Source organism: Microcoleus sp. D2_18a_D3 (assembly GCF_036702455.1).
Classification (GTDB): Bacteria; Cyanobacteriota; Cyanobacteriia; order Cyanobacteriales; family Microcoleaceae; genus Microcoleus.
Map to the genome: position 1 here is coordinate 1 of NZ_JAUBTK010000050.1, position 54,591 is coordinate 54,591.

Below are 54,591 nucleotides of genomic sequence, written 5' to 3' on the forward strand. Positions count from 1 at the left end.
TATTTTGGCGAACCTTAGCAATGATGTTAGAGTCTAGAATACATAGATAATGTTTTTTGTCAATGCGTAAGTCCTATCAACCATCATTCAGTTTTTCGACCCCAAGTCAACAGTCAACAGTTAACAGTTAACAGTTAACAGTCATAAGGAGTGCAACCGGAATTGATATAACTCTAACTTTCGGGTGTACGCAGAACACAGAGCATCCTCTGGTTAGCGGAGAATCTCCAAGCGGTGCAACAATGAGTTGAAAATTCAAATAATTAATTTAACACCTATGGATCAAATACTGCGCCAACTAATTGAGGAGGTATGCGAGTATCCCCCAAACAGCTCCCAAAGGCGCAAAGCGATGAATCGATTGCTCGCAGAACTGCAGCAACTTCCCGGACTACTGCGATCTGCACATCCCGATTATTTAGACGCCTTAAATAAAACCTGGGAATGGGTGAACAAGAGCATTTGCTCGAACTTCAAGCTTAGCGATCCGAATGTTTCAACACGACTACGACAATGGCTAAATAGTTACCTAAAGTGGCGCATTAAGGATTTGAATTCACCTGCTGAACCACCCACCTACAGTTTAGATGCCCCCATAGGAGCCTCAGATACTACAACCGCGTTGCTGGATGTGCTTTCAGAAACAAGTTTTGCCACTCCTACCTGCAGTGGTTTGGATGGCTATATCGCACTTTTAGAGCAAGAAAATTATCATAATATTATTCAACAGCTAGAACAATACGTCCAAGAAGACCCCGATGGGAAATTGCGATCCTGTCATCCTAAAAATTATCCAGAGTGTAACTGTCAAGTTCTCACATTAAAGGTGCTGTTTAAAACCACCCCTGACAAGTTTACTGCGATCGCCAAAGAATTTAACATCAACTACCAAACTCTAAAATCACACTGGGAAAGGAACTGTCGCCCCTTGCTCCAAGCGATCGCATTAGAGCTAGGATACACAAGAGAGGATTAAATTATGCAAAGCACAAACCCAACGCTATTGACAGTTCCACTAGGTACTGATGCTCACCGCACCGCTCGAAAATTTGCGGCCGACACTCTGCAACTCGCTCCTGAATTGACAAAGCATGAGGCGGCCAAACGAGTTTATGTGAATACTTTAGCAGTTTATGTTGTCTATAGTTACCTCAAATGGCAAGCTTACGAACCCGATTTAATTCAAGGCGATAGTTGGCATCCAGTCGTCCGTGCCCAGTGGGATATTGCTGATTTAGTGTTACCAGGGATGGGTAAATTAGAATGCCGCCCGGTTTGGTTTGGAGAAAGTGCGATCGTAGTTCCACCAGCAGCCATAGAAGACAGAATCGGCTATGTAATAGTTGAATTTGGGGAAAAATTAGACTCAGGAAAACTGCTAGGATTTACGCCATCACTTCAGAATTCTCCGTTTCCCAGCCTGATCCAGATTGCCGAACTCCAAAACTTAGATGATCTGATCGATCATCTCTCTCGTCTCGAATTAGGGAATCAGTTTTTGAGAAGTGACGATCCAGTAGCCCTAGAAGTGCGACAACTCTTAGAAACACAAAATTTTTCACAAATCATCGCTCAATTAGAGCGCATTTACCGAACTACTAAGCCCATTAAATGGCGGTATGCAGGAGCAAATGTATTAGTCGCTAGTATTCCTATTAATCCTCATCATCAAATACTTGAGTATTCTCCTGAACAACAGGCTTTGAGTGGAGAAATTGGTCGAGAAGAAAAAGTTATCTCCGCAGATTTACACCGCAAACAATTAGCCCAAAAACTGCTAAATAAACTAGCAGGAATTTGGGGCATTGAAACAAAAAGTTAAATATTTTTTCACCCAACTGAGAACATCCCCATTTGGTAAAAAGCGTTTTTTAGGAATGGGAGTATCGTGCTCGCTTGCCTATATATTTGTAACGATACAGATATTTGCACTCCTGCGATCTCAAATCCCCTACCATCGTAATTAATATTACCCACAGCTTTCGACACGGCGCAGTACCCCGTGTGCCGAAAATTAATCCGGGTAGGGAAACGGGATTGCTGTCTCCTCTATATCATGTCGCTGGTGCAACCGATATTGATATAAAACCCAAACTGATATTAACCCAAAAAAGGTAACATGAAAGAACAGCTCAACTCTGCTTATCGTCACCTAATTGAAATACTACGTACCTGTCCAGATGGGGAAGAACGAGATGTTTTGAATGACTATTCATACCTCCTTGATGAAGGTTTATTAGAGGTTATGGAGGAGGTAGCAGACGAGTTATTAGTTACGGAAAATGAAGAGGGATTTGACTGGCTGCGGAGTGCTGCGACGAAGATAAAAGACTTAATTCAGATTCGGTCGGACTTAGCTAATTCTCAAGAATTATTAATTTTTTTCATAGAAGTTTTGGAAGCAATCGAAGCAAGTGAAGGAGATGCCGAAGTTGTGTATCCTATCTTAGAGAAAAATTTAGATAAATTAGATGATAATTTTGATTGGTTTTTGCGAAGTTGGGCAACTGACGTTGTAGCGAAATTAGAGTCTGAAGAAGCTTACGATCTAGCCACGGTAATTGGCACTTTTAGTGGCCTTATTCAAGAATTTACTCTGGGCGATTGTGTAAAGAATATTGAAATTGCGATCGCGGGATATCAACAAGTAGCGACTGTGCTCAAGCGGGAAAATTACCATGAGGATTGGGTGATTACTCAAAACCATTTGGGGTTTGCTTATCAAATTCGCCTTGCTGGGAACCGTAGCAGGAATTTAGAAAGAGCCATTGAGTGTTATGAATTAGCTTTACAATGTTGTAATGATACCGATGAACCGGAATTATGGAGTTTAACTCAACATCGCTTAGGCTTAGTTTATTTTGACAGAGTTGAAGGTGATTTAGAAGAAAATCTGGAGATGGCGATCGCTGCTTTTGAATTAGCATTAAAAGTGTGTAATTGTCAAGAGTCTCCATTAAAATGGGCGGAAATTCAGCATGATTTAGGTTTGGCTTATCTCCACCGTATTAAGGGAGATGAATCGGAAAATATAGAACTAGGAATTAAATATTATCAAGCTGCTTTGGCTGTTTATCCAAAAGAGGATAATCCTACTGATTGGGCAAGAATTCAAAATAATTTGGGTCTAGCTTATTATAATCGTATTCAAGGGCAAAAATTATATAACATTGAAAGGGCGATCGCCGCTTTTGACAATGCCTTACAAGTCCGTAATTATACTGATTTTCCCATACACTGGGCAGAAACTCAAGAGAGCTTAGGTAATGCTTATAGTACAATAATTGAAGAGAATCGAGACGACAATCTCCAAAAAGCAATTGAGTGTTATCAAGCAGCTTTAACTGTTTATAGTGCTGAAGAATTCCCCGAACAATCGAGTACGATCCAATTTTGTATGGGAGATGCTTACCGTCAAAAAATAGAAAATCGTGCTGATAATCTTGAGAAAGCGATTGAGTGTTATCAAACTGCTCTACAAAGTTGTAATAAAGAAGAATTTCCGGAATTATGGGCTTTTATTCATAATGATTTAGGGGCGACATATCTCACCAGATTCAAGGGAAGTCAAGAACAGAATATAGAATTAGGTAGGAGTTTGATAGAGGCTACTTTACAAGTTTATAATCGTGAGGACTATCCCGACAATTGGGCGAACACTCAAAATAATTTAGGATTTTCCTATTATCTTTCTACAATTGGAAAATATTCCGATAACTTGGAACGGGCAATTGCATATTATGAATTAGGATTACAAGTGTATAATTCTGAGAGTTTTACAGAAGTTTGGGGACTGATACAACTTAACTTAGGAGTTGCTTATTTAGAGAGACTAAAAGGAGACCTTTCCGAAAATATTGAAGCATCAATTGCTGCTTCTCAAAATGCCTTAACTATTTATGATCCAGAGACTTATTTAGAAAATTGGTTGAAAATTCAGAATAATTTAGGGTATGCCTATCAAAATAGAGTTAAAGGAGAGCGAGTTGATAACCTTGAGAAAGCTCTCGGCTATTATAAAATTGCTTTAGATGCTGGCTGTTATAGTCAATTTCCTGAAATTTGGGGTTTGCTCAAAAATAACTTAGGAACTTTTTATTTAAGAAATGCTCAAGGGAATCAAGCTGAAAATGTAGAAGAAGCTATTGTTCTTTATCTTAGCTGTCTTGAATCTTATCAAAAAGAATTTAATCGTAAACAATGGTCGATGATTCAAAATAATGTAGGGATTGCTTATCTCAATCGCAAATATGGTAGCCGTCTCGAAAATATAGAATTAGCAATCGCAGCTTTTAATAATGCTTTGCAAGTTCGTAATTCTGAAAATTATCCCGAACAGTGGGCGGAAACACAACAGAATTTAGGAATTGCTCATAGTGAACGAATTTATGGCGATTCCTTACTAAATGTAGAAAATGCTATCAAATGTTATGAAAATGCTTTACTAATATATACTCGTTCAGATTTCCCTGAACAGTGGGCCATTCTGCAAAATAATATTGGTAGTGCTTATAGCGAACGTCTGCTAGGAGATGAGGATAATAACTTAGAAATAGCTATTAATTACTATCAAAGGGCTTTGCAAGTAAATACCCGTCAAATTTCCCCTGAAAATTGGGCAATGATCCAAAATAATTTAGGAAATGCCTATAGGAGGCGCAGTATTCAAAATGAAGTTGAAAATTTAGAAAGGGCTATTTTTTACTATAAGTCAGCTTTGGAAGTTTATACTCGGAAAGATTTTCCTGAAGATTGGGCTATGGTGCAATTAAACTTAGGTTATGCTTATAGCGATCGCACTCAAGGAAGTTTTGACGAAAACCTAAAACTGGCGAGGGACTATTACCAAGCTGCTTTAGAAGTTTATACTTTCAACGATTTTCCTGAAAATTGGGCAACTGTACAAAATAATTTAGGTTATCTCTACCACAATTTAGAGCAGTTTCCCGAAGCAATGCAATACTTGAAGTTAGCATTAAAAGTCAGAACTCCTCAAGCTTTCCCCCAACCTTGTCTGATTTCGGGACAATTTTTAGGCCAAATTGCCTTCAAATTAGGACTATGGATAGAAGCTATTGAAGGGTATTCTCTTGCTATTGAAGCTTTAGAACAATTGCGAGTTTGGGCTAATACCGATCGACGCCGCCAAGAAATTTTAGGAGAAGATATATATCTGTATGAACATATTGTACAAGCATTAGTTAATACGAAAAATTTTCAACAAGCTTTTGAATATGTAGAACGTTCCCGGTCTCGTCGCTTAGTAGATTTAATTGCCAGTAATGACCTTTACTCTCATGGAGATATACCTTCCGAAGTAGAAGAATATTTAGCAGAATTTGAAGGAATTCAACGACAGATAGATTGCGAACGTTCCGGTTTAAAGAAATTAAGTAAAAAGCAGAAGTTAATTGCAGTTAGAGCTAAGGATCTAATTGATATGGATCATACACGCAATCGAGCAGCTTTAGAAGCCCTTAGTGAAAATATCCAAGGTTTAGAAAGTGAAAAACAACAAATTTGGGAACAACTAAGACGTTTAGATCCGGTTTTAGCGGGCGAAATTCAAGTCAGTCCCCCTAATTTAACGGCGATCCAAGAACTCATCGATCGCCCTACTACAGCTATACTTAATTTTTACACTATTGATGAAGATACATATATATTTGTTTGGCGACAAGCCGAACTAAATTTGTACAAAATAACCAGAAAACGAGGCAAAAACTTACAAAAATGGATTCATGAAAATTGGCTAAAACCCTACTTTGATTCTGGCAATTCAAGTAAATCAGCCCAAGAGCAATTACAATGTAAAGCTAAGTGGAGAAATCTAATTCCGCAGTTTTTAGCGAAACTTTCCCGCCGCCTGCAAATCGATAACCTGATTAGTCAGTACCTGAATAATATCGAGGAACTGATTATTGTTCCTCACCTTTGCCTACACCAAATTCCTTTTGCTGCTTTACCCTTAGAAAATGGTCAATATTTAGGCGATAAATTTATAATTCGTTACAGCCCTAGTTGTCAAGTTTTAGAATTTTGCCACAAACGTCCACCTGTCAACGATCGACTAATGTATGGTATTGTGGAAGATGCAACGGAAGATTTACCCTGTGCAAGTTTTGAGGGTGAACAAATTGCTAAACTGTATAATATTCGCAATGAACAACACTTACGAGGACGTAGCCAAGCAACGGTCAGCAACTATCGGCAACTTTCTCTGCAAGTCCAGGGAATTATCTCTAGCCATCATGCTCAATCTCGCCTTGATAATCCGTTAGAATCCAGACTGGAATTGGCAGATGGTAGCATTACTCTGGGGCAGTTAATGACACCGGGCTGGCGGCTTCCTCATTTAGTTGATGTGTTTTTATCCTGTTGTGAAACAGGGTTAGGGACTACGGAAATTACTGATGATATTTTGACATTATCGACGGGCTTTTTATGTGCGGGTGCTCGGAGTGTTGTGAGCACGCTGTGGGCTGTAGATGATTTAGCAACCGCCTTATTTTCAATTTTTTATCACAAACTTCGGCAGCAAGGAAGTAGCCGCCCAAAAGCATTGCAGCAAGCACAAATAAATTTGCGATCGCTCTCTGGATCAGAATTTGTCGCTTGCTATTCTCCCCAACTTGCTGATTTATTAGAACGCAAATTTGAAGAGGCGGAGGGCGATCGCCAGTTTGCAGAAAACCAGCGTAATTCCTATTCAGAAGGTTCTGCCGACTACCTGCAATGGCTACAAGAGGAAGAAAAGCGGGCCGAAACAGCAACACGCAATTACAAAACTTTGGAACGACTGGAAATAATTAGTTGCTTAGATTTCCCTTTTGCTGACCCTTTTTATTGGGCAGCTTTCACTTGTTCCGGTTTACGGTAAAATTCAGCCTCAATCTAAATCTGGACTCTTCAGCATCCCCATTAACTTCCGCTTCCGATTGTGTACTTGCATCAGTTGAGAACGATAAGCACACCACTGAAGATTTTGCCCCATCTGTAAATAAGCAGCGCGGGCTTTTTCCAACCACTTAATTGCACGATCGTAGTCCTCTGATTTCCCCCGATCCATAATCGATTCAGCAAGCCGACAAGCATTGGCGATCACCCAATCGGGGCGGTGGGCGATCGCAGCCCCCATTACTCGGTGAATCAGTGCCGATTCGTAGCCACTCAAACCATCAGCAACAGCGATCGCATCTTCAATAAGCCCCTCATAGAGAAAAATATCAACCTGTGCTTCAGAAACTCCCCAACTTCTATCACTTCTCAGAGTTGCTAACAAATTTGCTTTCACAGTTGACCAACTGTTTCCGGCAAACTCCTTCACTAAAAGATAATCGGCAAAGGATGGTTTGATTTCAAAAACCCGCATTCTAGAATTTAATGCAACTTCGTTTTGTCCCAATTCAACAGCCAACTCACTCGTCCAAATTGCCAGTTTATAAAGGCAGTTACCTGACAACTTCAACCCAGTTTGAGCAATTTTGAGAGCTTCAGCGTGGGCGGCCTGTGCTTGTAAACTTTGAGCGAGAGCAAAAGCATCTTCCGCTGATTTCATCTGAGTAGCAGCAGCTTTCACTGCTTCTTCTACTCTCCCCAAACGACTTAACATCGTCAAGTATTGTTGAGGGCAGTTTTCTGCTTGCGCTAAGTATAAGTATTCTTGATAGCGTTCCTGGCGATCGAGGATTTGCAAGCGAATTAATGCTAAGCTCTTAGCACATTCTGGTGCGTCATTAGCTTCTATTTCTTGCCCAGTAGTGTTTCCTTGAAGTACCTGTTGAATTAGGGGGTCATCCCAACCTTGGCGTAAAGCTTTCAAGCTCATGGTGAAATCGCAATCCCATTGATCTTGCCAACCTTCTAACATCACCTGGAGATCGATCTCTTCTTCAGCAGTTAGTTCAGCCGTCAAAATGGCTTCTGTCCAAGCTTCATCCAAAGCGTTAGCTATATCAGAACTTTCAGCGCCATATTCTTCTACGTCATCCCAATCTTTAACGCAGGCTTCGGTGATGGCTTGTAAAATTACTAAGGCGTTGTTACCATCTCCCTCTGCAATCAATTCCTGCGCTTGCTGAATCACATCTAATAGTTCTTCTGTAATGGGGTCTTCTTCCTCCCATCCCTCGTCGAAATAACGCACAGCATTTCGCAAAATTTGTCGTACTTGTTGTCGAAAGGGAGCAGGATTAATGGAGGTGCGACGGGGTGCTTTAGTAGGTTGCTGTGGAGGCGTAGGAATAGCACTTAAGTTAACGTATCGTTCGATCGGATCAATGAGTGAGGGTTCCTTTTCTACTAAATTTTGTATTAATTGCTGGGTTTGTACATCGTTTAGGCGATCGAGTAACTGTTCCAGTGTCGGGCGCTGCTCAATTATTTGTGGTTGTCGCAGACATAATAACAGGGTAGCAACAATATGTTTACACCACCCAAAGCTATCGTAAGCACAAGTACAATTTGATGATGCCACATTAGCGTCATCAAAGTTTATCGTAATACGGTAAGGTTGAACTTCAGAACCCTCCACTATTGCTTGCACGATATTGCCACGCAGGACAGCGCTAGTAACATTACCCGCTAAATAGTAAGTTTCACCGCGCTTGAGGGATGCGGCAGATGTATTATGCTGGATCGTCGCTTCACTGAGTTTGGGAATTGGCATGAGACTATGCCTGAGCAATTAAAGGATTAGACTTGATTTTACCTCAGAGATGTACTCTGCCTAGGATTTAATTGCGTCTCAATGTAAGATTTACAGAAAATTTAATAATCGGTAAAGCAAGCACTGAGAAGGTTTGCAGCTTGATGAGGCGAAAAATTTTCAGAAAATTTTGCATAATTGTCTCCCTACCCCCTGGTTAATAATAGAGCGCAGTTGGCCAACTAGCTTCTCCCTGATCCCTTTCTTTGACGGAGAAACGAGCTGTGATACCTATAATTTCATCTACCCCCCTGACATTATTAGCAATGGGGGTTCCCAATGCTGCGGGAGAAATCATTGCCAATATAGAGGCAAGTTTAGTATCAGCCATTGGTAGTTACCCCTTGATGGAAATTGCCAAAGCTGAGCGCAGAACAAAATGCAGTTTTGGAGAGGACGATCCGATAGTTCCTCCGAACTAAATAACTTTAATTGTTAGCAAGCTTTCAGTAGGGTGCGTCAGCTAGTTAAATGGTGAAGTAGGATCGAAAAACTGAGAACTACTGACGCACCATACTGTCATTTAATTAATTAGGTTCTCTGCCCGAAGCGCTGAGGCGATCGCGGGCAAAACTCTTCCAAATACTTAATTCTGGAAGTTTCCACGCCACACCTTCTTGTTGTTGGTCTTGTGCAGAGCAATTCAGGCATTTTTGCCAGCAAGAAAGAGCTGCTCTTGTATCCCCTTTTGCTTCGAGAACTTGTGCTAGCAAGCAGTGTGCAACAGCATAGGAGTTATCTAATTCAATTGCTTTTTCCAAGTGAGTCTCTGCATCACTGTAAAGTTGCAGTCCTAGATAAGCCCATCCCAGATTTTTGTGGAGCGTGACTTGCACCATTTTGTCATTAACTTGTGGCAAAATGGAGAGAATGAGTTCTACCGCTACGTCAAAATTTTCGCTGAGAATTTCCAATCGAGCTAAATTATTGACAGCAGCACCGGCAGCGCGACTGTTTTTATATTCTGCTGCTTTTTTGTAGTGCTGGCGAGCGTTGGGCAAATCTTCTAGTTTTTCGTAGGTTGACCCTAAATTGTAGTGAGCTGCTGGCAGTTCTGGATTGTAGCGAATGGTTTGTGTTAAATAACATTTTGCAGTCTGTAACTCACTCTCTAAGTATTTCTTGTAACCAATTTGATTCAGATATTTAGCAATTAATTGATGGGTGATAAATAGCCTAGCCTGCGGGCTGACTGTCAGGCGTTCTTCCCCGGAGTCGGTGAGGGCTTTCAGGAGCGATCGCTCGATGAGAATTTCTACAGCCAGTTTCAATTCTGATAAGTCTTCCGCAAATAGTAGACTGGATTGCAACTCGCTAAGGGTGGCGGGTTTATTGCTTGCCAAGCAAGACAACACTTTTACTTCTAATTCAGAAAAACCCTGAAAGTGATGCTCAAAAAAATCTCGGACAATCCCCTCAATAACCGAGGGAGTTTTTTTGATGAGTTGTGCTAAATTGCCCGCTAACATATCTTGAGCGTGAGTGACGGCTATTTTTAAAAGGAGGGGATTGCCACCATATAGATAAATGAGTTCTGAGAGCAAATTACTCTCTGAAATAGAAACTTTTGGGGCGGATAAAATGATTTGTTTGGCATCCTTTTCTGGTAATTCCCTCAGTTCTAAAGCTCGACAAGGTAAGGTTTCTTCTGCTACATTATAAATTTCTATAGGGTGAGTCCAACTGATGATAAGCAGGCAACTTCGGTGAGGGGTTTGTGCTATTTGTTGGAAGAGTTCCCGGTAACTTTCGTATCCGGGGCGGTAGTGTCCTGATAGCTTTCCGCTTTCAAGGATAGTTTCGACTTCATCGAAAATTAATAAACAGCGGGTTAAACGCAAATATTCTATTAATTGGGAGATAAGTGAGTTGCTGGGTTTTGGAAGGTCGATTTCTGAATGATGAGATAGGAATTGCAAGATGTCTGGCAAGAGTTTTTCAAGGGAACCAGAGGTGGCGATATTTCGCCAGATTATGGTTTGAAATTCCCCTTGAATTTGTTGTAGAGTTTGGGTAGCTAATGCTGTTTTGCCAATCCCTCCCATGCCACAAATTGTGACGACTCGACAACGGTTTGTTACTATCCATTTTTTGAGAGTTTCTATTTCGGAATGACGCCCGTAGAAAGGTTCTTGACCTGGGACTTCTCCCCAATCAATACGCGGTGAACATTGAGGGTTAGTTGCGTCTTGAAAGCCGGTATTGTCTAGGGTTGGATCAACTTCACTTTCGGTTGTAGTATCGTGACGGTTAGTGGCAACTTGTTTCTGGTATTCAGTTACGAGAATTTGCTGGAGTTTTGCTAATTTTCCCGGCCCGGCACCTTGAACTTCAAATTTTTTATACACTTCTCCCAGGCGTTTTTGTAAGGCATCTTTGCGAACGCGAAGCTGGTCGGAAATATCCGACATGGATTCGCCTTTGATTGCTCTTGATAAGACTTCAAATTCGTTTTCGGAAATGCCAACTTTAGTGGCTAAAGTTATTAAAAAATCTTCGGGAAGTTTCATACTACGTTGAATACAGGTATTACAAAGCGGGCGGTTCTACTCAAAGATAGCTGGGAAAGGACGGGGCGATCGCGCGAAATAAGCGAACACAGGAATTTTGGCATTGGAAACAGAGGCTTCTGGGCTGTAACTTGATTATATGGGCTTTTTCTCACTTAAAAGGAGACAAACAAGATAGACAACAGAAGAAGTGACGGGTGGCGCAAACTGAGGCTTTTGGGCTGTAACTTGATTATATGGGCTTTTTCTCACTTTTAACTGGGTAAACGAGATACAAAACAGAATAGTTTAGGGGCGATCGGCTGAAATTTGGAGCCATTTTTAGGTCGGGATACTTATCTGTAAAGGTTTAGAGCTTGTTTAAGTTGTCGTTAGAGGGGCTAGAGCCTTGTGAAATCGACTTTTGAGTAGTTTTTCTCATTTAATGAGATTTTTCTGAGCATTAGCTTGACAATCTAGAACTATATTTGATACATTAATCTCAGTTAGGCGCGCTGGATGTTTCAGAAAGTCGGTACAGCCGGAGAGCTTTCTGAGTTCAGCGAACCTAAATACAGTTTTCCCCTCAGCTTTGCATAATTTTTGGGTTTGACCCTGGTTAATCAGTGGAGGTCGAAACCAGATTTACCTGTGAAAACTGCTGGACTAAAACAACTTACGAGTATCGTTGCTGATTGGAGAGTAAAAAACCATGTTTAGGTGCGTCAAGTGGATAACCGCTTTACCTACGATCGCGCTTCTGTCTGTTTTCAATCTGTTTCCGAGGGCGATCGCCCAAGAGTATCCGGGGTGTTTTCAGTTGAATTCTGAAAGAAAACAGTATGAATCTCTCGATCGGCTTTGTCGATTTCCCAAACCACCTGAAAACACGCGGAAGCCAGACCCTTTTAGGGTTCAGCTTGTGAATGGACTGGAGTTAACTGGATTAGCGATGCAAAATACAGGAACTCAGCGATTTCTTGTAGGGCGGTTGACCAACAAGCAAAGTAAGACGGCTAAAGTTCAGTCTATCAGCGTCCAATTTATCGATAAACGAGACGGGGCTGTAGTCGAATTTTTGACTGTTAAGCTTGGGGGTGTATTAGCTCGCAATCAGGGTTATGAATTCAGGGAAATTATGGATAATGCTCTTCAACTAGGCGATCGTAGTAACAATGATTTGGCGTTGCTGAGTTAGAGTATGAATAGGAGGAATAATTTATGCAAGGCCCAGAATGTAAATTAACCCATATCCGTAAAAACGGCAAGAAGAAAGGAAAACAAAATCACATTTGTGTCCAATTCACTCCATACACTGATAGGTTTTAGAAATGAGCAGTTCACAGAAGTTGGTTCAATGCCCAAAATGTCGTTCTTTAGTAAGATTTGATCGGCTGAAAAATCATTTGAAGAAAGTTCATCATGATCAACAATCTGTTGTCGATAGCGAAGAATCTAACGATGAGTCTGATGACTATGTAGATTGGTATGCTTGCAACAGCGTAGATCGAATGGATGGAAGCAAGTATATTGGATATCATCGACGTGAATACGAAAACAGCCGCTTCGGTTCCTTTCCAATACATGATGACTATAGTGAAGAGTCATGGGCAGATGATAATCCCTGGGAATAGAGTTTGTTATTCACAGCAGAGATAAGTACGCGCACCACCTAACAATCGCGCTGCACCGGAATGCACCAGTCGATAGGTTGAGATGCAAAGTTTATCTGCGTCCGGTGAGCGCGAACGTTAACCTGCTAGATTTTGATTCAGCATCATAGGAATGAAAAATAAATAACTTAATGAATTACTCAGGTTGGGGTACGGCTCGATAATTCCATTTGGGCAAATAAAGTAAACTTCATAGTTAATCATACCAATTCACTATGAAGGTACACTAAAATATAGGGTAAAAGTAGAGGAAATCCAATATGGCGAACAAACTTCAGGTACAAATCCAGGAAACGGTTGAGGAACTAGAGCATCGACTTGAACGGAGTGCGACCGCCGTAAATAAAGAAAAATTAGGCGTTGCTGAGTTAGAGTATGAATAGGAGGAATAATTTATGCAATGCCCAGAATGTAAATCAACCCATATCCGTAAGAACGGCAAGAAGAAAGGAAAACAGAATCACATTTGTGTCCAATGTGGTCGTCAATTCATCAATCAGTATGAACCCCATCGAGGTTATAGCGAGAGCATCAAACGTGATTGCCTAAAAATGTACGTCAATGGTATGGGTTTACGGGCGATAGAACGAGTTAAGGGAGTTCATCATACGACAGTAATAAATTGGGTAAAACAAGTCGGAAAACTGTTACCAGATGTTTATGACCCTGAAGTCATTCCAGAAGTGGGTGAGCTCGATGAATTACAAACTTATGTAAAAAAAAACCGACAAGATCTGGTTGTGGGCAGCGGTTGACCACTTTCAACCAGGAATTTTAGGATGGGTATTAGGGGAGCATAGTGCTAAGACATTTGAACCATTATGGGACAAAGTAAGTGCAGGGAAATGCTATTTTTATGTAACTGATGGATGGTCTGTATATCCCATGTTTATTCCTGATGGCGATCAGATTATCAGTAAGACTTATATGACACGAGTAGAAGGGGAAAATACAAGACTAAGACATTATTTAGCCAGACTACATCGCAAGACTCTTTGTTATTCTAAATGTGAGAAAATGCTCAAGCATTCTATTAAGTTATTAATACATTACTTGAAATTTCACGATATTCCCATTCCTGGGGCATTCATACCTTGATTCAGCAACGCCCAATGATTTGTCTATCAAGTTTTTGGAGTGGGATTAGGTAAGATACTAGAGATCAAACTTAAACAAATACCAAATCCTTCAATAAATTAGGAAAAATTCATGAAATAAGTAAGTAAAATTTGGGGCTTCTTTCATTGAATCCCTTTGTTAAACGGAAGTCAAGGCTAAAAAACAGAATTCTCTGATTTTTAATTCCTCTATATACAGACTAGGAGCGACATTATGGACGAGTTTGTTAGGAAAGCTGCTGGACTAGGATTGCCTGTGATTTTACTTCTAATTGTGATGGCAACTACAGGTTTTGCAGGAGCGGCCGCAATTACGACGGCTTTGGCAATGTTAGGTGGGCCAGCAGGAATGTTCGGTGGCATTGCTTTGCTTGGCATCACCGGTTTAGCGACAGAAATGTTATCTAAGTACGGTCTTGAAGCGCTGTTAATTGGAATTTACAGGCAGCGCATTCAAAATGGAGAATCTCCGGCTGCAATTTGCAAAGAAATGCGCCAATTACCAATATCGGGAGATTTGAGGCGGAGACTTGGGGAAGAGTTTGGGTGTTAGTAAATATAAGATGAGCAATTTTATTGGTAAATTGCCCAAGATAGATCGCTGCTAATTGCTTAGAGAATCAAATAGGAGGAAGAGATGGAGAGCGAATTGATTGGAGAGGTTAGATTACGCAACTGCCACCTCGTCTACCGTGAAGGCTCAAACTATCGAGTAGATGTGATTAAGGCTCAAAGACCTACAATCGTATTTACAAAAAACATTACTTGTGAAGTAGTGGAGTATTTGTACAATCAACTGAAGGGACATCAAGTTAATAAAGATGAAGCAGCCGATGTCCTCAAACCAGTTGCCAGCAAGTTAGATTTACCTTACAGCTATGGGCATCAGCTTTCCTATTATACGCAGGAGGTTTTAGTGGTACTTGTGGCGATAGGGAGAGCAAGTTTGAGTCAACAAATAGGTCGAGGTTGTTGTTATACAATTCTTCGGACGTGCTAAATCCTAAAAGGAGGCGCTCTAATAGCTTTTCCGAACCGCCAATAGACAATAAATATGAAATCTAATCAACTCATCCAAATCAGCGGTACACCTGGTCAAATTGTGGGTATTGTTCCCGTTCAAAGTAATGGCACAATTACGGTTAAATTGGCAGGCGAAATGTTACAAATTAGCTCGGAATCTTTTTTCGGATTAGAAACAAAAGAAGTGTTTATTCCGATTGAGGATGTTAGAGCGATTGAAACAGGAGAGGGTTGTACTTGGTGGCTGTTTTGGTTAGGAATTCTAACTCTCAGTATTTTTATCGGTGTTGTCTTTATTATTCTTGCGTTCATTGTCAAACAGCGCTATCTGACTATTTACAGCAGTCGGGTTAATGTGATAGTATTTCACAGGAAGGGAGAAAAAGTGGCTCAGTTTAGAACTGGTGTTTTAGAGGCTCGCTATTCTAAGTCTCTGGCGATCGCTAAACCGCCAATGCCACCACCGCCATCGCGTCCTTTGAATATTTGAGTCAAGAGAGTAGATATCATATCAAATCCGCGCTTGATCGTCGGGCGTAAAATCGAGTCAACATTCAAAACTCAACCATCATTGAGTTTTGCGACATCGAGTTAACAGTTAACAATTAACAGTCAACTATTATGAGGAGTGCACCCGGAATTGATATCATAATCCAAATCTCCTGAGTTTATGGTGCTCAGCAAAATAAAAATTATCGTGGTGCGGGCCCCCTATCCCGGATGAGGAAGACGCTTATATAGCAATCCTAAATGAGTCGTAATTTTTTTAAGCCCACCCCAACCCTCCCCTTGGTAAGGGGAGGGAGTAAGAAATTCACAAATGATTTAGGATTGCTATACTATCATTTCTACAACAAATCCAGGAGAGCCAATCTTTTATAAGAAACCGGATTTTTTAGGGTAAGTCTTATTTAAGTTAACAAAAGCACGGCTGCTGTTGCTAGCAGTAGCAGAATTCCGGCTGCACCGGCTAGGGGTTTTGCTGCTATTCCTGTAATCCATTCTGGTACGCTAGAAGTAGGTTTAATTGCGCCTTCTGTATCTACAGTAGTTATACCCCAAATCCAAGCTGCGTGAATGCCGATCGCCAATCCTAAACTGCCATTGTCGGCGATGCGGGCTAATGTTAAAACCATCCCCATCAGCCACAATCCGGGTAGTTGCGGTAGAGTTTCTTTGGCTGCCCAAATTAGGTGGGCGATCGCAAAAATGAAACTGGCGATAGCTGCGGCGATTAGCATTGAGTAATCTTGCTGGAGGATTGTTTGCAAGCAGCCACGAAAGATTAACTCTTCTGTGGCGCTTATCCACAGTCCTAATAACAGAGTCAGCAGACTAGCAGGGTTAAAAATTAAAGTCCAAAAATTAAATTTTTTTTCGCCTGTTTCGGTAGAACTTTCGCCGCTTTTTAGCTCGATCCAGCCGGCGGTTAATTGCAGACCGAATAAAATTACTAAGCTGATTATTCCTAATCCTAATCCCCGCAGTAATGACATCAAAACTGCGGGTTGCCAATCCCAACCCCACTTGGCAAAAGATGTGTTTTCGATCCAACTTGTCGCCCATAAAATGAAGGGGGCAATCACGTAGAGGGAAGCGAGTAAAGGTAGTTTTTTGTTTCCCAGGGGTTGGGGCGGATGCCATTTGAGGGCGATCGCCAGCACGATCGTTGCGGGAAGCCACACAACAATCCAAGTTGAAAAAAAAACAATTACTTTGAGAATTGCTGGTATTGACTGCGACATCAATCGCAGGTTGTTTAGGTGATGCCACATTTTAATAACTAATAACAACTGCCAACTGCCAACTGCCAACTGACAACTGCCAATTGACTACCGATCGAGCTTGCGCTGAATTTGCCTCAAAGACTGGTACATTTCCGGCAAACGGTTGTATACGGCTGCGGCTTTGAGAAATAGTTTGTGGGGAATTGCTGGAACGCCCGTCACGATCGCACCTGCGGGCACGTCGGTGTGAATTCCGGCTTTAGCAGTGGCGATCGCCCCATCTCCAATTTTGGCTTGATTGGCAATTCCCACTTGACCTGCCAAAATTACATTGTTGCCAATTTTTACTCCGCCGGCCATGCCAACGTGAGCAGCAAAGGCGCAATTTTTTCCTACTTGACAGCCATGACCTACCTGTACTAAATTGTCGATTTTTGTATTTTGGCCGATGCGGGTTTCTCCGACAGCGGGCCTGTCGATCGTGCTGTTGCAGCCAACCTCAACGCCCTCTTCTAATACCGTGCAGCCAGACTGCTCCATTTTCACCCATCCTGTGGCTGTCGGCACGAACCCAAAACCTTCGGAACCGATCGCCGCACCGCTGTGAATCACGCAATTTGCCCCGATGCGAGTACGTTCGTGGATGACACAATTAGCGTGTAAAACAGTGCCTTCGCCTATTTCCGCATCTGGGTAAATTACGACATTTGGATGAATGCAAACGTTGCTGCCAATTTTTACTTTTGCTTGAATAACGACGTGGGGGCCGATATAGACATTTTCACCAATTTCTGCTGAGGGGTGAACGACGGCTGAGGGATGAATTTCGGATGCTGGGCGAAACGGTTGATAGAAAATGGCGATCGTTTCAGCAAACAGCAATCGCGGATCGGGTGCGGCAACCCAAGCAATGTTGCGATCGTCACATTGAGCTTGGAGGCTTTCATCTAAGGGCAAAATTAAAGCCGAAGCATTTGTAGTGGCTGTATGAGGGGCAAATTTAGCACCTTCTATGTAACTGATAGTACCGGGTGCAGCTTCATCGACTGGGGCCGCGCCTGTAATTTCTGGATCGGTAGCAACCGACGCTGTGAGGGTGCGACTGGTGGCTAAATTAAGTCTTCGTACTATTTCGCTAAACTTCATCTATAAAAATTTGTTGTTAATACGGATTGACCATAGTTAAAATTACCAGCTTTGGAGCACGATCTGAGCAGTTGCCATGGAAAAAACAAAAACCCCGATTTCTTGAAGAAGTCGGGGTTGTAGCGCTCTATTATTTTTGGCAATTATTGTACAGAAACTGCATCTACGTCAACTGTGCTGCCTTTGGCTTCAGAAGGGCTGCCGGTGGCTTCGGATGCTGAGGCTGTCTGTGTTTGGCGGGATTTAAAGTAGTCGATCGCCATTTGGGATACTTCGGAAATCAGCAAGACAGCAATTGCCACATCGTCAATTTGTCCGATGACGGGGAGAAAGTCTGGGGCAATGTCGATCGGGCTTACCAGATATGCCAGGGTTCCCAGAATAATCCACCAGCGGTATTTGGGGTTGCGGAGGGTGTCGCGGTACCAGTTGTAAACAGATTGTATAGAAAAGTTCATGCGGTTGTCCTCTACTTATATTTTCAATCTTGACAAATTGTCGCTCGAAATGCTTGTGGAGATATCCCCCCTAGGGTTGGCAAGAGACTTCTACCTGGGAGTATAGGGAATTGGGGAGGGAGAAGTTGTCTAGCTGTGTCGGAAGGGCGGGGACTCTTGGCAATGCCCCTACGGAAACCTGACTGATGAAAGCCGATAGAATTTATCTGCGTATTCCAGGTTTATGAAGTACACTCCAGAAACCGGGTTTCTTTACAGTTCTCGCGTCTGGTACTAATTCTGTTGCTAGAAACCCGGTTTCTTGCGCTCTACATCTACATGGAATATGCTGTATCTGTGTTTATCTGCTGTTTAAAACCATCTTCATCTATTACTTGTATATCGTGATTAAAGCAAGTTACTCAAATTGGGATTTTTTAACCGCCGATGTCAGCAGATAAACACAGATGAACGCTGATGAGATTCATTTTTGTTTATCTGCTGTTTAAAAAAATCTTCATATCTCTGACTCACGAATTTTGAAAGATCCATTTTTGGTCGCCGATCGCAATTTCGCAGCCATTTGGCAGCCAAAAAGGCTCGTTAGCAGCCAGCCTCTGCCCACCCACAAAAGTGCCGTTGGAACTGCCGCTATCGACAAGCTGATACCGCTGTTTGCCAAGTTCGTCAGTGGCCCGGCGGATTTGAGCGTGGTAGCGCGAACTTTGCGGATCTTGTAATACTAAAGTGTTGGTTGGTTCGCGTCCAATTGTAAAGGGATTGGCTGTTAGGGCGATCGCTTCTCCAGAAAGTTTGTAGATTAAATATGCGGTTGTTTTGCGATCGCTGCTTGCGAGTACGGTTGGTGCAAGTTGGGGAGGATTTCTCCCTGGTGGGAGGCTGTTTTGAGCAAGTTGTTGTGTTAGTTGTTGTAAATCGCGATCGAACCCTGCTGCTGTGTCTGAAGCTGGAAGACTCGCAGGAGAATTACCTGAAATTAAGTTTAACTGCTGTACGGGAGATTGAGGAACAATCGGACGGCCTGCTTCGGCAATTCTCATTTGCAGGGCGGCGGCATTTTCTGCTTCCTGTCGGGCACTCATTCCCTCAACTTGGCGAATAACTCCGTTGGTTTCGGGAAAGCTGACATCGCCAATTCGCACGTCTTCTAAGTTAAAACCTAGGGTATAAAAATCTTGGACGCGATCGAGCAAATTTTGGCGCAGCAACAGCCGTCCTTGACTGATAAGCTGTTGTAGGGGTATTTGCCCGATCGCTAATCCCATACAATCCTTAACTGCACTTGCTAAAGCACCTATAGGATCGGACAATTCCAAAGCTACTCGTTTCGGATCTATAACTTGATAAATAACAGTCAGGGTGGCATCAATTAAAAATCGATCCTTAGATAAAAAATCTCCGTGCGACTGCACCTCCAAATTGCGGAGTTTGGTGTCTACGAGGACAATTTGAGACTGTTCCAGCAGGGGAAGGGCGAAGCTGAAATGCCGCCCGGATTTCAGGGTACGCACGGCGCGGCCGTTTTTGACCAACAAACCCGTGTAACCCGCCCCTATAAAGTCCATGCTAAACCCGGCCCAGCGTTCTGGAGTTATCGTTTGAATCAGGGGAGAAGCGTTGTTCATGGGATGCAGTTGAGGGAGGTTCGATTCTACTTTTAGGGTAACAAATTGCTGGGGGCGAGCGATCGGGCGGTGTGCCGGTTCCGCAACCTCTATTCTATACTTCTGGACTCCCCCCGATTCAGGCCGGACTGGATCTAGCTTGCACCCCAGCAATCCACCATCTGTTTGTACTGCATTCCCACTTTTGCCATCACCCCCCGCCAAGCAATATTTTCACTCACAGAAAGTTCAATATTGCGATTCAGTTTGAGAGATAAAATGTATAGAATACCAAGAATTGAAGTAGAGGGGTACTCGCTTCTAGTTACATTTGAAAAACAATATTTATTCTACTTGTCAAGACTCTTTAACTAAATGGAGATACCTCAGCCTCACCATCTCCACTAGACGGATCTTTACCACTATAATACTTATCTCGGATTATTTTTGGTTCGTAATCTTCAAATAAATCTTCTATACTTCCTTCTAATGCCATTTTATAAGCTTCGCAGAGCATATAATCATTATTATCAACCGACTCGTCACTAATGGCATCCCGCTTATACAACCCCAATATCAGCAAATAGTTTTTCTTTAATCTAGCTGTTGGTACCGGTTCGCTGTGTAAAGCTATCGACACAGCCTCTATGTGACTATCTTGTACAAGATGCTCGCACAGATTACTGTAAGCCAAACACAACCATGTTTCTGTTGCCATAAGTCGCTCTACTAAAGTCCCATTTATGGAATATTCAACCACTTTTTCCCAAGCATACTCATTAATTGTGGGTAAAAAACGTATAGCCCGAAGACTGACAGAGCGTATATATTCGCTCATTTTATGACGGCTGTTTTGATAATATGCTATTACCTCTATAAGCTCAACTAGATAACCTTGTATTGCTAGACTTTCCAAAATTTGTAAGGGGTCGCGCAAAACCCACGGCTTTTCACATAAAATCTCAACAACATCTCTGACTATCTCTGTGAAGCCAAGTATAAGCAACTTATTAACTGCAAAGCGAATGTATGTTTTTAATGTTCTTTGCCTCCGGATGTTTTTACGCTCGCTAGGTACTTTTTTTATTTCTTCTATCTCTTTCAAACTTTCACGAAATAGATTGATTAATTTTGTCCTTAACCTATCTTTTTCTCCTATCCACTCAGAGTTTAACTGTTGGAAATCATACGCCCACTGTCGACTCGACATTTGACGACCCTCCGAAGGCAGAGATGGAAAAGTTAATTCTACTTCTCTTTTTAAATCTTTCCGACGTTTTTTAGTGTTAAATAAATACTTATATATTCTTCTGCTCACATCGGGGACTTTGATGTAAATATTGATAGAACACAGACACTCTTGATATTGCTCGATTAGGTGTCCCCAGAGATAGTCATTATTTCTATAAGCTCCTGCGAACTCCTTGCGGTACTGAGAGTTGCCAATCCATAAGCCGTTCATTACTAGATCAAATTCTTGGCTAAACTGCTTAAATAAATCATCTTCTTTAATGCTTTCCACAAAATCTGAAACTCGATCGTATATTTCTGTCTTCTCCTTATTAAGATTCAAATTTAGTTTTTCTAATTCTTGATTAAGTGTGTCTAAAACAGCGGTGACATCATCTGCATCTGGCACAAATAGGATCATGTCATCCATGTATCTCGAAAACAGCACCTTCCACTCATTATCACTAGGTTGAGTACCAAATCTTAGATCGAGTTGTTTTAAATAGAGGTTAGCGTAAAATGCAGAACCAATACTTCCCTGAGTAATACCGTAACCCACTTGCTGCTCATCCAATTCCTTTGAAAGTAATATTTTAAGTAACCAACGGATACGCTCGCTTTCCGTTAAATCCTTTGTTAACTCAAGTAAACTATCTTGTACAATTCTTGTATAGTAAGATTCAATGTCAACACGCATTACTACACCATTTTCGTATTTTTGTGCGTTCATTCGGAGGTCTGAAAGAAAAAGGCTATATGCAGTAAACCAATTTTCATAGAGATATTCAGTTTCACGTTCTCGTTGTGCTGGTAAACGATAAGCATAGCTATTTCCTTGTAAGCGCGATGCTTTTCCTCCTAATTTTTGAATAATGGCTGTTGACAGAATTTCAACTTCCATTCTTGATAAACCTTTAGGACGGGTACTTGATGAACTTTTTACAAAATTATAGGGAATATAGTCTTCTTTATGTGCTTCTTCTTGTACGTAAGCAATTAGTTGTTTTTGTAGTCGCTCGATGTTATCTTCGAGATTTATTTCAAATAGGCGGATCTCCACTTCATCAAAAAGTGATTCTTCAAAAAGATATTTGCGGGTACACACCCAAGCCCGTTCTATATTTTCTGTACTTATAACTTCATGCCAGTCGTTATCTTGGTGCAACTTGGCACTGGTGATATTGCTAACGTCCACATGAAAATTTGAGTAATATTTATTATTTTTTCTTATATCTTTCCAATAACTGCCAATAGGGTTTTCATAGTAAACTCTATAAATCTGTTGAATAAGTGAATTGGAGTCTACATTATGATGACTGCTTTTAAATCCTTGAGCAAGTGCATCTGACATTTCTTGAACAGGCAATCTGTCTGCATCAGTACCAATCGTAATTACAGAGAGACGATCGATTGGAACTTCTTCAAATAACAGTTTATAGGCGAGGGCGTATTCTTCGCTGTACTTAGCATAATTACCAACAATTAAATCTGAATCTATGCCTCCTAATTCTTTTAAGTCCTCATATTCTTGCTGTTCACGTTTGTGCTGACTGCTAAGCAAATCTACAACTGTAGAATGAATCATTAAAACGTGACACAAAAATGGTTGCTGCCATTGCTCCCGCTTTTTTGACAAACAGCGTATTGCAGGAATTACAGCCTCTCCAATACTTTTGGGCAATGTATGGAATTCCAAATTAATTTGTGATGAAACAACTTTAGGTTGTACTTGGGTAATTAACTTGTTATATATTGCCAAAGTCCATTTATTAACATCTATACCTAAACAATAAATATTGACTGGATGGGTGATTTTTTCTTGTTTTTTTAAACGTAAAATTATTTCTACAAAAGCAATCGAAGCCGCGCCAGCACCACACCCAACATCCACAAGGCAAATATTCCGATTCTGGTCAAGCCAAGTCAGCAACTTTTCGGGAGTAATAATATTTTCTAGAGTATGGATGACTTTAAAATAGTGTGTGGGAAAATAAAGGCTATATTGAGCTGCCGCACTTTTGAAAGGTTCTTTATTATCATCACACTGCTTGTAAGAGCTTATATTTTGATATCCATTGACTTCGGGTTTAGTTGCAAGCCATTGATGTACAGCGGTATAGGCATCTGCAATATAAGGATGAAAAGAACGATGGTTTTGCATTTGTTGATTTTTTTGTCAAAGGTGCGATATAATAATTGTAGGTGTCAAGCGCATAAGTCCAATGAAAATTATCAGTGCCAGTCGTCGAACTGATATTCCCGCCTTCTACTCGAAGTGGTTTCTCAACCGCATTCGAGCAGGTTTTTGCCATTGGTTAAACCCATTTAGCAGGCAAGTTTACCGCGTTTCACTTCAACCGGAAGACTGCTTAGCTATTGTGTTTTGGACTCGCAATCCCAAGCCTTTGCTGCCACACCTAGATTTTCTGACCGATCGCGGTTACTGCTTCTATTTTCATTTCACCATGATTGGTTATCCAAAAGCAATAGAGGGCAGCAATCCGCCTCTTGCGGTATCGATCGATACTTTTAAGCAAGTTTCACAGCGTCTTTCTGCCGATCGAGTCCAGTGGCGATATGACCCCATCGTACTTAGCGATTTGACTCCACCTTCTTTCCATCTAGAGCAGTTTGACTTCCTCAGTCGCCACCTGGAAGGCTACACTCGGCGCTGTTACTTTTCTTTTGTCGATTTCTACGGCAAAACAGAGCGCAACTTAGGGAAAGTGGCACAAAAGTACAACGTAAAGTTCGATCGCCCCTGTCTAGAGGAGAAACGCCAACTGCTTCAGCAATTACATGATATTGCCGCTGCACGGGGAATTAAGTTGTATTCGTGCTGTGATGATAATCTGGCAGGAGAAAGTATTGAAAAAGCCCACTGCATTGATATTGATATAGTTAGGATGCTGCGACCTGATAGAGAAAGTCGTCTCAAGGCTGCTCCTACTCGACAGGATTGCGGTTGTGTTGAGTCCGTGGATATCGGTGCTTATGAAACCTGCGTTTTTGGATGTAGCTATTGCTATGCTACGAATAGTCGCGACACCGCATTGAAACGGATGCGCGACCACGACCCAGATGATTCAATACTTTGGCGACCCCCAACATTACAAGGGGTTGACCTAATCACACAAGAACACCGCAAGAAAGAGAAAACATCTGTTGTACAGTTACCCGTGGCTATTCAAGGAACACTCTTTGAGTAAAAGCTGTGAACCGATCAAAATCTCATGAAGCAGGCTCACGCCCCTAACCCAAAAGACAAATACCTAATCTTCATCCCCTGTCGAATTAATCGGGCCAAAATCATCAGGAACCTCCTCAAAAGATTGAATCTGCAATACCCGCATCATGACTTTCCACTGACGGGGTGTTGGTTTTGCTTCGGTTTCACCCGAAACCCAACGCTGATAAGTACGCAGCGGAATCCCGCAATGCACCGCAAATTCAGCCTGAGATAGCTTTGTTCGCTCAATCCTCAAAGCCTCGATCGGTGATGCACTCTCTTGGGGTCTTGTGTCTTTTTTCATTAAAATATTGGCGCGTCATATTGACGTACCGCCAAAAACAAGTTTATCATCTCAGGTACGCTTTGATGCAGTGATTGCAGCACTGCAGCAAAACGATTTCCCCAATGTTGTCAACTCAACACTCGGAGTAATAACAATAATGCCAAAAAACCCAGCTTGGTTGCGTTATGACCCAGACGAGAATATTTCTCGTCACGCAGCCACCGATGATGAATACTGCTACGAAATGGAAACTAAATATGGATGGACACTCAAGAGGATAGAAAAACTTAAGGGTGACACCTTGAAAGCCGATTGCGTGTTCGATGGTAAAACAGAATTTCCTAAGCCATTTCACGAACAGGATGATGACGATGCGTAAATACATTGTTTTTAGAGCCGAAGGGCGGCAACCGGGATGGGAAGATCGAATGCTATCCCACACTCATTCTCTGACTCGCATCCTTGCTGAATACTTCGATTCCTCCGATCGCCCGATCCCGCAACCAGGATACAGGCCAACCGAGTTTGTCAGGGTTGAAGCAGAACACGAACCCAATTTCCACGGTTGGAGTACCCATTACAAAACAGGTGATTGGGAAGTTGCTAGAGTCGAAACCTACACCCCCAACCTTCCTGAAAGTGGTTCGAGCGAATTCGGCATGGTGGTTATCTGCTATTGTCGCTACAATCCGATCGATGCAGCGCTCAAACCAATGCCCGATCGTCAGGTTTCGATCGATGGATTCGGTGGCGACAGGGAAGCCTACGAACGTTGGCTAGAATCTCAAAAAGACCGACAAGCTGCTGAGGTATAGCGAGGTAAATTTAAGCGCGATCGCTATTCGATAGACTTGCGAAAATCAAGCTTAGGGCGATCGCCTACAATAGAATCAACACCCCTCCTCTCAAACACCATGCAAATTGTTTTGCCTCCTGAAGTCGAAGCCCTCGTGCAGCGCCAACTCACCAGCGGCAAATACAACAGCGCGATCGACGTTATCCTTGCAGCCATTAAACTACTCGAACAACAGCAAGACATTTATCAAGGACGACTGCAAGAACTCCAACAAGACGCACTGATTGGTCAGCAAGCATCCCAATGCGGTGAAGTCGTAGACGGTGCAACCGCAATGGCACAAATTCGAGCTAATTTGCGTAGGCGTAGCCAGCCGTAGGCATCGCGCTACAGTTCAAAAGAAACATGAGTCCCAAATTTCGCCTCACTCAACCCGCAATTCAAGACATCGAGCAAATTGCAGACTACATCGCCAGTCGATCGGGACTCGATCGAGCCGATCGCTTTTTAAGCAATCTTGACGCTAAATTCGCCAAAATTGCTCAATTTCCCAATATTGGACGACAAAGAGACGAAATTTTACCATTGCTTCGCAGTCTCTCCATAGACAACTATCTCATCCTCTATATGCCGATCGGACAAAATGTAGAAATCTTTCGAGTTGTCAGTGGTTATCGAGATTTATCCGCCCTCTTCGCCGATGCTGATGATTGAATTTAATATATCAATGGATGAAAAGGAGGAGGGAAAGCCTCAATAACCTTCATTAAAAAAACGCCATCGCCCTTGTGACAAGACATTATAAGGGCGATCGCAACAGCCTAAGCAACACCATAGCTCGTAAACTGCCTTGCATAGGGAGGCTGAAGCCCCAAAACAATATCCTCCCGCGCCACACCCATCAGCACTAACTCCTCAGCAATCAGTTCATCGGTTTGATTGCGTTGAATCCAGACTTTTTCATTTCGGATATCTAAGTGGAGCGGGCAACTATAAATCCGATTGTGACCGTCCCAACCTAAGTCTACTATTTGATAATGGTCATGTTCGGTGTCAAATAATACCTGAATTTCACTGCCGTCATTGATAGGTTTAGTCTTGCTATATTCCATCAGGAAAGTGCGAACAATCTGCCGATATTTAGTTAATCGATCCATTCCACAATCACCTCATTCGTGGGGTCGTATACCAACAACTTCAAATCATACTCAGCTATCGCCGCTTGGGGCAAAGCACGAGAGAAAAATGAATTATAGGCAGCGATGGGAACTGCCAAATAGAGCGATCGATCTGGCTCCAAATTTCTGAGTGCTAGTCGATAATTCAAAAATTGACCGAGGGCTAGGTGGAAATCAAACATAGCTGATTCACTCAGAAAGCTTTTAACCTCCACCGCAATCTTCTGCACACCTCGCTCTGCGGCTAAAAGCTGTTCCGCCCCCAAGTCAATCCTGAGCCGATCGTCTTCGCTAAACTTTAGCCTCAGCGGATCGTGAGTAATCACCCAATTATCCTTCATGAGAGCGGATTTCACAGACTCATGGAAAACATCCCTAGCCGACATAGACTTTACTCAAAGACCTACTTTCCATTCTCTCCAAACCCACGCACTTAAAAACTTAGCACTAATAGTATTATAACACTCAACCAAAATGCCAAGAATCAAATAAGCGCGATCGCGCTTTCATTCCCAAAAACCGATCGCCCTTTCATTCACCTGACCAAAAACGCCACACACTCAACATGAGAAGTCTGAGGAAAGAAATCCGCCGGCTGCACTCGCGCTAACTTATAATCCCCATTTTCGCACAAAATCTTCAGGTCGCGAGCCAAAGTAGCAGGCTTGCAGCTAACATAAACAATGCGATTTGGTTTGATTTCCTTGATAGCTTCTAAAACCGCGCGATCGCAACCTTTCCTCGGCGGATCTAACAGCACAATATCCGGTGTCAATCCCAAGGAAGGCAGCAAACTCTCTACAGTTCCCGCCTGAAAATCGACATTTCTCACGTCATTTAACTCAGCATTTAATTGGGCTTGTTCGATCGCCGCCGGTTGCACTTCTAAACCAATGGCTATTTTTACTTGTTTTGCCAGGGGTAAAGTAAAAGTACCAATTCCGCAGTAAGCGTCAACCAAAACCTCGTTTCCCTGCAAATTCAATTCGCCTACAATTACCTCTAACAAAGCTTCAGCAGCCTCAGTATTGACCTGGAAAAAAGTATCAGCCCTTAGCTGAAAATTCATCCCAGCAAAGCTTTCTCGCAGATAAGAACGGCCCGCAATGCAGCGAGTTTCGGTACCAAAAATCACATTAGTTTGAGCGGGATTTATATTCAAACAAACCCCTGCCAGTTGAGGATATTGTTTCAGCCACTCTGATGCTTGCTCTTCGAGTCCCGGCAACTCTCCAGTGCGAACTATTAAAGTTAGCAGCATCTCGCCAGTGCGCCGTCCGATCCGCAAGGACAAGTGACGCAATTCTCCTGTATGTTTCTTTTCGTCGTAGACTGGCCAATCGCGCCAGTGGATGTCTTCTTTGACTTCCTTTAACAAAGGATTGAGGCGCGGGTCTTGCACCGGACACTGATTGAGATTGACTAATTTGTGGGTGCTTTTTTGATAGTAACCTGCTTGGACTTGACCTGTTGCCGATATTGCCACGGGATAAGTCGCTTTGTTGCGGTATCCCAAAAATTGGGGAAATCCCTCGATTTTTCCAGTTAAAATTTCATCAACTTGCAGATTGCTAAATCCGCCAATCCTTTCTAAGGCTTGAATGATTTGATTTTGCTTGGCTGCAAGCTGATATTGATAATCTACGTGCTGCCACTGACAGCCACCGCACTTGTCGGCGACAATGCAGTTAGCTCGAATGCGGTGTTCCGAGGCTTCCAGAAGTGTGTCCAGCTTGCCTGTAGCATAGGTGGATTTGACTTGCACGAGGCGGACAAGGACTCGATCGCCCGTCACGGTATCGGGCACAAACACTACTAACTCACCAAAACGACCAACTCCGTCGCCGGTGTCTGTCAAGTCGGTAATCTCTATCTCAATCAGTTGACCTTGCTGGCAAGGGTTTGCCAATTTCGTCGAGTTTGGGGTCGGGAATTTAGATTTGGTCACAAGTAGTCGTGGTAGGATTTAATATGGTAATGCAATATCGCTCTCTCTTTCCTGAGATAAGTCGTAGCGAAGCGGGGCTCCATCCATCGCACTCAAGCTCAATAGCAGGCTGTATTCCTGCTGCTGAACGTCTTGCTGCTAAAGCCGAGCTTCAACCTGCAAGTCAAGCCTGCCGTGAGTTGTCTCGATCGATCCTGTGCGATATGCTGTTGGGGCGAGGTAGCAAAAACTCGTTAAACAGTCAAAGTGTCTGCCGACATCAAAACTCTTACTCGCAGTTTTTGAGTTTTTCCCGCAGTACCCTGGAACACAGGGAAACTGGCTTGAACATCAAGCATAACGTTTGCGGAGATTTACCCGCTACTTCTAATGTTGATAAATGTTAGAAGCAAAGTAAATCGCCCAACCAAGAATCTCATCTTTAACGGATGAGAATGTCAATTAATCTTACTCTCAAATATCCTCAATTCTTTTGAATAACAATGAGCGTAGTTAGCCAACTAATTCTCCAAGCCGACGACGAACTTCGCTATCCCAGTACCGGCGAACTTCAAAGCATCAAAGATTTTTTTAAAACCGGAGAACAGCGGGTGCGTATTGCTACTGCGCTGTCTGACAGTGAGAAAAAAATTGTTGAAGAAGCTAGCAAAAAACTCTGGAAAAAACGCCCTGACTTTATCTCCCCCGGAGGTAATGCTTACGGCCAGCGCGAACGGGCTTTGTGTCTGCGCGACTACGGCTGGTACTTGCGCCTGATTACCTACGGTATCTTGGCGGGTGACAAGGAGCCGATCGAAAGCATCGGTTTGATTGGCGTTCGGGAAATGTATAATTCTCTGGGCGTTCCTGTTCCTGGCATGGTCGAAGCTATCCGCTGTTTGAAGGAAGCTTCTTTGGCTTTGCTCAATCAGGAGGATGCTAAGGAAGCAGCTCCTTATTTTGATTATATCGCTCAAGCAATGTCTTAATTGCTTTGGTGATTGCTTTCATGAATGTGGCGGAGCATTCGCGGGTGATTTTTGGGGTGATTTTATCTCGCAATTGCTCGCAAATGTTTCGCTTCTGTTTTTTGGCAAGGAAATCTGCCTCATTTCTGCTAGGAAGCCATGCTGTTTAAGCTTTCCCAGATGTTGAGTTCGTCTTGTTTTTCAATGCACATTTGATTTAAAAAGTCAAGTGTTTTTGGGATAAATTGTTTTTTGAATTTCCGGCTGTCGTAGTGAATGGATGTTTTGATCTGCGAGAGTTCGGAAAGGCTGGGGCAGGTTTGGATATGATGGGCGATCGCATTTTGCCATTCTTCCAGCCTGCGGTACGAGATAAATTGTCCGCCTCTGTCCCGCCGATGCACAAAAACCACGAAAGCCCAAGATTCGACTCGCTTAATTTGATTTTGGCTGATTTTGAGCAGTTGGGCGATCGACCTGACGGTGATGCGGAGCTTTTTCGAGGGTTGGATGCGGCGAAATAGTGCTGTCATGGCTGTATACTCAGGGCTTGAGAGGCAAGTTCTGTTTAGAGTCAATTACATATTACTATATCAGACTCTTATTGCACAAGTGCAAGAAAACTTAATTTAAACTTCTTAAGCTCAGATGTTGCTCGTGAACCCTCAATCATTGATGCTGTGCTAGTTTGAGAGTTAACGTAGGTGGGAAAAATGTCAGGACTCTCTAACAAGGCTGTGGTAGACAAAGAGCAGGAATTGCGTCCCGTTCGCTTCACTGAAACGGGGCGGATGCGTTTGGGGAAGATTTTAAAAGCAGCAAGACAGACAACAGGCTGGTCTGTCAGCGAAACAGAGTTCAAAACTAAGGGATATGAAGAGGCGCTGTTCACAGCTACAAATCAACCCGTACCTAAAGATGTGGGTATCAGTGCGGCAACAGTCAACCGTTACGAACGCGGGAAGCTGGATAATTTGGATTGGCGATCGCTCTCTCTGTTATGCTTTGTGCTCAAGCCGATCGATCCGGTGACAGGGGAAGCCCTGGAACCGACAAATGCGCTTTATATCGCCTGCGAACATCCGCCGTACAATGACGCGAAGCTTTATGAGTAGTTGATTGCTGATATTTAGTTAGATTGGGAGTTTTTAACCGCAGATGTCAATAGATGAACGCAGATGAACGCGGATGGGATTTTATCTGTGTTTATCTGCGGTGATTGATTACTCAGCGCCCTTTTGTTTAGCTATTAAAGCTTTAGCTTGCTGCCACAGAGATTCTAACTCTTCTGGGGCATAATCTGACAAAGGTCGATCGCACGCAGCCTCTACCTTCGCAAACCGCTGCACAAACCGATCGTTTGTTCCTTGCAAAGCAGCCGACGGATCTAAACCGTACCAGCGAGCTAATTGAATCAACACAAACATAATATCTCCCAATTCTGACTGCTGCGCTGCCTTATCCTCGTGTTTGAGAGCGTGTTCAAATTCTGCCATTTCTTCGTGAAATTTATCCCAAACGCCGTCTACACTGTCCCAATCAAAACTCACTTCCGCAGCTTTTTGAGAGATTTTCATCCCGGCGGTTATCGGCGGCAAAGTGCTGGCATAACGGCTCATTTTCGAGGCTAAAGTTGCGGGCTTTTCCGAAGTTGTGCCTTTTTCTGCTGCTTTGATTTTTTCCCAGTTTTCGTTGACTTCATCGACGCTGTTGATTTCGACATCGCCGAAGACGTGGGGATGTCGCCGAATTAGTTTTTCTGTTATGCCTGCTGCGATTTCGGCGAAGGTAAACTGATTGGATTCGCTGGCAATTTGAGCTTGCAGAATTACCTGTAACAGTAAGTCGCCCAATTCTTCGACGATCGCATCTTTATCTCCTTTGCGAATCGCGTCGGCGGTTTCATAAGCTTCTTCGATGATGTGAGGAATTAGAGTTTGGGGAGTTTGAGCTAAATCCCAAGGACATCCGCCGTCTGGCGATCGCAATGAGGCCACAACTTCTATAAGTTCTTTGAGTGCTGTGAGCGATCGACTTTCAGAATTAGACATAATAATTTACCTTTTAGATTTGCTGGAAGTGCGGCGGGGAGGTTGGCGTTTGCGCCTCTTAATTGTGCCAGGAGGGCGCAACCCGCTTAATCCTTTCTTTTTGAATCTTTTGTAAGCCGAGCCGCCCCAATCGCTCAGATAATGGCTCATAGCGCCCAATTCTAGACCGATGTAAACGGCTAAAATTTCGATGTGGTGTTCCCAGATCGATCGCCCGTAACTCAAAACCACATCCTGCCAATTCCAGCCGAAGTTTCCGACTTTTTCGGCAATTGCCAATCCCACGATTCCGAGAACCGCGATCCAGATAGCGAGGTACAAGATTCGCAAAGCAGTGCCGATCAGAGGGCCGTGGGACAAAAAAGAACGGTGGCGCAGGCTTTTTTGGTACGGGAGCCAAATCGGTTTGAACCATCCCCAGCGCTGATACTGGCAAGAGTAGATATCCAAGTCGGGGCCAAACATCAGCCCGCCGAATAAGAAGCTGCCGGAAACGAGCAAAGTCAGGTTGCTGCTCTGAGTCTGGCCAAAGGTGAGGGCTGCCACCAAGGGCAAACTCCACATGGTTATTTGATCGTGGGTGCGGCCAGAGGGCATTTAAAGTTTAGGATTTTTTTTACTTGATCTTTCTGAGTTACTGTGATATGATAAATCCCGGTGAGTGCAATTGGGTGATTAGCTCAGTGGTAGAGCGCCTGCTTTACACGCAGGATGCCGTAGGTTCAAATCCTACATTACCCATCCGATAACTCAATATCAACAGTTTCAGCCGTTTTTAGCCGTCAAGCCGAGAACGGCTGTTGCTGTTGAGGGTTGACTGTTGAATTGGGTGACAGAAAACAATGGGATACAAGCCTCCCCCTTTTAGGGGGACTTTCGGTTCTGAATTTCTCCGAAGAGGATTTTGAATAAATGCAGTGCTGTTTGTTCAGACTTGCTCTACAATTGTTTTATGTTAAATCTCACCTACGAGTACAAGCTCATTCCTACCGATACGCAACGCCAAACTTTCGACCAGTGGCTCAATATTTGCCGCAAGGTCTATAACTTTGCATTGCGAGAACGAAAAGATTGGGTTAATTCTCGTAAGTGTGATATCAACTCGTGCAGCATTAAGCAGGAATACATTATCCCGGATGATGCACCGCGTCCAACCTTTGCAGCCCAATGCAAATCATTGGCCCAAGCAAAGAAGTTAATTCCTGAGTTGAAATTGCCTCACACCCATGTCTTGCAGCAGGCGTTGCGCCAATTAGAGGCAGCGTTTGTGGCAATGTGGGAACGAGGACACGGTTTTCCTAGATTTAAAAAGCGGATGCGCTCATTTGTGTTCCCTCAATTGAATCTAGAATCCGTTAAACAGTTTGATGGTGCCGATTGGGTCAACCTGCCCAAGATTGGGTTAGTTAAAATGCACCTGTCGCGTCCAATCCCTCAAGGGTTTGAGGTTAAGCAAATTCGCGTTGTTAAGAGGGCTTCTGGCTACTATGCCATGCTCAGTTTGCAATGTGATATCAAAGTACCTCAAGCCTCACCTTCAGGACATGGATTAGGGATTGATTTAGGGTTAAAACATTTTTTGGCAACTTCTGATGGTGAATTGATTGATAGACCTCGATTCTTTGTGGATGGACAACGCAAGCTGAAATTGCTGCAACGTCAACTCAAGCGCAAGAAAAAAGGCTCTAGAAAGTTTCGTCAAATTCATCACCAAATAGCGAAGCACCACGAATACATCTCGAACAGTCGCAAAGACTTTCATTTCAAGACCGCTCATCATTTATGCAACGCAGCCCACACAGTATTTGCTGAGGATTTGAACCTCAAAGCAATGTCAGCCGGAAGGCTGAGCAAGCACACGCTTGATGCAGGGTTTGGTCAGTTCCTGAATATATTGAGCCATGTTTGCTTTAAGCGAGGTGCATACTTCGCAAAAGTAGACCCCAACGGAACAAGTCAAACCTGCCCATTATGTCAAACCCATACAGGTAAAAAAGAGTTATCCCAACGAGTGCATAAATGTCAAACCTGTGGCTATGAAACAAATCGAGATGTTGCAGCCGCGCAAGTAGTATTGCAGCGTGGATATACAGCGGTTGGGCAAATCGCAGTGAATTTTGGGGAGGGCAAGCTACATGAGTAGTCCCAATGAACCAAGAATCCCTGCTCCTTTAGGACAGGGAGTTGTCAAGACTAAATTGAACATTCTGGGGCGGATGTCTCAAAAGTTGGCACCCAATGCTAGAAAATTAATTTATTGATTTTCTTTTTGAGAACCCTGTATATGAAGCCTAAAATAACGAGCCCGATCGCGTGGCAGCAAGCTGAACTGCTCATGCAGCCAGCGATGATCCGAGTGATCGACAACATCCGCAAACAATTAGAGGAGTCAGTTTGGACGGGCACTTATCAACAAGTGCAGATTCCAATTCCGGGCTATCAACTAATTTTAGAGCTTCAAGGCGAGCAAAGATGTGTCGATATTTGGGAACTTTGCTATCGAGTCTGCTTTGTCAACTACCAGCCCGCCCACAGTCAAATCCAAAGCCAGGAAGTCGTAATTGACACTAGCTTGATTGACGATGACACGGGCGATGTAGATTGGAATCGTCTTGATGCCAAAGCCAGTCAATTAATACAAGAAATATTCGCCAATTTGGGCAAATAGTCAGTTGTCAGTTGACAGGAAAGCAGTAGTTAACAGTCAACAGTCATCAGTCATCAGTCAACACTCAACAGTCAACTAAATTTTATGCTGATTCAAGAATTGCACGACATTCAAGCAGCGGCTGGTGCTACTTTTGCAGAGTTAACAACCAAAGAAATTGTGCCAGTAAGTTTTGGTAACGATGCAGAAGCGATCGCAGCAACTAAAAAAAGTGTGGCTTTGTACGATCGCACTCACTGGGGACGCATTCAAATCTCAGACAGCGATCGCCTGCGGTTCTTGCACAATCAAAGTACCAATAACTTTAATATACTCAAACCCGGTCAAGGTTGCGACACCGTTTTCGTCACATCCACCGCCCGCACGATCGACCTCGCCACCGCTTACGCTACAGAAGATGCCGTACTGCTGCTAGTCTCAGCCAACCGCCGCCAGCAACTGCTGGAATTACTCGATCGCTATATTTTCCCAATGGATCGCGTCGAGTTAACAGATTTAACCGATACAACTGTTGCTTTCAGTGTCCTCGGCCCGGAAAGCACTCAACTATTAGAAAAAATCGGAGTTACCGAACTCGAAAATCAACCTTACGCTACTCACAAATTGATAAAAACCCCCCCTCTTTCCCCCCCTTACCAAGGGGGGGATGAAGGGGGGGTTCGAGTTGCGGTTGGTAGCGGTTTAGCGACTCCCGGATACACGTTAATTGCACAAGCTTGCGATGCAGCCAACTTGTGGCATGAGTTAGTCAAAGCTGGGGCCGTACCGATGGGCGATCGAGTTTGGGAACAACTGCGAATCGAACAAGGACGCCCCACACCCGATTTTGAACTCACAGACGATTACAACCCTCTAGAAGCCCGCCTTTTACACACGATTACCTATGACAAAGGCTGCTACATCGGTCAAGAAACAATTGCCCGGTTGAACACCTACAAAGGAGTCAAACAGCAACTTTGGGGCGTGCATTTGAGCGGTGCGGTTGAACCCGGAACAGCAGTCACCATCGGAGAAGAAAAAGTCGGCAAACTCACCAGTTTTACGGAAACTGAATCCGGCTTTTTTGGTCTTGCTTACATCCGCACAAAAGCGGGGGGCGAAGGGCTGAAAGTGCAAGTCGGATCGGTGTCAGGGGAAGTAGTAAATGTACCTTTCTTGAGTTCGTAGTTGCGATCGGTCGCCTGTTGACGCCACAGCGCCAAAAACTTTTTTGTTGAGGTTGATTTGGGAAGGATGCTAACACCATAAATTGACATCAAGTCCTATCTTTAGATAGATTTGCCAACCAACAACAGCAATTATTCTGTATAACAGTCGTCACAGAAAAAACAGAGTTTTTCAATGAAAAAGTTTACATCGCGCTTAGTTACAACTTGCCTGCGAGTAGGAATAATCTTTGCTGTAGGAATAGCGCTAATTTTTAGCTCCGAATTGGAATTGTCGGGCAACAAAATGCAAGCGATCGCTACACCTTTAACCGCTGAAGCTAAGTCTTACGAAGGTGCCCGTCCAGATCGCCAGCCAACAAGCGATACAGAGAAGGATGCCAGTGGTGTACTTGACAATATCCGAGAAAAGCTGAATCTCGATCAACCCATTGCCCCCAGTACCAAAAAATTTATAGAATCGGTAAAAGATAACGTGGGCGAAGCAGTTACGCCGGCACGGGAAGCAGTAGAAAAAGCGGCAGAGCGAGGTAGCAGCGATCGAGCCAACTAATTCACTCGCATCCAGTTTTGAAATATCAACTTCTTAAAATAGCTGTATGCACGAAAATGCAATCCCGTTTTCTTTTGATCTCAAACGGGATCGCATGACCAATCACCTAAACAGGCTAGAATCCTAGACCCCTAAGAAATCAGCAGCCAGTACAGCGCAATATTGATTGATGTCATTCTTGCCTATCTTCCCTCTCGCCAAAGCATCTATCTTAAGGCAGATTCTCCTGAGTGAGTAACTCAGGTTCAATGGAGAAGACCGTGTATGTATACGGATAAATCTTCATGAAGCGCGACGCCACAGGCAAGTTTGTTAGCAATTGGAACTCGGAGATGAAACAACGAGTGAGCGTATCTCTGACTAATACAGCATGGCGATCGCTCGATAAAGAGGCTCACAGGCGAGGAATTTCTCGCTCAGAAGTCATTGAACGCTTTGCCCGCACTCTTGAAGGCGAACAGTTGTTCCCAGCCCAAGAAACTGAGCGCAAGGTAGCAACGATTCTTGAAAGCATTACGGATGCTTTTGTTGCCTTCGATCGCGACTGGCGCTACACCTACGTGAATCGGGCGGCGGCTAAAATCCTGCACAAAACGCCAGAAGAGCTACTGGGAAAGCACGTTTGGAACGAGGTTTTTCCTGAGTTGGTCGGTGGAATTGCCTATCGGGAACTACATCGGGCAGCGATCGAACAGGTTCCTGTTTCCTGGGAAGAATTTGGGGAATCTGTCCAGCGTTGGATAGAGGCAAATGCCTATCCCTCTACAGCAGGGGTAGCCGTTTATTTTCGGGATGTGACCGATCGCAAGCGATTGGAATTGGAACTGCAGCAGCGAGAGCAACAGTTCAAGATGGTGGCGGAAAATGCCCCAGACATTATTAGCAGAATTGATGCAGAGTTTCGCCATATTTATGTCAGCCCTTCTGTAGAACTGGCAACAGGTATTCCCTCAGAGCAATTTGTTGGCAAAACCAATGTTGAGCTAGGAATGCCAGAAGACCTCTATCGTTTTTGGCATGATATTTTACGGCAAGTCTTTGCAACAGGGCAGGAACAAACGATTGAATTTAAGTTTCCGACTCTAAATAGTATTCGATGGTATCAGGCACGTATTGTCCCTGAATTTGCCAGCGATGATTCTGTTGCATCCGTACTGAGTATTGCTCGTGATGTGACTGATTACAAACAAGTTGAACAAGCATTACGAGAGAGCCAAGAACGCCTGCAATTGGCACTGACGGCGGCTCAGATGGTGGTCTGGGAGCTGGATTTAAAAACCAATCGAGTGGTGTGTTCTGCTAATGCTCTAGACGTTTGGGGTTTTCATGAAGGCACAGGAGAAGACTTTTTTGCACTCATTCATCCAGACGATCGACAACGGGTGATCCAAGCAGCCCAACGGGCAACTGCAGTCGAACAGTCCTACGCACAGGAGTATCGGGTAATTAGTCCAGACGGCGTTATACGCTGGCTCAACAGTCAGGGACAAGTTTATCTGAATGAAACGGGGCGAGGAGTTCGCATGGTTGGCGTTTCGGTTGACATCACAGAACGCAAACAGATCGAAGCAGAGCGCGATCGCCTTTTAAAACGAGAACAATCTGCCCGACGGTCAGCAGAAAGCGAACGCAAGCGGTTGCATGACATCCTGATGCAATTGCCGGCCATGATAGGAATTGTTAAAGGTGCCGATCTTGTGTATGAATTTGCCAATCCAACCTATCAGCAAGGGACTGGGCGCACTCCAGACATGATCGGGAAATCAATGCGGGATGTTTTCCCGGAACTAGAGGGGCAAATTTACTTTGATGTCATTGAGCGCGTTTACCGGACGGGAGAAACATTTATTCGGAATGAATCGCCTGCTTACTGGGATAAAAACGGTGATGGTGTGTTGGAAGAGGGATTTTTCAACTGCATCTGTCCGCCTTGGCGGGATGCAGAGGGAACCATTCAAGGCGTGTTGATTTATAACGTTGAAGTGACAGCCCAGGTGCGGGCAAGGCAACAAATTGAACAACTGCTCAAGAACCTCCTGCAGAAAGAAGAAATTCAACAATTCCTAATCGAATTGAATGAGGGGATTCGTGCCATTCAAGACCCCAAAGAAATTATGTGGCAGGTGGTTTGTGCTACAGGGCAACACTTTAGTGTCACTCGCTGTACCTACGGCGAAATTGATCCAACGCAGGAATATGTCATTGTCGATCGCGATTATTGCAATGGTGTAATCAGCGTGGTGGGTAGACATCACCTAGATTCGTTTGGCCCTGAACTCATTGCTGAATTAAAACAGGGCAGAACAATTGTCGTGGATGATGTCGATCGCGATTCTCGGACTGCCGGAGTTGGGGCGGCTGCCTTCGATGCAATCCAAACCAAGTCTCTGCTATGTGTTCCCTTGGTGAAAGAGGGGAAATTTGTCGCATTGTTGGTGTTGCACCATGTCTCTGTTCGCCACTGGACGGAGGAAGATGTGGTGCTGATGGAGCGAATTGCTGAAAAAACCTGGCTAGCCGTGGAGCGATCGCGGGCAGAAGAGGAATTGCGAGAAAGTGAAGCTCATCTGCAACTGGCGCTGAAGGTCGGACGCATGGGAACGTGGGACTGGGATATGCAGACCGATGCCTTGCTTTGGTCAGAAGGACATTTCATGGTACTCGGTCTGCAACCCAATGAGTCCGAACCCTGCTATGAGGTTTGGGCAAGTCGGGTTCATCCTGATGACCTAGCACAAACCAATGCAAAACTTCAGCAAGCCATAGCAGACAAGAAGGAGTATCACCATGAACATCGCCTGCGTTGGCCTGATGGCTCCATTCACTGGGTGGAAGCGAGAGGACAGTTTACTTATGATTCTCAGGGAAATCCCAAGCACTCGATCGGTGTCGTCATTGATATCACAGAACGCAAGCAAGCAGAAGAGGCGTTGCGTCAAGCCCTACAAAAGCTCAACTTCCATGTTGAAAACTCTCCAATGGCAGTCGTTGAATGGAATCGAGACTTTCAAATCATTCGGTGGTCTGCTGGTGCAGAGCGCATTTTGGGCTGGAAAGCCGAAGAAATTCTGGGCAAATCTTTAACAGAGATACCTTTTGTCTTTGAGGAAGACCTCGAATCGGTGACAGAAGTCTGCCAACGGCTGGTCTATGGTGAAGAACCCCATATTTTTTCATACAACCGCAATTACACGAAAGATCGCAACATTGTGCATTGCGACTGGTATAACTCCAGTCTCAGGGACGAATCGGGACGGATGATTTCGGTGTTATCGCTGGTGCTGGATGTGACGCAGCGCAAGTATGCAGAACAAGAACGAGAACAACTGTTAGAACGCGAGCGTCTTGCACGATCCGAAGCCGAAGCCGCACAGCGCCAACTGGCAACTATTTTTGACACGTCTCCGGTTGGACTTGCCCTGTTAGATGCACAGCAGAGATTTATTGCCATTAACGAAGCATTAGCAGAAATTAATGGATTAACCCGCGAGCAACACTTAGGCTATTCAATTCCAGAACTTTTTGGTCAATCCGATCCCAAATTAGTTGAAGTCTTCCATCAGATTTACGCCACAGGGAATCCTTTCATTTCACCCAACTTTGCGGTGAATGTTCCCGGACGCAGCGATCGCCGTCCCGGTTACTACAACGTTTACTATCTTCCAACTGTTAACTCAAATGGTCAGGTCGAAGGCATTCTCGTGTATGTGGTAGATGTGACAGAACGGGTGCAGTTAGAACGTGCACAACGTTTTCTCTCTGAGGCAAGTGCGGTGCTTGCATCCTCACTTGATTATCCAACTACTCTAGAGCAAGTCGCGCAGCTTACAGTGCCGGAATTAGCGGACTGGTGTACGATTCACATGAGAGAAGAGGATGGTGCGATCGAGCAGATTGCAGTTGCTCACATCAACCCTGCCAAGCTGGAATGGGCATATCAGATTAGAGAAAAGTATCCGCTGAACCCGGATGACCCTCGCGGTGCTGCATACACCTTGCGAACTGGGCAATCTGATTTTGTGCCGGATATTCCCGATGAACTATTGGTACAGGCAGCGCTTGATTCAGAGCATTTAGAGATGCTGCGGCAGGTTGGATTCAGATCTGTAATGACGGTGCCACTACGAACTCAGGCACGAATTCTAGGAGTCATCTCCTTTATCTCAGCCGAATCTGGACGACGGTATACCTCAGCAGATTTGCAACTGGCAGAGGAATTGGCACGTCGTGCTTCCTTGGCGATCGACAATGCTCACTTGTACCGATTGGCTCAACGCGATCGCGCAAAAGCAGAAGCCGCTAACCGAATTAAAGACGAATTTTTAGCCGTATTGTCCCACGAGTTGCGATCCCCCCTGAATCCGATTCTGGGCTGGGCAAAATTGCTACGAACTGGGCGACTCGATGCCACAAAAACCCAGCAAGCCCTAGAAACGATCGAACGCAACGCCAAGCTGCAAGCGCAATTAATTGAGGATTTGTTGGATGTCTCGCGCATTCTGCAAGGAAAAATGACGTTAAACGTCGCGAGTGTGAATCTAGCAGCAACGATTGAAGCCGGCCTGGAAACGGTACGACTGGCAGCCGATGCCAAACACATTCAAATCCAGACCACATTTAATCCTATTTCAGGAACGGTTTCAGGTGATACGAATCGCCTCCAACAGGTAGTCTGGAACCTCCTTTCCAATGCCGTGAAATTCACCCCAGCCGGAGGACGAATCGAGGTGCAACTAGAGCAAGTTGGCACCTATGCTCAGATTCAAGTCCAAGATACTGGAAAAGGCATCAATCCAGACTTCTTACCTCATGTGTTTGACTACTTCCGTCAAGAAGATGGGACAACGACTCGACAATTTGGCGGATTGGGATTGGGGCTGGCGATCGTCCGTCATTTTACCGAACTGCATGGAGGAACCGTTCAAGCAGACAGCTTAGGACAGAACTTAGGGGCTACATTTACCATCCAGCTACCGTTAAACCTCGTAGAACCGGAATCCTCTTCTGATGACAGGCACCCAGAAAGTGCGGCAGACTTAGCAGGTATTCAGGTCTTGGTTGTGGACGACGATGCAGATATGCGGGAGTTGGCAGCATTCACCCTGATGCAGTCTGGTGCACAAGTTGCCACAGCGGCTTCGGGGGTACAGGCGTTGGCCCTTCTGAATCAATCTCTCCCCGATCTACTCTTATGTGACATTGGGATGCCAGAGATGGATGGCTATGCCTTGATTCGGCAAATTAGAAAGTGGTCACCTCAACAGGGAGGCACGATTCCTGCGATCGCACTTACTGCCTATGCTGGAGAGATCAATCAGCAGCAAGCCTTAGCTGCCGGATTTGGGATGCATATCTCCAAGCCTGTTGAACCAGAGGAATTGGTAAAAGCGATCGCCCGTTTGCTAAGACACTGAATGATTTGAGGACTAACTATCATGCTACTTGGTATAGATTTAGGAACGGGCTCTGCTAAGGCATTGCTCCTAGCGACAGACGGAACCACTATAGGTGAAGCATCAAGCTCTTATCCTGTTCATGCACCCCACCCTGGATGGGCTGAGTCGGAACCAGAAGATTGGTGGTTAGCTGTTGGCGAGGCTGTTAGGAAGGCAGTGGGAAATCACGCTGATCAGGTACAGGCGATCGGACTTTCAGGGCAAATGCACGGCGTTGTGCTAGCTTCGGAGTCGGGTCAGCCCCTGCGCCCTGCTATCCTCTGGGCAGATACTCGCTCCTTTGCCACGCTTAACACTTATCATTCGATCGATGCAGCTATTCTAGAGCGCTTGGGCAACCCGATTACGGCTGGAATGGCGGGTCCAACTTTGTTGTGGCTACGAGAACACGAGGCTACTGTCTACACCGAAGCGCGTTGGGCACTTCAGCCAAAAGATTGGCTGCGGTTACGGATGACTGGAGAAGTCGCAACAGAACCATCTGACGCTAGCGGTACTTTGCTTTACGATGTTGTGTCGGATAACTGGGCAGAGGATGCAATCTGGGCCCTGAATCTACGCTATGATTGCTTACCAAAAATTATCCCCTCAAGTGCGATCGCAGGCTACCTAACAACTGTTGCTTCAGAGCATCTCGGCTTACCTGTTGGCTTACCCGTTATCGCTGGTGCTGCGGATACCGCAGCGGCGGCACTTGGTAACGGACTACTAGAGCCTGGATTGGTTCAACTAACGATCGGCACAGGCGCTCAAATCATTACACCTCGATCGCAACCAATTATCGATCGTCATGGTCGCACACATCTATATCGAGCCGCCGTACCTAACCAGTGGTACAGCCTTGCAGCAATGCAAAATGCCGGGTTAGCGCTTGAGTGGGTGCGAGGAATCCTCGGCTTGAGCTGGCAGGAAGTCTATACTAAAGCATTTTCTGTTCGCCCAGGATGTGAAGGGTTGACATTTTTGCCGTACCTCACGGGTGAGCGAACTCCACACCTCGACCCCTATGTACGTGGGGCATGGGTGGGGCTTGGACTGCATCACACACAGGCGCACCTGATGAGGGCAGCTTTAGAGGGAGTTGCTTTTGCCTTGCGACAAGGTTTTGAGGCACTTGAAGCAACAGGTTTTAAAGCGACAGAACTGCGTTTAGCAGGCGGTGGAACTGCAGAAATGCCTTGGAAACAATTACTGACTGATGTATTGAGAATACCCCTCTATGCAACTACAGTTGCTGCGGCTTCCGCCCGTGGTGCTGCTCTACTGGCGGGTATCGGAATTGGCGTATACGCAGATGCTAATGACACCATCAAACTGGCAGCCACACCAACGCTTGCTGCAACTCCCCAATCAGTTGAGCCAACTCTAGAAGAGGCTTGGATGCGATATCAATCGCTTTATCCACAACTTAAAAAAATCGGATAGGACTTATGCCTCAAGGAGGGCGTGCTAGAAGCTATCTACAAATTATTCTTAAGCTAAGACTGCTTAATTTCAGTCTAATAAAAGAAGAAACTTTACTAACATAATAGGTACATATTACATCAATATAGTAAGTGGAATAAATCTTCCCAAATCAGCCGCTGCTTCTGATTTATACATACAGTGTAATGAATCTGCATCTATAAACTACCAGGAAGATGAAAAAAAGTTGTCTTAAGTCAGAGTGGTATTGTCTCCTCAAGTTCTTACTTCAATTCCTTTTACAAACTATTTTATACTAAATATACCACTCTTAGCTCTATCTACTATGTGCTAAAACTTGAAGGAGATTTTAAAGTTTCTGTTTACAGAGAAGTTAACGGAGAAAACAAAAGAGAAATTATATCGATTCCGGTTGCACTCCTTATCATTGTTGACTGTTGACTGTTGACTGTAGAAGGAGGAGTCAAAAAAATGAAAATTGAGCAATTATTTGTTGGCATCGGGATTCGACTTTACGCCCGACTTTCGCAGCGCGGATTTGATATCATTCCGGCCTTACTGCCGGAATTGATATTATTTCTGAACAGAACTTTGAGAAATGTCAGTTCTCAGAGGCTGTAAAAATATTACCAATAAATCTCCTTCAAAATGAAAATGCTGGCAGAATATACAGCAGATTGCCAGCTTATAGACGACAATAGCAGCATTTAGAAAACCCGTTTTTTAGAGGTTGAGGAGTAATTAAACAAGCGTGCGAAGTGCGACCAGGATTTGGTATCAGATGGAAGCAACTTGAGTTAAATGATGACATAATCTTCGCCCAAAACAGCTTGAGTGACCTGTGGTTCCGGCTCTACTGGGTCGCTGTAATGAGTCTCAATGTGTTGGATGAAACTTTCCCGATAAGCTTTGAGATGGGAGTTAAGTGCTTCGATATCCTGTTCTCCTGTCGCGTAACCCCTCTCTTTTCGGAAGTGACCGGATTCCTTAACAAAAGCCATGTCAACTTGCCACAAAGCTGAATCAATCGGGCGATATGCCAAATCAACTATATCGTAAGCGGCGAATCCTTGGGACTTCATAAAACTCATTACATCATACATCTGACCGAACAAAGTAACTTCTACAATTACATATTCAGTCTGCTGCAAAATCTCAGTTGCTCCCGCTAAAACATCTACTTCCTGTCCGTCTACATCAACTTTAATTAAATACGGGCCTGGCAAATTTCTTTCCCTGCATATTCCATCCAGGGTAATTGCTGGTATGTTTCTCAAATAAGGATTGCTGCTGTCAGTAACAGGATTTTCAGAAAGTGAAGAATGCACCATACCGGGACTGACGTTGAGGGTGAAAACTCCCGATTCTTTGGTCGCTGCAGCAATAATGTATTCTGCACTTTTGAGATGGCGGCAAATTTTGGCGAGGTAAGGTTCATTTTCGGCGATCGGCTCAATTAGCAAATGTCGCGCATCGGGGAAAGTTTCGTAAAGATTAAAAGTTCCTAATGCCGCACCGACATCAATCACAGTTCTTGGTTGAAAGCCTAACTTTTTAGCCAGCAGCAAGCTGCCGGACATCGAGTTTCTGAGAGTTCCTGTTTGTTGGTTCACAATTTTCTCCTGATTTCAATGTGGATAAAGTTAATATTATGTCTTGCAGCAGAGTTATTGTATGTCCGAATAAAGAAACGAAGCAATCGCAAACCTCGGCGATTGCTTCGTTGCGGATGGCAATGACAGAAATAGGTTTTAACTCAGATGTTGCACCATTGTCAATAAGCTTTTTATGAACAGGCAAGATGCCTGTTCCACAATATATAGTAAATTTTCTTGTGGAACAGGCATCTTGCCTGTTCTTGAGAATGGTGCCTGATGTGAGTTTTAACACAACCTGCTGCTATTTCGCCGACTTCTGCGCCTTGTTTTCCGGTTCTACAGATTGCAAAGCTTCGTCGAGAATTGCCCGCGCTTCTTCGGCTTTACTTCTAGCTTCTCGATAGCGGACGTTAGCTTGAGCAAAGTTTTTGAGAACCTTGAAACCATCTTTCAAACGACCAATTTCCTCGGCAGTCACAGCCTCATCTGTAAACAAAATGTCGATCGCCGCCCGGATTTTGAGTGCTTCTTCGCGGGATTCCATCACTTTCAATTTGAGACTTGCCAAATTGCTCAAAATCTGCACTGCTTCAGTAATCGCGTCCTCGCCTTCAGACGCAGCATCTTCGATATCCTTAACTTCAACAAACTGCTTGGGCCCAAATCCCTCCACGAGTTCCGTAGGCAGCTTGCCCTCATCCATGAGTTCCATCAGCCGATCCATCGCTTCTTCGCGGGCTTTGGCTGAATCTTTCCCTTTGACAGTTAAAATAATTTCGGGGCTTTGAGGAAGTGTATAGCGAACCATATTTTGACAGCCTGTGCGCGAAAACAATTGAATGATATTTTATCTTTATTCGATCGCCAGTTGCAGCTATCAATCCGCTCCATTACCAACCGCTTGCCAAAAGTTGACACATATACACTCAAAAGGAACCCTCGACAATGAAAGATAAATTTCTTAACTTGCTCAACTTGTTTTTAGTAGCTGATGTGTTTTTCGTCTTTGCCATTTTTGGGTGGTTTGTGATCGCAGTAGCAGGTCGATCGACTGGCGTGAATCTCGGTTTTGATTTGTGGTACAGTCTCTGGCAGCCCGTATTTAATCCCGCCCTCGGAATTCTTATGGGGGGTGCTATTCTCAGCGGTATAATTAACCAAGTTTCTAAACGCCTCAATCCCAAGTAAAATTGATGTTTTGTTGGAGACGGTGATTGGCGATGCTACTTAGTTGGCGATCGAACTTGTGGGATGCGTCAGAGATGAGGCACTCAATTAGGTCGATGAAGCTTGAAAATACATAAGTAGTCAAAAACGAGTGAAACGCCCCCCAAAGGAGCGATATCTTATGAAAGCTATCACAAAAGTTATGATAGCTTTACATTCTGTTACAAAGTAAAGTTTATTTTCGCTTACCTATTTACGTCTAAAATCAGGATTGGACGATCGGGATCTAAAAATATCAACTCATATTCAGAGTAACAAAAGTCGGGCAATTATGGGAGAACAAAAATGTATCGGTATCCTCACCAGCGGAGGTGACTGTGCAGGCTTAAATGCAGTTATTCGAGCCGTTGTCTACCGCGCAACGGGAACTTACAATTGGAAAGTCATGGGGATTCGTCAAGCCACCAACGGATTGATGAGCCGTCCCCCTGAAGCAATTCCGTTGGATATTGAGAAAGTAGACTCGTGGCTCACCATTGGCGGTACCATGCTAGGTACGACAAATAAGGGCGACCCTTTTGCTTTCCCGATGCCGGATGGGAGTCTACGCGATCGTTCTGACGACATTATCGAAGGCTATCATCAACTAGGTCTGGATGCTTTAATTGGCATTGGTGGCGACGGCAGTCTCGCCATTCTCAGGAAGATTGCTCAACACGGCAATTTGAATTTAGTGGCTATTCCTAAAACAATAGATAATGATGTCGGAATTACCGAGCGTTCCATCGGTTTTGATACGGCTGTCAATATTGCCACTGAAGCACTAGATCGCTTGCATTTTACTGCGGCAAGTCACAGTCGCGTCATGATTGTTGAAGTCATGGGACGCGACGCGGGACATATTGCGATCAGTGCCGGAATTTCTGGGGGAGCTGATATAATTCTGATTCCCGAAATCCCTTACAAAATTTCCCAAATTTGTGCCCAAATCCAAGAACGCCTAGACCGGGGAAAAAACTACTGTTTAATTATAGTAGCGGAGGCAGTTCGCACTGAAGAAGGCGAATTAGTAATGCACACAAATCGCTTAGGTCAAAGTCGATTAGGCGGAATTGGTCAGTATTTAGCGGATACAATTTCTGACTGCAGCGGTGCAGAAACTCGCGTCACTGTTTTGGGACATATTCAACGCGGAGGGACTCCTTCACCGCTAGAAAGGTTAATTGCTTCTGCTTTTGGCGTCGCAGCAGTTGATTTAATTGCCGAAGAGAAATACGACTGCATGGTATCTTGGCAAAAGCGGGAAGTTGTTAGCGTTCCTCTGGAAGATGCGATCGCCAAATACAGACCTGTAGACTTTGATGGTACTCTGGTTAAAACGGCTCGCGGTTTAGGGATTTGTCTGGGAGACTAAACAATTACCCGTCCGATTTCTCAAAGATTTAGTCCGGGACGCACTCAGAACCAAGAAACCGGGTTTTTCAACCGAGACTTAGGGTTTTAAGCCAGTGTATTGTCGTAAAAAAACCAAGGTGATGACCGTCTGTGCTTCTAGGACTAAGATTAACCTGGAAGCAGTGATGTTTTAACTATTGAGTGTAACTTGCAATCAGTTCTGAGCGAGTATCGACCCAGAGTGCGATCGCACTCGGAACTACAAAATACCGCAACAAGTGGAAAGGTGAGAAATTGACACCATTTACTACAGAAATTAGAGTGCGACATTATGAAATGGATGCTCTCGGTCACGTAAATAATGCTGTTTACCAGCATTATTTAGAACACGCTGCGATCGAACATTTAGAACATTTGGGATTTACACTCGATCGCTACCGGGAATTGGGCGGCGTCTTTGTAATGCGACGGATAGAGATTGACTATTTGCGATCGGCAGCCTCGGGCGATCGATTGGAGATATCCACTTGGATCGAACAAATGCGCGGCCCGCGCGCTGTCCGCCGCTACGAAATTCGCTTGGCTGGAAGTGACGAAATATTGTTAAAAGCAGAGGCGCTTTGGGTTTGGGTTGAAGTTACCACCATGCGCCCGCGAGCAATTCCCAAACAAATAATTGATATTTTTCAATCGCAGTTTCAAGCATTACCAACACCAACAAAAAATTAACTCTTATATTTGAAAAGTGCTGTAAAAATCTCCCCGTTTGTAGTGAGGGCTTGGGCCCAATATTCCCCATTTGTAGAAGTGCAAAAGGTTGATTGTCGCCGGGGCCGCAAATCCCGATCGCAAAAAGTCGGATCGCCCGCCTGCCAGTTTGGATGCCACAGAGGTACGATGGAATAGAGGGAGGGAGGCCAAGCCCGGTAAGGTTAAGCTTGGCGACAATACCCACAGGAAGGGAAAAATGACACTTAACTTGCGGCGACCGATTTTGATAGGCGGAATAGGACTTTCAGCAGCGCTGTGGCTGCTGGAAACTCTACAGCATTCGGGTTCAGAAATGGGCGAAACGGCACTCATCGGCTTGGCGGCTGCAGGTGCGGGGTATTGGTGGTGGAAGCAACAATCCCCCAAACTAGAACTCGCACTCCCGCAACCCCTGGCCAACAGGGAAGCAGCCGAAAAAGCGATCGCGGCTTCCGAAGCGGCAATTAAATTGCTAGCCTCAGAAGCTCCAAACTCCGCCGATCCTGCTAATCTAACAGCAAAGCTCGATCGGCTCAGAAGCGAATTAGATAGACAAGATTTACGGATTACCGTAACTGGCGGCAAAGCTGTCGGCAAAACTGCCTTAATTCAAGTTTTAAATTCTAATTGGGCTTCTCAACACCCGCAAAAGCTTAGTTTACAAGAAACAGCAGCGCTGTTTGCTAATACAAATGCCGATGCCAAAATCAACGGTGATTTAGTGCTGTTTGTAACAGCGGGCGACATCACAGATTCGGAATTTAAAACATTATCTCAGCTAGCGTCCGCAGGTCAGCGCGTGTTGCTAGTCTGGAACAAACAAGACCAATATTTGCCAGAACAGCAGTCGCAGGTTTTGCACTCTTTGCAGCAGAAAATGCAAGGAATATTGGGAACAGAAGAGATAATTGCGATCGCAGCTTCTCCCAATTCTATTAAAGTTCGCCGCCACCAAGCGGACGGCACAGTTCAAGAACGCATCGAAAATCAAGTCTCTCAACTCGACGGGCTGACGGAAAGATTGACTAAAATCTTAACTGAAGAACGGCAACAGTTGGTCTGGGCGAGTGCAGTGCGCGAGGCTGCAAGTATCAAGTTAGAGGCGAAAACCTTATTAAATGCAGTCAGGCGCGATCGGGCAATTCCCATTATCGAACAATATCAGTACATCGCCGCCGCCGCCGTCTTTACTAACCCGGTTCCAGCTTTAGACTTGCTAGCAACAACCGCCATTAGCACCCAACTCGTAATCGACCTCGGCGCTATCTACCAGCAAAAGTTTTCCTTAGACCAAGCTAAGACAGTAGCGGCAACTTTGGCAAGTCAAATGTTTAAATTGGGGTTGGTAGAAATGTCTACCCAAACTATTACTGGATTGCTGAAAAGCAATGCTGTCACCTACGTAGCCGGAGGCGCAGTGCAGGGAATTAGTGCAGCATATTTTACCAGAATAGCTGGACTAAGTTTAATTGAATATTTCCAAAGTCGAGAAGGGGAAAATGCTGCAATAGGCATTTTAAATATCGACCAGTTGACTAAAACTTTGCAAGCAGTATTTATGCAAAATCAGCAAGTTTCTTTCTTGCAATCTTTCGTCAACCAAGTGGCGAGTCGCCTTTCATCAAAAAATGGGGTAGAAACCCCGTCCTTTTAGGACGGCTTTGTGTTAGAATATAATTGGTCAATGACCCACCCGCGACGATGGAGACATAAACCCTAACACCAAAGCTTGCAATGACTGCAACGGGGAAGAAAAATCGGTAGACCGGGAAAAGAGGACAGGGCAATGGGCAGTCCACCCCTAGAATCAAACAACAAAGATTTTTGTTGGTATTCGACACATAAAACCGCAGGGCTTGCGGGGTTAGTCTGTGGAGCGAACGTAAGACCAAATCTCCTTGTGGGTAGAGGCAGTTGCATTCGAAGCAGAAACCTAAGTTGTGAGGCTTAGGAATCACCGCACCTTCAGGTCGGTGAGTATGTCAACTCAGGTATCTGGGCCCGAAACCGTTAAGTCGGTGGTCAATTAAGTAAAATAAAGGAACAGGCAAGATGCCTGTTCCACAAGACAGTTTTTCTGTTGTGGAACAGGCATCTTGCCTGTTCCCCGGCAGAACCAGGCAACCAGTTAATATTTTCCTTGGTCAATTAACTAAAATAAAGGAACAGGCAAGATGCCTGTTCCACAAGACAGTTTTTCTGTTGTGGAACAGGCAACAAGATGTCTGTTCCCCAGCAGAACCAGGCAACCAGTTAATATTTTCCTTGGTCAATTAACTAAAATAAAGGAACAGGCAAGATGCCTGTTCCACCAAGATTTTTTGTTATTGTGGAACGAACAGGCAAGATGCCTGTTCCACAAAAATTTTTTGTTATTGTGGAACGGGCATCTTGCCCGTTCAATATTTTTTGGAAAACTGACAACTAAAAAATTATAAATTTATGAAAAATTGTATTAAAATAAGAAATAGGATTTATAATTCGACGATCAATTATACCTGCTTAAAAAAGCCGATCGCCAATGGCTGACAATTCCCTTCAAGAAAATCGCTTATCCCTAGCCCGTGCCAGTTTGCGCGAAGCCCTGGCGCGCTATTCCCACCTGCGCCAAGGGAAAAAAAACTCGAATAATACAGAATTAGAAGCGGCGCTGCAATATCAGTTAGATATCTTAACTTCCACCTCAGAAAAACTAGACCACAACATAATCCGCATTGCTACTTTCGGCTTAGTCAGCCGTGGCAAGTCAGCCGTATTAAACGCGCTTTTAGGTCACAAAATTCTGCAAACAGGCCCTCTCAACGGCGTGACTCAGTGGCCGCGTTCCGTGCGCTGGAGTGTGCCTTTATCCTTCCTTGACAGCGACGAATCCCCCCAACCCCCTGTTGGCAAGGGGGGGAAAGGAGGGGTGCAAGTAGAATTAATCGATACTCCCGGACTTGATGAAGTTGGCGGCGAAGTGCGTGGCGAAATGGCGAAACAAGTAACTCGCCAAGCTGACTTAATTCTGTTTGTCGTTGCAGGCGATATCACCCGAACTGAATATCAAGCGCTGTGCGAATTGCAAACAGCTCAAAAACCGGTGATTTTAGTTTTTAATAAAATTGACCTGTATCCAGAATTAGACAGAAAAGCTATTTACCAAAGTTTGCAAACGCTGGGAAATTCTGAAGAGTTAGCAGCCGCTGTGGTAATAGAGGAAACAGATAGCGAAAATTTGTCCGATCGCCCAAACAACTCCTCCCATAAATCTACTGTAAAATCACCGCCTAAAACTTCCAAATCTTTAGAAATAGTCATGGTAGCCGCCGAACCAGCGCCGGTGCAAGTGCGGGTGGAATGGTCCGACGGAAGAGTCAGTCACGAATGGGAGTCGCCGCCGGCGCAGATAGACGAACTCAAACATAAAATTTTGACAATTCTTAACAGAGAAGGTCGATCGCTCCTCGCTCTAAATGCTTTAGTTGAAGCTAGAGATGCCGAAGCAAACATTGCCCGTCACGTTCTCAAATTGCGACAAACAGAAGCCGAAGATTTAATCTGGCAATTTGCAAAATATAAAGCTTTAGCTGTCGGTTTAAATCCAGTGGCATTCTTGGATGTAATGGGAGCAAGTGTCGCAGATTTAGCCTTAATTCGCTCTTTATCCAGACTTTACGGCTTACCCATGACTGGTTACGAAGCCGGGAAACTTTGGCAGACCATTTTCTCCAGCGCTGGCGGCGTACTTTTGGGAGAATTGGGTAGCAGTTTTCTGTTGGGATTTGGCAAAACTGCGGCCGCTGCGGCCCCGCACATCGGCTTTTCTACTTTTGCCGGAGTTGCTGTCACTCAAGCTAGTTTAGCAGCTTACGGAACCTACGCTGTCGGTCGCGCCGCCCAAGTTTATTTAGAAAAAGGCTGCACCTGGGGCCCCTTGGGACAAGATACGGTAATTCAAGACATTCTCGCCACCATCGAGCGTAATACAATTATCGATCGCCTGCAGCAAGAGTTTAAAATTGGCAATTAAAAATTGCCCTAGTAGTTGAGTAGGGTGCGTCACCAGATGGTTATTTGTGAATAATCGAAGAGCTAGGATCTGACGCACCCTACTGCTTTTATTCTTATACAATTGTCAAAAAAGAATGCAACTGTAGCTAAGCTTCCAACCACGATATTCATCCGTGATTCCCAATTCTTTAATCCAAAATCGAAAATCGTATTACCGTCTCGCGATTCTAACGCCTTCTCTAAAATGAGCGATGGTCGCAATTACCGCTATAGAAAAGTAAAATATTCTAATCAGCCAAAAACAAACCCGCATTGACCAAGAAACAATAGTCGGAGCAATACCTGTGAACTGTACAAATCTGGAATTAACTTTTTTTTCAAAGCTGTCAAGGTCTTTCATCTCTGATTGTTTCGTCGGAATAACCGGAAACTGACCACTATATACGTAATAACCGATAAAACCAGGCAGTCCTACCTTTCTGTTCAAAAATGAGTTAGTTAATGTGGCAGTTTCCGGAGGCGATAATTTATCGGATTCTCCTACTTTTTCCAGCCAAGAATTATATCTGATGGCTGGCGTAATCATGAAAACTAAGGGAACTATAACTATCAACAAAGCCGCACTAATTTTGCGACCGTATTGAGGGTGTAGAAGCCTTGTCGCCACACCCACTCCCATACCGATAAATGCAAATACCAATATATTTAACAGTTCAATAATTTCGATACCCCTCAACAAATCCCCGATAATCAGAATTGTATATAATAATTTGTCTGCCAGTAGCAGAGCTGCCCACTTGATGAGCATTGAAACGCCTACAATACTAGCTACAATTGCTACATATCCGATGGCACCTAGAACGTAGAGTAAAATCGAGCCGGCTTGTTTGAATGATTGCATGGAATTATTCACTCTTGTGAAAGTTTAGGAGTCTGATTGACAAAAAAATTGAAATTTTAGATCAATCTGGAGTTCCAAATTTGATTTTTAAAATAGATTAGCTTGACATCTTGAAATCAATCTACAATCTACAATCTACAATCGATCGACAAGTTCCCGCGCGGCCGCTTTGGTGACTTGTGCGATCCGTTCCTTCACAACATCCTCTTCGATCGCCATCTGGTCTGGTTCTTGTTCGCGATCGATCCCCAACCATAAAAGATACTCGATATTACCGGCCGGGCCAAGTAAAGGCGACCACGTTAAGCCGCGTTGCTGCCATCCTAAAGCTGTGGCTGCCTTCCACACCTGAAAAATCGCATCCGCTTGAGTGGCTGAGTCTCGCACTACGCCTTTTTTCCCGACTCTCTCGCGCCCTACCTCAAACTGCGGTTTTACCAGCAACACCGCTTCTCGCGGTGGTATCAACAATTCCCACAGCGCGGGTAAAATCTTATCCAGGGAAATAAACGACACATCTACTACCGCCAAATCTGCTGGCGCAGAGTCGCCGTAAAGCTCAGTAGCAGTCATGTACCGCAAATTGGTGCGTTCTTTCAAAATTACTCTCGGATCGTTCCTCAAGCCCCAATCTGCTTGACCGTAGCCAACATCTACGCCGTACACTAGGGCAGCGCCGGCTTGCAGCAGACAGTCGGTAAAACCGCCTGTGGAAATGCCACCGTCGAGACAAATTCTGCCTGCAACGGGAATCGCAAAAACTTCTAAAGCTTTGGCTAATTTGTCGCCGCCTCTGGAAACATAGCGCGATCGCTCTTTGATCTGAATTTTTGCTGCAATGTCAACCTCAGTGCCCGGTTTGTCAACTACCTGTTGGTTGATGGATACTTTCCCAGTCCGAATCAAGGCCTGAGCTTGCTGTCTGGAACTGCACAAATCTAGGCTGACCAATAAAGTGTCTAGTCGCTGTTTAGCCAAGGTTTTTAATCTGTACGGATAGGGTTAAGAACAGTACCAGATTAGCACTTATATCATTTCCGGTTACACTCATACATGATGTTGACGGTTGACGGTTGACTGTTGACGGTTGACGCCGTGAACAGTGAACAGTGAACAGTGAACAGTGAACTCGGATTTACTATTCCGATGCTAACGGATTTGATATTACGCACAAGCCCGACTGCTAATTTTTGGCGATTATTTTGGTTTTGCGATTGTCGCGGGGCGATCGCGCCACCTCCCATTATGTGGGGAGCATCTCATATTTGTAAAAACACTTATTATGGCTCCTTCCTTCTTCCTCCTTCCTTCTTCCTTCTTCTTCTTTCCTCCTGACTCCTGACTCCTGACTCCTAATTCCAATTTCGAGCTTTGCTGCTTTCATTGAGATGCTCCCCATTATGTGACTGAGATCGCTCCGATTGTCTACTTTTATCACAGCTCAACATTCATAGGAATCACACAAAAATTGCGGCCAATGACAGATGATTTATATGCAGCTAAAAGCACTGCAAATACCATCAGGGCGATCGACCATGAAAACAATTAACTTTCCTATCAGAAATGCGGGCAATTGTCAAGAAAATCCCCTCGCCTTCGTCAGCGGTGACATCATCCACATTCTTTACCCCAACGGCGAAGTAGAAGCAACAACCGTCGCACAAGTCGCTCTGCGCCAAAGCAAAAATCCCCTGGACAAATGCCTCGTCTGGGGATGTGTTGGCGATTTTTAACACCAGTTTCAAACAAGAATGCAATTATAGGGAAGCTCCAAACCCTTAATTCATCAGCCATTCCCAATTATTCAAATCTTTAATCTCTAATTTTTAATCGGCGTTGCTGAGTTAGAGTATGAATAGGAGGAATAATTTATGCAATGCCCAGAATGTAAATCAACCCATATCCGTAA

The 54,591-nt window shown here is 44.2% G+C and carries 55 protein-coding genes and 1 tRNA gene; 36 read left to right on the forward strand and 20 right to left on the reverse strand.

Features of this window, described 5'->3' with window-relative positions:
• Positions 1 to 352 precede the first annotated feature (352 nt).
• The 3 genes from QUB06_RS21370 to QUB06_RS21380 all read left to right on the forward strand — a co-directional run bounded on the left by QUB06_RS21370 (position 353) and on the right by QUB06_RS21380 (position 6,880).
• Positions 353 to 976: a hypothetical protein gene (locus tag QUB06_RS21370; protein WP_333436970.1), complete on the forward strand. Its 624-nt coding sequence runs from the start codon at positions 353 to 355 to the stop codon at positions 974 to 976.
• A 3-nt stretch (positions 977 to 979) separates the two neighbouring features.
• A complete protein-coding gene (locus QUB06_RS21375; protein ID WP_333436971.1) occupies positions 980 to 1,822 on the forward strand; it encodes a DUF1822 family protein in 843 nt (280 codons plus the stop codon).
• Positions 1,823 to 2,119: 297 nt separating this feature from the next.
• Positions 2,120 to 6,880 carry a CHAT domain-containing protein gene (locus tag QUB06_RS21380; protein WP_333436972.1) on the forward strand — a complete coding sequence of 1,587 codons (4,761 nt, stop codon included), beginning with the start codon at positions 2,120 to 2,122 and terminating at the stop codon, positions 6,878 to 6,880.
• Between the two features lie 9 nt (positions 6,881 to 6,889).
• Here the strand turns inward: QUB06_RS21380 and QUB06_RS21385 are convergent, their stop codons facing one another.
• On the reverse strand, positions 6,890 to 8,668 hold the full coding sequence (locus tag QUB06_RS21385; RefSeq protein ID WP_333436973.1) for an SWIM zinc finger domain-containing protein: 1,779 nt from the start codon (positions 8,666 to 8,668) through the stop codon (positions 6,890 to 6,892).
• A 263-nt stretch (positions 8,669 to 8,931) separates the two neighbouring features.
• On the opposite strand from QUB06_RS21385, the gene QUB06_RS21390 reads away from it, so the two are divergent.
• Positions 8,932 to 9,129 carry a hypothetical protein gene (locus QUB06_RS21390; protein WP_333436974.1) on the forward strand — a complete coding sequence of 66 codons (198 nt, stop codon included), beginning with the start codon at positions 8,932 to 8,934 and terminating at the stop codon, positions 9,127 to 9,129.
• A gap of 105 nt (positions 9,130 to 9,234) precedes the next feature.
• Here the strand turns inward: QUB06_RS21390 and QUB06_RS21395 are convergent, their stop codons facing one another.
• Positions 9,235 to 11,217, reverse strand: coding sequence for an NB-ARC domain-containing protein (locus tag QUB06_RS21395; RefSeq protein ID WP_333436975.1), 1,983 nt, complete (start codon positions 11,215 to 11,217; stop codon positions 9,235 to 9,237).
• Positions 11,218 to 11,908: 691 nt separating this feature from the next.
• Between QUB06_RS21395 and QUB06_RS21400 the strand changes: the two genes are divergently transcribed.
• The 8 genes from QUB06_RS21400 (at position 11,909) to QUB06_RS21430 (ending at position 15,500) form a co-directional block, all read left to right on the forward strand.
• Entirely contained in the window at positions 11,909 to 12,394 is a 486-nt protein-coding gene (locus QUB06_RS21400) for a hypothetical protein (protein WP_333436976.1), read from the forward strand.
• Between the two features lie 23 nt (positions 12,395 to 12,417).
• The gene (locus QUB06_RS34745) at positions 12,418 to 12,525 is read left to right on the forward strand and encodes an IS1/IS1595 family N-terminal zinc-binding domain-containing protein (protein ID WP_445251410.1); all 108 of its coding nucleotides are present in this window, start codon (positions 12,418 to 12,420) and stop codon (positions 12,523 to 12,525) included.
• Between the two features lie 2 nt (positions 12,526 to 12,527).
• Positions 12,528 to 12,830 carry a hypothetical protein gene (locus QUB06_RS21405; protein ID WP_333212423.1) on the forward strand — a complete coding sequence of 101 codons (303 nt, stop codon included), beginning with the start codon at positions 12,528 to 12,530 and terminating at the stop codon, positions 12,828 to 12,830.
• A 299-nt stretch (positions 12,831 to 13,129) separates the two neighbouring features.
• Positions 13,130 to 13,252, forward strand: a complete 123-nt coding sequence (locus QUB06_RS21410; protein ID WP_333436977.1) for a hypothetical protein — start codon at positions 13,130 to 13,132, stop codon at positions 13,250 to 13,252.
• A 12-nt stretch (positions 13,253 to 13,264) separates the two neighbouring features.
• Positions 13,265 to 13,967 (forward strand): IS1 family transposase gene (locus QUB06_RS21415; RefSeq protein WP_333436978.1). Its coding sequence is split into 2 segments (ribosomal slippage): positions 13,265 to 13,587 and positions 13,586 to 13,967, totalling 705 coding nucleotides; the frame shifts between segments, so codons are not numbered across the junction.
• 234 nt (positions 13,968 to 14,201) lie between these two features.
• Positions 14,202 to 14,540 (forward strand): hypothetical protein, encoded by a 339-nt coding sequence (locus QUB06_RS21420; RefSeq protein WP_333436979.1) that lies wholly within the window; start codon positions 14,202 to 14,204, stop codon positions 14,538 to 14,540.
• Between the two features lie 84 nt (positions 14,541 to 14,624).
• Positions 14,625 to 14,987: a hypothetical protein gene (locus QUB06_RS21425; protein ID WP_333154977.1), complete on the forward strand. Its 363-nt coding sequence runs from the start codon at positions 14,625 to 14,627 to the stop codon at positions 14,985 to 14,987.
• A gap of 54 nt (positions 14,988 to 15,041) precedes the next feature.
• Positions 15,042 to 15,500, forward strand: a complete 459-nt coding sequence (locus QUB06_RS21430) for a hypothetical protein (RefSeq protein WP_333436980.1) — start codon at positions 15,042 to 15,044, stop codon at positions 15,498 to 15,500.
• Between the two features lie 421 nt (positions 15,501 to 15,921).
• Here QUB06_RS21430 and QUB06_RS21435 read toward each other — a convergent pair whose 3' ends face one another.
• From QUB06_RS21435 to QUB06_RS21455, 5 genes are all read right to left on the reverse strand, one after another.
• Entirely contained in the window at positions 15,922 to 16,785 is an 864-nt protein-coding gene (locus QUB06_RS21435; protein ID WP_333436981.1) for a CPBP family glutamic-type intramembrane protease, read from the reverse strand.
• 57 nt (positions 16,786 to 16,842) lie between these two features.
• On the reverse strand, positions 16,843 to 17,883 hold the full coding sequence (gene lpxD / locus QUB06_RS21440; protein ID WP_333436982.1) for a UDP-3-O-(3-hydroxymyristoyl)glucosamine N-acyltransferase: 1,041 nt from the start codon (positions 17,881 to 17,883) through the stop codon (positions 16,843 to 16,845).
• A gap of 143 nt (positions 17,884 to 18,026) precedes the next feature.
• Positions 18,027 to 18,341 (reverse strand): YkvA family protein, encoded by a 315-nt coding sequence (locus tag QUB06_RS21445; protein WP_333436983.1) that lies wholly within the window; start codon positions 18,339 to 18,341, stop codon positions 18,027 to 18,029.
• Positions 18,342 to 18,850: 509 nt separating this feature from the next.
• Positions 18,851 to 20,170, reverse strand: coding sequence for an SPFH domain-containing protein (locus QUB06_RS21450; RefSeq protein WP_333436984.1), 1,320 nt, complete (start codon positions 20,168 to 20,170; stop codon positions 18,851 to 18,853).
• 142 nt (positions 20,171 to 20,312) lie between these two features.
• Positions 20,313 to 23,336: an RNA-directed DNA polymerase gene (locus QUB06_RS21455; RefSeq protein ID WP_333436985.1), complete on the reverse strand. Its 3,024-nt coding sequence runs from the start codon at positions 23,334 to 23,336 to the stop codon at positions 20,313 to 20,315.
• 61 nt (positions 23,337 to 23,397) lie between these two features.
• Here QUB06_RS21455 and QUB06_RS21460 point away from each other — a divergent pair, with 61 nt between their 5' ends.
• Positions 23,398 to 24,384, forward strand: coding sequence for a DUF1848 domain-containing protein (locus QUB06_RS21460; protein WP_333436986.1), 987 nt, complete (start codon positions 23,398 to 23,400; stop codon positions 24,382 to 24,384).
• Between the two features lie 63 nt (positions 24,385 to 24,447).
• Here QUB06_RS21460 and QUB06_RS21465 read toward each other — a convergent pair whose 3' ends face one another.
• On the reverse strand, positions 24,448 to 24,708 hold the full coding sequence (locus QUB06_RS21465; protein ID WP_333436987.1) for a helix-turn-helix domain-containing protein: 261 nt from the start codon (positions 24,706 to 24,708) through the stop codon (positions 24,448 to 24,450).
• A 7-nt stretch (positions 24,709 to 24,715) separates the two neighbouring features.
• On the opposite strand from QUB06_RS21465, the gene QUB06_RS21470 reads away from it, so the two are divergent.
• From QUB06_RS21470 to QUB06_RS21485, 4 genes are all read left to right on the forward strand, one after another.
• The gene (locus QUB06_RS21470) at positions 24,716 to 25,069 is read left to right on the forward strand and encodes a hypothetical protein (protein WP_333436988.1); all 354 of its coding nucleotides are present in this window, start codon (positions 24,716 to 24,718) and stop codon (positions 25,067 to 25,069) included.
• Complete coding sequence (locus QUB06_RS21475) at positions 25,062 to 25,505, forward strand: hypothetical protein (protein WP_333436989.1); 444 nt, start codon at positions 25,062 to 25,064, stop codon at positions 25,503 to 25,505. The genes QUB06_RS21470 and QUB06_RS21475 overlap by 8 nt, the downstream gene beginning before the upstream one ends.
• Positions 25,506 to 25,604: 99 nt before the next feature.
• The gene (locus QUB06_RS21480) at positions 25,605 to 25,865 is read left to right on the forward strand and encodes a type II toxin-antitoxin system ParD family antitoxin (protein WP_333436990.1); all 261 of its coding nucleotides are present in this window, start codon (positions 25,605 to 25,607) and stop codon (positions 25,863 to 25,865) included.
• 26 nt (positions 25,866 to 25,891) lie between these two features.
• A complete protein-coding gene (locus tag QUB06_RS21485) occupies positions 25,892 to 26,200 on the forward strand; it encodes a type II toxin-antitoxin system RelE/ParE family toxin (RefSeq protein WP_333204986.1) in 309 nt (102 codons plus the stop codon).
• Between the two features lie 107 nt (positions 26,201 to 26,307).
• On the opposite strand, the gene QUB06_RS21490 is transcribed toward QUB06_RS21485, so the two are convergent.
• The 3 genes from QUB06_RS21490 to rlmD all read right to left on the reverse strand — a co-directional run bounded on the left by QUB06_RS21490 (position 26,308) and on the right by rlmD (position 28,612).
• Complete coding sequence (locus QUB06_RS21490; protein WP_333436991.1) at positions 26,308 to 26,643, reverse strand: XisI protein; 336 nt, start codon at positions 26,641 to 26,643, stop codon at positions 26,308 to 26,310.
• Positions 26,631 to 27,050: an element excision factor XisH family protein gene (locus QUB06_RS21495; protein ID WP_333335268.1), complete on the reverse strand. Its 420-nt coding sequence runs from the start codon at positions 27,048 to 27,050 to the stop codon at positions 26,631 to 26,633. The genes QUB06_RS21490 and QUB06_RS21495 overlap by 13 nt, the downstream gene beginning before the upstream one ends.
• Before the next feature lie 149 nt (positions 27,051 to 27,199).
• Complete coding sequence (gene rlmD / locus QUB06_RS21500; RefSeq protein WP_333436992.1) at positions 27,200 to 28,612, reverse strand: 23S rRNA (uracil(1939)-C(5))-methyltransferase RlmD; 1,413 nt, start codon at positions 28,610 to 28,612, stop codon at positions 27,200 to 27,202.
• A gap of 23 nt (positions 28,613 to 28,635) precedes the next feature.
• Between rlmD and QUB06_RS21505 the strand changes: the two genes are divergently transcribed.
• Both QUB06_RS21505 and QUB06_RS21510 read left to right on the forward strand, forming a co-directional pair.
• Positions 28,636 to 28,998, forward strand: a complete 363-nt coding sequence (locus QUB06_RS21505) for a hypothetical protein (RefSeq protein WP_333436994.1) — start codon at positions 28,636 to 28,638, stop codon at positions 28,996 to 28,998.
• Between the two features lie 96 nt (positions 28,999 to 29,094).
• Positions 29,095 to 29,580 (forward strand): allophycocyanin subunit alpha-B, encoded by a 486-nt coding sequence (locus QUB06_RS21510; protein ID WP_333063958.1) that lies wholly within the window; start codon positions 29,095 to 29,097, stop codon positions 29,578 to 29,580.
• 128 nt (positions 29,581 to 29,708) lie between these two features.
• Here the strand turns inward: QUB06_RS21510 and QUB06_RS21515 are convergent, their stop codons facing one another.
• Positions 29,709 to 30,092: a hypothetical protein gene (locus QUB06_RS21515; RefSeq protein WP_333436995.1), complete on the reverse strand. Its 384-nt coding sequence runs from the start codon at positions 30,090 to 30,092 to the stop codon at positions 29,709 to 29,711.
• Positions 30,093 to 30,272: 180 nt separating this feature from the next.
• Here QUB06_RS21515 and QUB06_RS21520 point away from each other — a divergent pair, with 180 nt between their 5' ends.
• Positions 30,273 to 30,674 (forward strand): helix-turn-helix domain-containing protein, encoded by a 402-nt coding sequence (locus QUB06_RS21520; protein WP_172192721.1) that lies wholly within the window; start codon positions 30,273 to 30,275, stop codon positions 30,672 to 30,674.
• 108 nt (positions 30,675 to 30,782) lie between these two features.
• Here the strand turns inward: QUB06_RS21520 and mazG are convergent, their stop codons facing one another.
• On the reverse strand, positions 30,783 to 31,610 hold the full coding sequence (gene mazG, locus QUB06_RS21525; protein ID WP_333436996.1) for a nucleoside triphosphate pyrophosphohydrolase: 828 nt from the start codon (positions 31,608 to 31,610) through the stop codon (positions 30,783 to 30,785).
• A gap of 6 nt (positions 31,611 to 31,616) precedes the next feature.
• A complete protein-coding gene (locus tag QUB06_RS21530; protein WP_333436997.1) occupies positions 31,617 to 32,207 on the reverse strand; it encodes a metal-binding protein in 591 nt (196 codons plus the stop codon).
• Positions 32,208 to 32,279: 72 nt separating this feature from the next.
• Here QUB06_RS21530 and QUB06_RS21535 point away from each other — a divergent pair.
• From QUB06_RS21535 to QUB06_RS21575, 9 genes are all read left to right on the forward strand, one after another.
• Positions 32,280 to 32,351, forward strand: a tRNA-Val gene (locus QUB06_RS21535).
• A 211-nt stretch (positions 32,352 to 32,562) separates the two neighbouring features.
• Positions 32,563 to 33,753: a transposase gene (locus tag QUB06_RS21540; RefSeq protein WP_333436998.1), complete on the forward strand. Its 1,191-nt coding sequence runs from the start codon at positions 32,563 to 32,565 to the stop codon at positions 33,751 to 33,753.
• Between the two features lie 141 nt (positions 33,754 to 33,894).
• A complete protein-coding gene (locus QUB06_RS21545) occupies positions 33,895 to 34,278 on the forward strand; it encodes a hypothetical protein (RefSeq protein ID WP_333436999.1) in 384 nt (127 codons plus the stop codon).
• A gap of 87 nt (positions 34,279 to 34,365) precedes the next feature.
• The gene (gene ygfZ / locus QUB06_RS21550) at positions 34,366 to 35,445 is read left to right on the forward strand and encodes a CAF17-like 4Fe-4S cluster assembly/insertion protein YgfZ (protein ID WP_333437009.1); all 1,080 of its coding nucleotides are present in this window, start codon (positions 34,366 to 34,368) and stop codon (positions 35,443 to 35,445) included.
• Positions 35,446 to 35,619: 174 nt separating this feature from the next.
• The gene (locus tag QUB06_RS21555) at positions 35,620 to 35,997 is read left to right on the forward strand and encodes a hypothetical protein (protein ID WP_333437000.1); all 378 of its coding nucleotides are present in this window, start codon (positions 35,620 to 35,622) and stop codon (positions 35,995 to 35,997) included.
• 284 nt (positions 35,998 to 36,281) lie between these two features.
• Positions 36,282 to 41,411 (forward strand): PAS domain S-box protein, encoded by a 5,130-nt coding sequence (locus QUB06_RS21560; RefSeq protein WP_333437001.1) that lies wholly within the window; start codon positions 36,282 to 36,284, stop codon positions 41,409 to 41,411.
• A gap of 21 nt (positions 41,412 to 41,432) precedes the next feature.
• On the forward strand, positions 41,433 to 42,878 hold the full coding sequence (gene xylB / locus QUB06_RS21565; RefSeq protein WP_333437002.1) for a xylulokinase: 1,446 nt from the start codon (positions 41,433 to 41,435) through the stop codon (positions 42,876 to 42,878).
• 246 nt (positions 42,879 to 43,124) lie between these two features.
• Positions 43,125 to 43,319 carry a hypothetical protein gene (locus QUB06_RS21570; protein WP_333286226.1) on the forward strand — a complete coding sequence of 65 codons (195 nt, stop codon included), beginning with the start codon at positions 43,125 to 43,127 and terminating at the stop codon, positions 43,317 to 43,319.
• 30 nt (positions 43,320 to 43,349) lie between these two features.
• Positions 43,350 to 43,499, forward strand: coding sequence for a hypothetical protein (locus QUB06_RS21575; RefSeq protein ID WP_333286115.1), 150 nt, complete (start codon positions 43,350 to 43,352; stop codon positions 43,497 to 43,499).
• 176 nt (positions 43,500 to 43,675) lie between these two features.
• Here QUB06_RS21575 and QUB06_RS21580 read toward each other — a convergent pair whose 3' ends face one another.
• From QUB06_RS21580 to QUB06_RS21590, 3 genes are read right to left on the reverse strand one after another with little or no spacing between them, the layout of a single operon-like run.
• Positions 43,676 to 44,491, reverse strand: coding sequence for an FkbM family methyltransferase (locus tag QUB06_RS21580; RefSeq protein ID WP_333286112.1), 816 nt, complete (start codon positions 44,489 to 44,491; stop codon positions 43,676 to 43,678).
• The gene (locus QUB06_RS21585; RefSeq protein ID WP_333286111.1) at positions 44,433 to 44,768 is read right to left on the reverse strand and encodes a hypothetical protein; all 336 of its coding nucleotides are present in this window, start codon (positions 44,766 to 44,768) and stop codon (positions 44,433 to 44,435) included. Before QUB06_RS21585 ends, QUB06_RS21580 begins: the two co-directional genes overlap by 59 nt.
• A 9-nt stretch (positions 44,769 to 44,777) precedes the next feature.
• The gene (locus tag QUB06_RS21590; RefSeq protein WP_190746025.1) at positions 44,778 to 45,284 is read right to left on the reverse strand and encodes a hypothetical protein; all 507 of its coding nucleotides are present in this window, start codon (positions 45,282 to 45,284) and stop codon (positions 44,778 to 44,780) included.
• A gap of 137 nt (positions 45,285 to 45,421) precedes the next feature.
• Here QUB06_RS21590 and QUB06_RS21595 point away from each other — a divergent pair, with 137 nt between their 5' ends.
• The 6 genes from QUB06_RS21595 (at position 45,422) to QUB06_RS21620 (ending at position 51,800) form a co-directional block, all read left to right on the forward strand.
• A complete protein-coding gene (locus QUB06_RS21595) occupies positions 45,422 to 45,664 on the forward strand; it encodes a hypothetical protein (RefSeq protein ID WP_333140736.1) in 243 nt (80 codons plus the stop codon).
• A gap of 310 nt (positions 45,665 to 45,974) precedes the next feature.
• Positions 45,975 to 47,057, forward strand: a complete 1,083-nt coding sequence (locus QUB06_RS21600) for an ATP-dependent 6-phosphofructokinase (protein WP_333286108.1) — start codon at positions 45,975 to 45,977, stop codon at positions 47,055 to 47,057.
• A gap of 275 nt (positions 47,058 to 47,332) precedes the next feature.
• Entirely contained in the window at positions 47,333 to 47,767 is a 435-nt protein-coding gene (locus tag QUB06_RS21605; RefSeq protein WP_333286106.1) for a thioesterase family protein, read from the forward strand.
• Positions 47,768 to 48,005: 238 nt separating this feature from the next.
• Positions 48,006 to 49,442, forward strand: a complete 1,437-nt coding sequence (locus tag QUB06_RS21610) for a YcjF family protein (RefSeq protein WP_445251411.1) — start codon at positions 48,006 to 48,008, stop codon at positions 49,440 to 49,442.
• Between the two features lie 520 nt (positions 49,443 to 49,962).
• Complete coding sequence (locus tag QUB06_RS21615; protein WP_333437004.1) at positions 49,963 to 50,226, forward strand: hypothetical protein; 264 nt, start codon at positions 49,963 to 49,965, stop codon at positions 50,224 to 50,226.
• Positions 50,227 to 50,309: 83 nt separating this feature from the next.
• Positions 50,310 to 51,800, forward strand: coding sequence for a DUF697 domain-containing protein (locus tag QUB06_RS21620; protein ID WP_333437005.1), 1,491 nt, complete (start codon positions 50,310 to 50,312; stop codon positions 51,798 to 51,800).
• A gap of 192 nt (positions 51,801 to 51,992) precedes the next feature.
• On the opposite strand, the gene QUB06_RS21625 is transcribed toward QUB06_RS21620, so the two are convergent.
• The 3 genes from QUB06_RS21625 to QUB06_RS21635 all read right to left on the reverse strand — a co-directional run bounded on the left by QUB06_RS21625 (position 51,993) and on the right by QUB06_RS21635 (position 54,066).
• Positions 51,993 to 52,682 carry a hypothetical protein gene (locus tag QUB06_RS21625; RefSeq protein WP_333140748.1) on the reverse strand — a complete coding sequence of 230 codons (690 nt, stop codon included), beginning with the start codon at positions 52,680 to 52,682 and terminating at the stop codon, positions 51,993 to 51,995.
• A gap of 135 nt (positions 52,683 to 52,817) precedes the next feature.
• Positions 52,818 to 53,660: a TlyA family RNA methyltransferase gene (locus tag QUB06_RS21630; RefSeq protein WP_333437006.1), complete on the reverse strand. Its 843-nt coding sequence runs from the start codon at positions 53,658 to 53,660 to the stop codon at positions 52,818 to 52,820.
• 265 nt (positions 53,661 to 53,925) lie between these two features.
• Entirely contained in the window at positions 53,926 to 54,066 is a 141-nt protein-coding gene (locus QUB06_RS21635; protein WP_333437007.1) for a hypothetical protein, read from the reverse strand.
• A 109-nt stretch (positions 54,067 to 54,175) separates the two neighbouring features.
• On the opposite strand from QUB06_RS21635, the gene QUB06_RS21640 reads away from it, so the two are divergent.
• Positions 54,176 to 54,415 (forward strand): hypothetical protein, encoded by a 240-nt coding sequence (locus QUB06_RS21640; RefSeq protein WP_333437008.1) that lies wholly within the window; start codon positions 54,176 to 54,178, stop codon positions 54,413 to 54,415.
• Positions 54,416 to 54,591: the final 176 nt, after the last annotated feature.

What these genes read in the sequence shown, in the direction of transcription:
- QUB06_RS21555 (WP_333437000.1), top strand. Translation starts at nt 35,620, where the DNA reads ATGAAAAAGTTTACATCGCGCTTAGTTACAACTTGCCTGCGAGTAGGA.
- QUB06_RS21490 (WP_333436991.1), bottom strand. Translation starts at nt 26,643, where the DNA reads ATGGATCGATTAACTAAATATCGGCAGATTGTTCGCACTTTCCTGATG.
- QUB06_RS21495 (WP_333335268.1), bottom strand. Translation starts at nt 27,050, where the DNA reads ATGTCGGCTAGGGATGTTTTCCATGAGTCTGTGAAATCCGCTCTCATG.
- QUB06_RS21430 (WP_333436980.1), top strand. Translation starts at nt 15,042, where the DNA reads ATGAAATCTAATCAACTCATCCAAATCAGCGGTACACCTGGTCAAATT.
- QUB06_RS34745 (WP_445251410.1), top strand. Translation starts at nt 12,418, where the DNA reads ATGCAAGGCCCAGAATGTAAATTAACCCATATCCGTAAAAACGGCAAG.
- QUB06_RS21640 (WP_333437008.1), top strand. Translation starts at nt 54,176, where the DNA reads ATGCAGCTAAAAGCACTGCAAATACCATCAGGGCGATCGACCATGAAA.
- QUB06_RS21540 (WP_333436998.1), top strand. Translation starts at nt 32,563, where the DNA reads ATGTTAAATCTCACCTACGAGTACAAGCTCATTCCTACCGATACGCAA.
- QUB06_RS21530 (WP_333436997.1), bottom strand. Translation starts at nt 32,207, where the DNA reads ATGCCCTCTGGCCGCACCCACGATCAAATAACCATGTGGAGTTTGCCC.
- xylB (WP_333437002.1), top strand. Translation starts at nt 41,433, where the DNA reads ATGCTACTTGGTATAGATTTAGGAACGGGCTCTGCTAAGGCATTGCTC.
- QUB06_RS21475 (WP_333436989.1), top strand. Translation starts at nt 25,062, where the DNA reads ATGCGTAAATACATTGTTTTTAGAGCCGAAGGGCGGCAACCGGGATGG.
- QUB06_RS21560 (WP_333437001.1), top strand. Translation starts at nt 36,282, where the DNA reads ATGAAGCGCGACGCCACAGGCAAGTTTGTTAGCAATTGGAACTCGGAG.
- QUB06_RS21625 (WP_333140748.1), bottom strand. Translation starts at nt 52,682, where the DNA reads ATGCAATCATTCAAACAAGCCGGCTCGATTTTACTCTACGTTCTAGGT.
- QUB06_RS21405 (WP_333212423.1), top strand. Translation starts at nt 12,528, where the DNA reads ATGAGCAGTTCACAGAAGTTGGTTCAATGCCCAAAATGTCGTTCTTTA.
- QUB06_RS21420 (WP_333436979.1), top strand. Translation starts at nt 14,202, where the DNA reads ATGGACGAGTTTGTTAGGAAAGCTGCTGGACTAGGATTGCCTGTGATT.
- QUB06_RS21615 (WP_333437004.1), top strand. Translation starts at nt 49,963, where the DNA reads ATGCCTGTTCCACAAGACAGTTTTTCTGTTGTGGAACAGGCAACAAGA.
- QUB06_RS21635 (WP_333437007.1), bottom strand. Translation starts at nt 54,066, where the DNA reads ATGAAAGCAGCAAAGCTCGAAATTGGAATTAGGAGTCAGGAGTCAGGA.
- QUB06_RS21460 (WP_333436986.1), top strand. Translation starts at nt 23,398, where the DNA reads ATGAAAATTATCAGTGCCAGTCGTCGAACTGATATTCCCGCCTTCTAC.
- QUB06_RS21455 (WP_333436985.1), bottom strand. Translation starts at nt 23,336, where the DNA reads ATGCAAAACCATCGTTCTTTTCATCCTTATATTGCAGATGCCTATACC.
- QUB06_RS21370 (WP_333436970.1), top strand. Translation starts at nt 353, where the DNA reads ATGAATCGATTGCTCGCAGAACTGCAGCAACTTCCCGGACTACTGCGA.
- QUB06_RS21590 (WP_190746025.1), bottom strand. Translation starts at nt 45,284, where the DNA reads ATGGTTCGCTATACACTTCCTCAAAGCCCCGAAATTATTTTAACTGTC.
- QUB06_RS21445 (WP_333436983.1), bottom strand. Translation starts at nt 18,341, where the DNA reads ATGAACTTTTCTATACAATCTGTTTACAACTGGTACCGCGACACCCTC.
- QUB06_RS21385 (WP_333436973.1), bottom strand. Translation starts at nt 8,668, where the DNA reads ATGCCAATTCCCAAACTCAGTGAAGCGACGATCCAGCATAATACATCT.
- QUB06_RS21610 (WP_445251411.1), top strand. Translation starts at nt 48,006, where the DNA reads ATGACACTTAACTTGCGGCGACCGATTTTGATAGGCGGAATAGGACTT.
- QUB06_RS21575 (WP_333286115.1), top strand. Translation starts at nt 43,350, where the DNA reads ATGAAAATTGAGCAATTATTTGTTGGCATCGGGATTCGACTTTACGCC.
- QUB06_RS21515 (WP_333436995.1), bottom strand. Translation starts at nt 30,092, where the DNA reads ATGACAGCACTATTTCGCCGCATCCAACCCTCGAAAAAGCTCCGCATC.
- QUB06_RS21520 (WP_172192721.1), top strand. Translation starts at nt 30,273, where the DNA reads ATGTCAGGACTCTCTAACAAGGCTGTGGTAGACAAAGAGCAGGAATTG.
- QUB06_RS21620 (WP_333437005.1), top strand. Translation starts at nt 50,310, where the DNA reads ATGGCTGACAATTCCCTTCAAGAAAATCGCTTATCCCTAGCCCGTGCC.
- QUB06_RS21400 (WP_333436976.1), top strand. Translation starts at nt 11,909, where the DNA reads ATGTTTAGGTGCGTCAAGTGGATAACCGCTTTACCTACGATCGCGCTT.
- QUB06_RS21380 (WP_333436972.1), top strand. Translation starts at nt 2,120, where the DNA reads ATGAAAGAACAGCTCAACTCTGCTTATCGTCACCTAATTGAAATACTA.
- mazG (WP_333436996.1), bottom strand. Translation starts at nt 31,610, where the DNA reads ATGTCTAATTCTGAAAGTCGATCGCTCACAGCACTCAAAGAACTTATA.
- QUB06_RS21465 (WP_333436987.1), bottom strand. Translation starts at nt 24,708, where the DNA reads ATGAAAAAAGACACAAGACCCCAAGAGAGTGCATCACCGATCGAGGCT.
- QUB06_RS21480 (WP_333436990.1), top strand. Translation starts at nt 25,605, where the DNA reads ATGCAAATTGTTTTGCCTCCTGAAGTCGAAGCCCTCGTGCAGCGCCAA.
- QUB06_RS21595 (WP_333140736.1), top strand. Translation starts at nt 45,422, where the DNA reads ATGAAAGATAAATTTCTTAACTTGCTCAACTTGTTTTTAGTAGCTGAT.
- QUB06_RS21435 (WP_333436981.1), bottom strand. Translation starts at nt 16,785, where the DNA reads ATGTGGCATCACCTAAACAACCTGCGATTGATGTCGCAGTCAATACCA.
- QUB06_RS21410 (WP_333436977.1), top strand. Translation starts at nt 13,130, where the DNA reads ATGGCGAACAAACTTCAGGTACAAATCCAGGAAACGGTTGAGGAACTA.
- lpxD (WP_333436982.1), bottom strand. Translation starts at nt 17,883, where the DNA reads ATGAAGTTTAGCGAAATAGTACGAAGACTTAATTTAGCCACCAGTCGC.
- QUB06_RS21505 (WP_333436994.1), top strand. Translation starts at nt 28,636, where the DNA reads ATGGTAATGCAATATCGCTCTCTCTTTCCTGAGATAAGTCGTAGCGAA.
- QUB06_RS21425 (WP_333154977.1), top strand. Translation starts at nt 14,625, where the DNA reads ATGGAGAGCGAATTGATTGGAGAGGTTAGATTACGCAACTGCCACCTC.
- QUB06_RS21600 (WP_333286108.1), top strand. Translation starts at nt 45,975, where the DNA reads ATGGGAGAACAAAAATGTATCGGTATCCTCACCAGCGGAGGTGACTGT.
- QUB06_RS21395 (WP_333436975.1), bottom strand. Translation starts at nt 11,217, where the DNA reads ATGAAACTTCCCGAAGATTTTTTAATAACTTTAGCCACTAAAGTTGGC.
- QUB06_RS21375 (WP_333436971.1), top strand. Translation starts at nt 980, where the DNA reads ATGCAAAGCACAAACCCAACGCTATTGACAGTTCCACTAGGTACTGAT.
- QUB06_RS21545 (WP_333436999.1), top strand. Translation starts at nt 33,895, where the DNA reads ATGAAGCCTAAAATAACGAGCCCGATCGCGTGGCAGCAAGCTGAACTG.
- QUB06_RS21510 (WP_333063958.1), top strand. Translation starts at nt 29,095, where the DNA reads ATGAGCGTAGTTAGCCAACTAATTCTCCAAGCCGACGACGAACTTCGC.
- QUB06_RS21485 (WP_333204986.1), top strand. Translation starts at nt 25,892, where the DNA reads ATGAGTCCCAAATTTCGCCTCACTCAACCCGCAATTCAAGACATCGAG.